Raw genomic sequence first — 52,270 nt, forward strand, 5'->3', positions numbered from 1 at the left:
CTGTCGGGAACAACCCGCTTGAACGCTACGTAGGGCCGGGAGACGGGCGCAGGCACCGCCCACACGCACGCGCACACAACCCCAACGTCAAGATCAGCTCGACCGGACACCGGCGAGCCGATCACCCCTACCCAAGAACGCTCCAAGCCCGACTTGACTTCGACCTCATAGGTTGGTCAGTTCCAGCAGTCGGAGGAGTCGGGCGTTGTCCGTCCGCAGCCGGCCGACCTCGTCGCGAAGCGCTGACAGCTCGTCGTCCAGGCCGGTGAACGGCAGGGTGCCCTGCTCCGCGGACCCGGACGGAATCGGCACGACTCCATACTGTCCCGGGAGCGCGACCTCGCGGCAGGGCCCGCAGCTCCCGCATGCCGCGGAGGGGTCGGTGCCCGGCCGTGAGCAGGTTCTCGCTGTCGATAGAGGCACGCCGTAAATCGTTGTCTTACACTGTCGCCGTGGGGCTGCACTGGGCGGACGAAGACGCCGCCTACATCCGGTCCCGCTCGAGTCGGTACGCGGGTGCGTTCGACATCGAGCCGGCCTGGACGGTGGAGGTGATGACCGATGCGCGGCTCGTCGAACTCTCGCCGTACCCGACGTCTCGGGTTGGCGCCACCGGCTTCATCGGATACTCGCCGTCCGCCGGCAAGGTCCTCGTTGTCATCGCCTATCGCGATCTCGACGGCGATCTCCACGGCATGAACGCCTGGCCGGCCAGCGGCCGCGATCTCGCGATGTACCTACAGGAGGTTGGCGATGGCGAAGAAGCTTGATCCTCGCGAGGCTGGCGCCGCACGCGAGGACGCCCGGCGACTGGAAGCGGGGGCCGACACCGGCGAGCCGTACCCGGACGGCACGGTCGTCAGCCGCCCGAACCAGGCGAGTCGGATGTTCAATGTCCGCCTCTCGGAGGAACAGTTCGCAGCAATCCAAGAGATCGCCGAGAGCCAGCACCTACCGATGTCCACGATGGCCCGAGCGTGGCTCCTGGACCGGCTCGACAAGGAACGCCAAGCGTCCTGACGAGCGCCGCTCGCCAGTTGGGGAGACGCAGGTGTGCATCACATGGTGTCCGAGGGGCGACACGCTACTTCCGCACACGCCTGCGAGAGCCGGGGGCCGATCAGCCGTAGACGTCGGCGCGGTGCGAGATGCGCACGACCCGGACCAGGATCTCGTCGTCGTGGATCGAGTAGATGACGCGGTACTGGCCTCGTCGCGCGGACCAGTACCCCTCGAGCTCGAAGCGCAGGGGCTTGCCGACGCGGTGGGGATCGGCGGCGAGCGGTCCATAGAGGAAGTCGACGACCGCGACTGCAACTGGCTCGGGAAGGTGGAGTTCGATGGCCCGCTTGGCGGCTGCCGACAGGACGACGGTGTAGGTCCGGGGCCCGGTCACCCGCGGCGGGCTGCCAGTGCGGCCCGCACCTGGGCCTCGTCGTAGACCTCGCCGCCGGCCATCTCGGTCTCGGCCTGCCGGATGTCGGACCTGGCTTCGGGATCCGACAGGATCTCCAGCGTTTCCATCAGGGATTCGTAGTCCTCGACCGCGAGGAGTACGGCGACCGGGCTGCCGTTCTTGGTGATCGTCACCCGTTCATGGGTTCCGGACACCTCGTCGATGACCTGGCTGAAATGAGCCTTGACCGCGGCGAGCGACTGCGTGGTCATGACCAATATCCTGGTCAGCAGTGCCGGGGTCGGTCAAGGAGTTGCGCGGTGATCGGCGTAGCGCGGCGGCGGCTCGCCGCCCGCTCGCCCGCGCGTGGGTGGGCTGGGAGTACCGGGGCTAGGCCTCGCACCGGCCGTGTTCCGGCTCGGACCCATCGGGTCCGGCGGCGGTCGACCGCGATCAGGGGGCCGCGTTCGCCATGACGGTTCGTCGAGTGTCCACGTCGGTCGTGCTGAGCGTGACGCCTGCCGAGCCGATCGATCCGGAGCGCCATACGGTCGGCGTCCCCGACGACATCGCGGCTGCCCTGACGGCCGCTGGGCAGCCCCGAGCACCGGGATCGTGGGTTCCGCGCAGCGGCCCGGTGCGATTGCTGTTCCAGCTCAGCGGCCCGGACCGCGTGGCCGCAGGCCAGCGACTGCTGGCCGAGGTGAGGCGCATGGGGTACGAGGCCGACCTCTCGTTCTCGCCCTGACGACCAGGTGCCGCTGCCGCGCTGTCCGGCCGGGTCCTCGGATGATCCTGGGGGCCGATCGGCGACAGGAGATGTCGCGTGACCGACATGACGGCGGGCTCACGCCGGATTTCGTGGCGCGTCTTCTCGGGGCGGTCGCATGAGGTCTGTGACCTCGTTCGATCCCGAGGAGGCGTCGGGCCAGCCGCCCGTTCGACCCTGACTTCCCGGGAGGTCCCGTCACGGGGTCCGCGGCCACGTCGCCCGCGAGATCGTCCCCTTCGATCCATTCGCCTCTCAAGGCATCGGCGAGCGTGCCGACACCAGGAACAGCAGAACCCCCACGGCCAGGCGATCGTGGGGGTTCTCTGCTGGTGTCCGAGGGGGGACACGATACTTCCGCACACGCCTGCCCATTCGGGACCATCGAGCCTGACCTAGGCGCTGACCTGCAGTGATGGATTCGGAGGTCATTACCTAGGACGCGGCTCAGCGCCCCTTGGCTGATCCCGACGGCTGATCGGCGGCGATCTCCCCGTCCCAGTGACTGATCACATGGAGGACGGCGTCCCACATGTCAGGACAGGGGCGCGGTCAACACGGTTTCGCGCCCGACGGGCTCCCAGCGTCCCAACCACGTGTGGGGCTGGCCTCCCACGGCGGTCGCGGGGGTTCAGCCCTTTCGAGCAAGCCACCGCCGCCCTGCGTGCCCAACTACGGCAGCAACTGTGGCAACTTCGTCGGTGCCTCCCTCTACTGTGTCCGCCACCTGGCTGAACGCGACGGAGGGAGTGCGGGGCGTGAGCACGATCGTCGGAGACCTTGCCCGCGTCCGGTCAGCCTTCCGGAAGCCGACGTTGACCCTGCTTGCCCGCCGCAAGTGGGCGCCGCTGATCCTGGCCGTGTTCACCTCCCAGTTCTCCCGGGACCGCCCCCGCATCCCGGCCGAGCAGTTCCATGCCCAGGTGGAGACGCTGCTGGACGAGTTGCGCCTCGCCGGGGAGGAGGTGCCGGACGGCACCGCCCGCGACCTGTGCCGCGGCTGGGTCGACGGCCAGTGGCTGTCGCTGAGCGCGACCGAGGATGACGTCGAGGAGTACGGCCTCACCTCGCACGCGCAGGAGGCGCTCGGCGTCATCGACCGGCTCGACAGCGACCGGCTGGAGTTCGGCGAATCCCGGATCAAGACGATCCTGGAAACGGCCCGCCGGGTGGCCACCGAGGCCAACCCCGACCGGGAGGAGCGGCTGCGCCGCCTGGACGAGGAGATCGGGCGGCTCACCGTCGAACGGGACCGGATCGCCGCCGGAGGCGACATCCAGGCCGCCACCGTCGAGCAGATGCTCGACCGGTACAACAACCTCAACGCGTTGCTCGCCGCGCTGCCCGGCGACTTCCTCCGGGTCTCCGAGGCGGTCAAGCGGATCCACCGCGACATCGTCGCCGAGTTGCGCGCCGACCAGCGCCGCTCCGGGGAGGTACTGGACGACTACCTGCGCCAGGCCGACCGGTTGATGCAGGAGTCGCAGGAGGGCCGGGCGTTCACCGGCGCGGTCGACCTGCTGCGCGACGAGGTGTTGATGGACGACCTGAGCGAGGATCTCGACGCCATCCTCGCCCACGAGTTCGCCGAGCGGCTCACCCCCGCGCAGCGGATCGAACTGCGCCGCACCGTCTACGGCATCCACCGCGGCATGGACACCGTGCTCGCCCAGCGTCGCCGCCTGTCGGCGACGCTGCGCACCCACATGGCCCGGCACGACCCGCTGCGGGACCGGGAACTGGACGAGGCGCTGCGCGTCGCCGACACCGAGATGCTGCGCTGGATGGAGACCGCCGGGCCGCGCGCCCGGGTGCCGGTCGACCTGGGCCTGGCGCAGGTGGAGATCGGGCACCTGCGGGCCCGGCTCTACGACCCGCAGAACGACGCGCCCCCGCCGCCGCTAGAGACCCACGCCGGCGGGGAGGACACCGTCGACTTCGACGACGTCCGCAAGCAGGGCGGCCCGACCCTGGCAGCGCTGCGGGCTGCGATCGAGGAGGCGCTGGGCGAGTACGAGTCGGTGACCGCGGCCGAGGTGTTCGACGCGCTGCCCGATGACCTGCGGCGGCCGGTGGAGATTCTCGGGCTGCTGCACCTGTCGGTCATCGAGGCCGGAGCCGAACCCGACCCAGGGGACACCGCCGTGTTCGAGGCCATCCGCCCCGGTGGGGACCGGCGGTCGTTCCGCGCCCCGAACCTGCTGCTTACCGGCGTCCCGTCCGCGGGCCCGGACATCCCTGCCGCTGCTGCCGACGAGGAGTCCCCGCGATGACCGGCCCGTACGCCTCGAGCGGGGCGGACACCGAGACGGTGGACTTCGACCTGCACGACAGCGAGGTCGTCGACCCGGACGACGACCGGCTCGGCGTCGACGACCTCGACGCCGACGACCACGCCGGCGAGGGGATCGCCGCCGGACCCGACGACGAGGACGACTGGATCGGCGAGGACGAGCCGCCCACCGGTCAGGAGGCCCTGTTCGTCGGGGACGTCGGCGCCCTCCCGCTGAAGGCCCGCGAGGCGCTCGTCGCCCTGCTCCGGCGGCGCTACATCTCTGCCGACCGCCACCCCATCGAATGGCGCTCCGTGATCGACTACGAGGGAGCGCTGCGCTCCCGGCTCAACGACCAGTTCCTCCAGCTGGTCGTCGACCACGAGTACGAGGTCGCCTACAAGACCCAGGCCGTCTCCGAGGCCGGCCGCAAGTTCCCCACCCTGCTCTACGACCAGGCGTACAACCGCGAAGAGACGATCCTGCTGCTGCTCCTGCGACGGGAGATCCGCAAACGGCAGAAGCAGGGCGACGACAAGGTGTTCGTCGACCGGGCCACCCTGATCGAATGGGTCAGCGACTACCGGCCGGTGTCGGCGACCAACCAGGTTCGGGACAACCGGTCCGCCGGGAACGCCATCGACGCGCTCATCAAGAACGACATCCTGCTGCGCACCAAGGTCGAGGACCGCTACGTCGTCTCCACGATCATCGAGGTACTTATGCCCGTCGAGTCGATCAAGGCGCTCGGCGCGTGGCTGAAGGCGCAGAACACCGGCGCCGCGGGCGGCGACCCCGACGCAGCAGATGACACGGCCGACGGGGCGGCCGACGACGACCTGGACGGCACCGACGACGTCGCGGCCGACGACGACGTCATGGGCGCCGACGCGGGAACTGCCGCGGACGACGAGGAGACCAGCGACGAGCAGGACGAGGAGCGCTGAGGCGTGATCGATCAGCCCATCCCGGGGATGGCAACCCATGGCCTCAACGTCACCCAGTGGCGCGCGGAAACCCTCCAGGTGATCAACTGGGGCGGGTTCGCCGGGCACCACAGCGTGCCGCTGGACACCGTTAACAACCTGTTCACCGGGCCGTCCGGCAGCGGGAAGTCCACCCTCCTCGACGCCTACCTGGCGCTGATGATGGACTCCCGCACCCCGCTCAACGGGGCCTCCAACGACAACGCCACCGGCCGGGCGCGCTCTGCCGAGCAGCGCTCCACCCTCTCCTACGCCCGCGGGCAGATCGGCACCACTCGCGACGACTACGGGGCCCGCCCCAAGGTGCTGCGCGGCGACGGCGGCAACACCTGGTCCGCGATCGCCATGACCTGGACCCGCGGCGACGGGGAGAAGTTCACCGCGCTGCGCCTGTACTGGGTCCCCGCCGCGGCCAGCAAGCAGACCGACGTCAAGATGCACCTGGCCACCATCTCCGGCGAGTTCAACCTCGCCTCGGTCGAACCGCACGCCGTCCACCAGTTCCATCACACCCGGATGAACGCCGCGTTTCCCGGGCTGACCTTCGCCGACTCCTACCTGAAGTTCGCCGCCGGTCTGTTCAAGCGGCTCGACATCGGCGCCAACGGCGACGGCGCGTCGGCGCTGAAACTGCTCGCCCGCATCCAGGGCGGACGGCAGGTCGCCTCCGTCGACGGCCTGTACAAGACCCTGGTCCTGGAAGAGCCGAAGACCTACGAGGCCGCCGACACCGCCATCGCGCACTTCCGTGAACTGGAAGGCTCCTACGAGCAGATGCGCAACGCCGAGGAGCAGGTGGCGACGCTGAAGGTCATCGCGACCGCCTACCCGGCGCTGCGCGAGGCCGAGCAGGAAGCGTTCCTCATCGACACTTTCCGGGTCAGCGAAACCGAACCCGACGCGGCCACCCCGCTCAACCTGTGGCGCTACCGCACCGAGCGCGACCTGCTCGATACCGAGGTCGACACCATCATCGCCGAGAAGGAGGAGCAGGACGGGATCAAGCGGTCCGCCGGCCGGGAAGCGCTCAGCCTGGAGGCGCAGATCACCGAGAATCTCGCCCAGCAGCGCGACAACGGTGGCGACGCCCTCCAGCAGGCCGAAACGGACCTGAAGACCTTCACCGAGGCCCGCGACGAGACCCAGCGCGCCCGGGCCCGGTTCGAGCAGCAGACCCTGCTGGTCGGCCCGACCCCGGCCACCCGGGAGGACTTCACCGCCCTGCACGTGGCCGCCGGGCAGTTCCTCGCCGGATACGCCGCCGCCGAAGAAGACCTCGCCGACCGGATCAAGGCCGCCCACCTGCACGCCGCCCCCTACCTCACCGAGCAGGACACCCTGCTCAAGGAGAAGACCTGGCTGCTCGGCCGCGGCGACCTCATCCCGCAGAACTTGCACGAGGCCCGGGTGCTCATCGCCGAACGGGTCGGCCTGGACCCCGCCGACCTGCCCTTCGTCGCCGAACTGATCGACCTCGCGCCGGAACACAACCAGTGGCGGGAGGCCGCCGAACTGCTGCTCGGCGGGTTCGCCCGCACCATGCTCGTGCCCCGCACCCAGGGCCGCGGCTTCCGCACCCGGCTCAACGCGTTGCGGCTCAAGCCCCGCATCAACTTCACCCTCGCGGCCATCGGTGCCCCGACCCGCACCCTGGACGAGACGCTGCTGCCCGGACGGCTGATCTTCCGCGACTCGCCGTTCACCGGCTGGCTGCAGGCCGAACTCGGCCGCCGGTTCGACTACGCGTGCGTGCCTGACCCGACCGCGTTCGCCGACGACACCCGCCGCCGGATCACCCTCACCGGTCAGACTCAGGACGGGGACCGCGGCGCGCACGGCGGCCACGGGCAGCGTCCCATCCTCGGGTTCTCCAACGAGCGGGCCATCGCCGAGATCAACGACCGGCTCGGCGAACTCGCCAACATCCTCGGCGACGCTGCCCGCGCCGAGCAGCGGCTCACCGCCGAACGGCAGCAGTTGGGCAACATCCGCGCCGCCCACCAGGTCGTCCGCAACACCGCCTGGGACACCATCGACGTCGCCGCCGCGACCGCCCGGGTCGAGGCCAAGACCGCCGAGCGGGACGCGTTGCTGGCCAACAGCGACATCCTGCGCACCCTCCAGAAGACCGAGCAGAACCTGCGGGAGCGGCGGGACAAGGCCGTGCGGGCCAAGAACGCCGCCGAAGACCGCATCGAGGTCCTCAACGGCCAGCATGGCGCGCTCGCCACCCGGCAGGACACGGTCGGTGATCTGCTCGCCGACCTCGACGACAACCCGCACGTCAGCCTCGCCGACGACCAGGCGAGCAGGCTGGTCGCCGAGTACGAGAAGTTCTCCACCACCGGCGCCCACGCCGACTTCGAGAAGGTGTTCGACCACATCCGCCGGGGACTGGCCGAGCAGGTCCGCAAGGCCCGCGAGGACATCAGGACGCAGACGACCATGCTCACCAACGCGTTCGAGGCGTTCCAGCGGAACTGGCCCAACCGCAACCTCGGCACCGGCGTGGAGTCCTACCCCGACTACCGGGCCATCCTCGACGACCTGATCGCCGAGGGGCTGCCGCAGCGCCGCGAGACGTTCACCGCCAAGGTCGTCGACTGGTCCGGGGAGGACCTGCTCAGCCTGCACAGCGCGTTCCGGGAGGCGTTGGAAGAGATCTCGGACCGGCTCGTCCCGGTCAACGAGATCCTGCACGGGCTGGCGTTCGGGCCTGGCCGGGATCGGCTGTGCATCACGCTGCGCTCGCTCGGCGGCCGGGAGCAGGACCGCTTCCGGCGCGAGTTGAAGATCCTCGCCTCGCACACCACCGCCGACCTCTCCCCGGACGACATCGAGGCCCGGTTCGAGGAGTTGCGGGCGTTCATCAAGCGGATCCGCACGGTCGACGACGGCGGCACCTCCGGTGACCGCGACGCCCTGCTCGACGTCCGCCGCCACATCCACATCGAGGCCGAGTGCCTGGACAAGGACACCGGCGAGCAGATCAGCATCTACGACAGCCTCGGCAACAAGTCCGGCGGCGAGACCCAGGAGTTGATCGCGTTCATCGTCGGCGCGGCGCTGCGCTACCAGTTGGGCAATGCCACCCAGGTCGTGCCCACCTACGCCCCGGTGTTCCTCGACGAGGGGTTCGTCAAGGCCGACGCCGAGTTCGCCGGGCGCGCCGTCAACGCCTGGCGCGGCCTCGGCTTCCAGTTGATCATCGCCGCCCCGCTGGACAAGTACACCGCCATCGAGCCGTACATGGACCAGACGTTCAACGTGGTCAAGACCGCCGACGGGCATACCCGCCGCCAGCGCGTCGTCGGGCTCACCCCGGCCCGTCCCGTCCCCCGGATGTCGTGAAGACCCCGGACGGCCTGCTCGTCGACCTGCGGCGGCGCGTCGGCAACACGTGGGCCGACACCCTCACCGGCCGGCCCACTGTCCAGCCCACCGGCGAGCCCGGGGATCCCGGGGACGCCGGACGGCCGGTGTGGCCGCTCACCCTGCCGCTCGGCAAACCCACCAAGGCCGACCTGGACACCCGCTGGACCGACCTGCGCCGCCTGGCCATCGACTGGCGCACCTGGGCCGACGAGCGCGGGCTGCCCTTGAAGTGGGAGACCCGGATGGTGCGCGGCACTCCGCAGCCGCTGCCCACCCACCTCACCATCCCCGACATCGACAGCGCCGCCGCGCTGCTCGGCGACGGCTGGCCCGAGCGCCTGGCCCGCGCCCGCACCCGGCACGCCGTCCTGGCGGAGAGGTTTCCGCACGCCGCCGCCGGCGCCACGCTCCGCGCCGTGGACCGGCTCACCGACATCGACTTTGGGCTGCTCTGCGACGCCGCCGCCTGGTTCGCCACCCACGACGCCACCGGCTACACCCCGCGGCAGGTGCCGATCGAGGGCCTGCACGGCAAATGGCTTAACCGCAACCAGGCGCTGGTCACCCGGCTCGCCGGACGCGACACCCTCGGCCTGGTCGGCCGCCCCTCCCGGGTCCACTTCACCTACCTGGACCCGGCGCACCGGGCCGCCGGGGGACGCCACCACGACAGCCACACCCTCGGCGACACCACGACCCCGGCCTATCCGCCGAGGATCGCGGTCATCACCGAGAACAAGGACTCCGCCGTCTACTTCCCCGAGGTGCCCGGCGGCATCGCGATCGAAGGCAACGGCGACGCCGCCATCCGCGTCCTCCGCATCCCGTGGCTGGCCGCGGTGCCCGCGATCGTCTACTGGGGCGACATCGACGCCGACGGCTACGAGATCGTGCACGCCCTGCGCGACGGCGGCCTGACCGTCACCACCATCCTCATGGACGGTGCCGCCTATACCGGCTACGAGCGATTCGGCGCCTGGACCGACGACAAGGGCGCGCCCATCGGTTGCGCTGATCGTCAGGATTTGCACCGGCTCACCGACGCTGAGTGGGCCGTGTACGAGCAGATCACCGACCCGTCCTGGACCCGCGTCCGCCGTGTCGAGCAGGAACGCATCCCCCTCGACGTCGCGGTGCAGGCACTGGTGACGACGGACTCCCGGCTACCCGGCCGGGTTCCCGTCTCCGGGCGTCCGGCGGTCGCGTAGCGCGGCGGGGTCGGACAGATCCAGCCGGACGGCCGTCCCAGGCTCAACGCTGGCGGCGGCGTCGCGGCGGGCGGCGGTGCTCGTACGGCCACCGGCCCGGACCATCCCAGCGGCCGGAGGGCCAGAGCCCGGTCAGCAGGTACTGGCGGGTGATCCGCCGGAACCCGCTGCCCTCCGACGCCGCACCGCGTCGAGCGACTGCTCGACCTGACCGACGTCGCCGCAGGCACGGTCACGAAGTTCCAGCGGAGCGCTCCCGACAGGATCGTCACCAGCCTGCGCCCGTCGCACGTGGGGCTCGTCTCCCAGGAGGAGTTCGACCAGGTGCAGACCCTCATCAGGTCATCGGCCGACGCGGGCGGCACCAAGCCGCGGTCCGTGCGTGCCGCGACGTCGCCCTATCAGCTCCGCGGCCTCCTCCACTGCCGCCTCTGCGGTCGACGCATGTCTGGTCACCGGCGCGGCCCGACGCTTTACTACCGGTGCCGCGCTGCGGACCTGATCTCGTCGCAGCGCGAAAGGCATCCGAGCATCGTCTACGTCCGCGAGGACACGCTTGTGCCGTTGCTGCAGGAGTGGCTGCTTGGCTTCTTCGCGCCTGATCGGGTCAACGAGACCCTCGAGGCGCTCGTCGGCGCGAACGAGCCCTCCTTGGCGGCATCAACGCGGCGCGCGGTGATCACCGGCCGCCTGAGGGACGCGGAGAAGCGCCTTGCCCAGTACAAGGCTGCCCTCGGACAAGGAGCGGACGTCGCCCTCGTCAGTGCCTGGATCAACGAGGCGACCGCGGACATCGCCCACGCGCGGCTCGACCTGACCACCGCCGACAGTGCCGTGCCACAGGAGATGAGCCGCGAGGAGTTGGAGCGAGTCGTCAGCGACATGTCGCTGGTCGTCGCCAGGCTCGCCTCAGCCGATCCAGCCACGAAGGCCGCGCTCTACCGCGACCTCAGCCTGCGCCTCACGTACGACTACGACCAGCGGGAGGTCGAGGCGGAGGTCAGCACAGCCGAAGCGTGTGCGAAACGTGGTGTCCGAGGGGGGACTTGAACCCCCACGCCCGATAAAGGGCACTAGCACCTCAAGCTAGCGCGTCTGCCATTCCGCCACCCGGACAGGTGGGCCGCTCTCACAAGCGCCGGAAGCCAGCATAACCGAGCCTCGACCGGGCGTCGCAGACCCCCGGTGGCACGATCGTCGGCATGTCCGACCCGACCCCGGCCCCCCTCGCCCGAGCCCAGGACGAGGTCGCGGAGCTGCTGAGCGACCTCATCCGCATCGACACGACGAACACCGGCGACACCGCCACCGGCAAAGGCGAGCGGACGGCGGCGGAGTGGGTCGCCGGCAAGCTGGACGAGGTCGGCATCGCCAGCACGATCCTGGAATCGGAGAAGACACGGGCCAGCCTGGTCGCCCGCATCCCCGGCGCCGATCCGAGCCGCGAGGCGCTGCTCGTCCACGGCCACCTCGACGTCGTCCCCGCCGACCCGGCCGAGTGGAGCGTCCACCCCTTCTCGGGCGAGGAGCGCGACGGCTACGTCTGGGGCCGCGGCGCGGTCGACATGAAGGACATGGACGCCATGGTCCTGGCGCTGGTCCGTGACTGGGCCCGCACCGGCGTCCGGCCGCCGCGCGACATCGTGCTGGCCTTCGTCGCCGACGAGGAGGCCGGCGGCCGGCTCGGCGCCCGCTTCCTCGTCGACACGCACCCCGACCTCTTCGAGGGCTGCACCGAGGCGATCAGCGAGGTCGGCGGATTCAGCATCACCGTCCGCGACGACCTGCGCCTCTATCTGGTCCAGACCGCGGAGAAGGGCCTGGCCTGGATGCGGCTGACCGCCGGCGGCAGGCCCGGCCACGGCTCGTTCGTCCACGACGACAACGCGGTCACCCGGCTCTGCCAGGCCGTCGCCCGCCTCGGCTCGGCCCGCCTGCCGACGACGCTCACCCCGCCGATGCGGCAGTTCCTCGCCGCCGTCGAGGACGCCTACGGCATCGAGATCGACCCCGACGAGCCCGAGCAGGCCCTCGCCCGGCTGGGCAGCATCAGCCGGATGATCGGCGCGGCGCTGCGCAACACGGCCAACCCCACGATGCTCGACGCCGGGTACAAGGCCAACGTCATCCCCGGCACCGCGAGCGCCACCGTCGACGGCCGCTTCCTCTACGGCCAGGAGGAGGAGTTCGAGCGCCAACTGGCCGGCCTGATCGGCGAAGGCGTGCAGCGGGAATGGCTCGTCCACGACCAGGCCGTGGAGACGACGTTCGACGGGCCGCTCGTCGATGCGATGGTGGCGGCGCTGAAGTCCGAGGACGACGGCGCCCGCCCGGTGCCCTTCACGATGAGCGGCGGCACCGACGCCAAGAGCTTCGAGCGCCTGGGGATGCGCTGCTTCGGCTTCTCGCCGCTGCGACTGCCGCCCGAACTCGACTTCGCCTCGCTCTTCCACGGCATCGACGAGCGCGTCCCGGTCGAGTCGCTGCGCTTCGGCATCCGGGTCCTCGATCGGTTCCTCCGCAGCTCGTGATGTGATGCCGGGGTGACTGACACCACTCCGGGCCCCGGCTCCGTCGCACTGATCACCGGGGGGACCGGCGGTTTCGGCCGCGCCCTCGCCACCACGCTGGGGGAGCGGGGCGTCACCGTCGTCCTCGCCGACCTCGACAGCGAGCGGGCCCGCGACACGGCCGCCGACCTGGGCGCCCAGTTCGAGGTCCTCGACGTGACCGACCGCGCCGCCAACGTCGCCCTCGTCGAGCGCATCGAGGCCCAGCACGGCCGGCTGGACGCCGCCTACCTCAACGCCGGCATCTCCGCGGCCAAGTCCGACGACGAACTCGACCTCGACGAGTTCATGCGGGTCGTCGACGTCGACCTCTTCGGCGTCGTCTACGGCGTCCTCGCCGCGCGCCCGGCCATCAAGCGGGCCGGCGGCGGCGCCATCGTCGTCACCGCGTCCCTGGCCGGGCTCTCGCCCATGGCCACCGACCCCGGCTACAGCGTCGCCAAGGGCGGGGCCATCGCCTTCGTCCGCTCGATGGCGCCGCGCCTGGCCCGCGAGGGGACGACGATCACCGCGATCTGTCCCGGTTTCGCCGACACCGCGATCATCGACCGGATCCGCGACCAGTTCACCGCGGCCGGCTTCCCCGTGCTCTCGGCCGAGGAGGTCGCCGACGCGATGGTGATGGCCTGGACGTCGGGTGAGCCGGGTGCGGCATACGTCGTCCAGCCCGGGGTCGGCACGGTGCCCTACCGGTTCAAGGGCGTGCCCTCGGCGAAGACGCAGAGCGGCGAGACCGCCGTCGTCCCGGAGGCACTGCGCCCGCCGACGATGCGCTGACGCGTCAGGAGGCGCCGGCGCGGCAGGCGAACAGGAACGCGGGCGGGACGTTCCACGGGGTGATCTTCTGTCGCACCGACGGGAAGCGGCGGCGCAGCTCGCGCAGGATCAGCGGCGAGTACTGGATGACCAGCACCACCCCGCCCGGCGCGAGGGCGACCGGCAGCAGGTCCAGGACCCGGCGGCGCAGCCCGGCGTCGAACGACGTGTAGGGCAGCGCGGAGACGAGGACGTCGGCGCGCTTGCCGCCCAGGTGCGCGTCCAGGTTCTCCGCGGAGTCGCAGACCACCTGCAGCCGCGGGTCGTCGTAGCGCGCGTCGAGCAGCTTGGCGAGGTCGGGGTCGATCTCCAGCGACACCAGCCGGGCGTTCGGGCCCAGCCGTGCGAGGATCTCGCCGGTCTGCACACCGGTGCCCGCGCCGAGTTCGACGACCAGCTCGGCCGAGGGCACGTCGGCCAGGTCGAGCATGTCCCGCACCGCCCAGCGGGACGTGGGCAGGATGGCCCCCACCTGGCGCGGGTTGGCCACGAACGCGCGCAGGAAGCGCAGCCGGTCGGTCAGGGGCTCTCTCATGCCGTCCTTCCAGGCCGCCCGGGCGGCGGCCGAACCCTGTCGACCCTGGCACGTCCGGGCGGCGAGAGCGACCGCAGGGCCGGAGGGGCGCAGGGGGCCGTGAGCGTCGTCACGCAACGGTCTGGCAGGGTCGCCGGTGTGCGTGCATGGCGGGTCCACGAACTCGGCGATCCCTCGACCGCCCTGACCCTCGACGAGGTCGAGCGGCCGACGCCGGCCGAGGGGCAGTTGCTGGTCCGGGTGCGGGCGGCGGCGCTGAACTTCCCCGACGTCCTCATGGCCGCCGGCCGGTACCAGGAGCGCCCCCCGCTGCCCTACACCCCGGGCATCGAGCTGTGCGGCGAGGTCGTCGGCACCGGTCAGCGGGTGCTCGGCTCGCCCTCCGGTGGGCCCGGCGCGTTCGCCGAGTACGCCCTCATGGACGCGAACGCCGCCTGGCCGGTGCCCGAGGGCATGTCCGACGAGAAGGCCGCCGCGCTGTACCTCACCTATCAGACCGGCCACGTCGGCCTGCACCGCCGCGCGCACCTCCAGCCGGGGGAGTGGCTGCTGGTGCACGCCGGCGCCGGCGGGGTGGGGTCGGCCGCCATCCAGCTGGGCAAGGCCGCCGGTGCGAAGGTCATCGCCACCGCCGGCGGCGCCCGCAAGGTCGAGGTGTGCCGCGAGCTCGGCGCCGACCACGTCGTCGACTACACGACCGAGGACTTCGTGCCGGTGGTCAAGGAGGTCACCGGCGGCACCGGCGCCGACGTGGTCTACGACCCGGTCGGGGGTGACGTCTTCGACCGGTCGCGGAGGTGCATCGCCTTCGAGGGCCGGCTGGTCGTCGTCGGGTTCACCAGCGGCCGCATCCCCGACGCCCCGGCCAACCACGCGCTGGTCAAGAACTACAGCGTCGTCGGCCTGCACTGGGGGCTCTACCGCCGGATGGAGCCGTCACTGGTCGCCACGACCCACGAGGAGCTGACCAGGCTGGTGGAGGGCGGCCAGGTCGATCCGCTCGTCGGCGAGGTGCTCCCGCTGGACCGGGCCCCGCAGGCGCTGGCCCGGCTCGCCGACCGCAGCACCGTCGGCAAGGTCGTGCTCGTCCCCTGACCGTCGGCACCGGGCCGCCGTCCCGCGAGGCTCAGATGTGCGGCTTGGGCAGGTAGGACAACCGCGCCCGGCGACGCAGGATGGCCTTGCGCGTGCCGTCGGCGTGCAGCTGCAGCCGGGCCAGTTCCCAGCCACCGGTGTCCGCCTGCAGGCTCAGCATGGTCGCCGCCGCGGACCGGGACGTGCCCGGTGGGATCCGCAGCGGCGCGAACTCGTACTCCCCGGCGACCGCCTCCATCCCGCCGATTGTGCCCGTCGGGCGCCGGGTGGTCACGGGGTCCTCCTCCCGGTCCCCGACGAGCGCGGGGTGTCCCCGGCCCGCCGGCCCCCGTGCCCGGGAGGTGCTCCGTCCCCGAGGTGAGCTCGCCGGCCCGGCCCCTGCGACGCCGTCTCCGGACTGCCCGGCGCCGCCACGGACGGCAGGATGGGGCCGACCCCATCCCCTCGATGTGACGGAGGACGACGTGACAGCTCCCGGCAGCGACGTGCCCGACGCCGACCGTACGGAGCAGGAGGCCCCACTCGACCCGCCGGGCGTCGCGCTCGCTGGTGACGCCACCCCGCCCGGGGAGGGCGTTCCCGAGGCCGACGCCCTCGAGCAGCAGCTGGCCGCGCGGCCCGGAGAGGCCGGCAGCCCGCTGGGGCCGGTGGGCGACCGCGAGGCCGACGCAGCCGACGTCCTCGAGCAGGAGGCCGACGTCCCCGTCGACGAGGACGACACCCCCCTGTAGGGCCCGGCCCTGACCGGCCCTGCCCGGCCCTGCCCGGCCCGGTCCGGCGGCTCGGCGGACGGTCGGCGCGGTCGGCCGCTGGGGCGCAGAGGCCTCGACCGGCACCGGCTCGACCCCCGGGAACGGAACCTCCTGCCGGCGGCCCGGGTGCTCGCGGTGGGCAGCAGGCCGCCGACCGGGTGGGTCTGCGCAGGCGACCGGCTTCCCCCGCCCAGTCGATCAGGTTAGGCTGCCCTAAGCTGATTGCCCATCCCCCGAGGGAGCCCCGTGACGACGAGCCCTGCCGCGCCCGCTCTCCGGGCCGACCCCGCCGAGCGGGCTCGCACCGTCGCCTGCCGCACCTCCGCCGCGCTGTGCGTGCGCGGTCTGGACGCCGCGCGACCGCTCGCCTCCGCGACCACCGCGGACGGTACGACCTACGTGCTGGTGCCCACCGGTGGGGAGGTCACCACCGCGCTCGCCGGCCGGGACGACCTCACCGCCGCCCTCCTGGTCAGCGACCGGGCACCGGTCCCGCTGCGGGATCCGGTGCGCGCTCAGCTGTGGCTCTCCGGGTGGCTCACCCCCGTGCGCCCGGCCGTCCGGCGCGCCGCGGTGCTGGCGTTCGCCGAGGCGCGGCCGGCCGGGGCGCTGCTCGACGTGGGGCAGGGCGCCACCCTGCTGCGCCTCGACCTGGCCGAAGTGGTGCTGCGCGAGGGCGACCGCTGCGCCGAGGTCGGCCCGCAGGCCTACGCGGCCGCCCGGCCCGACCCGCTGGCCGGCGTCGAGGCGCGGATGCTGCAGCACCTCGACCGCGACCACCCCGAGGTGCTCGACCTGCTGCGCAGCCGCATCCCGCCGGCGGACCTCGGCCCGCACGACGTCGTCCGCCCGCTGGGCCTGGACCGTTTCGGCTACCGGCTGCGCATCGAGCGCCCGGCCGGCCGGCGCGACCTGCGGGTGCCGTTCCCGCGGCCGCTGACCTGCCCCGGCCAGCTGCAGGCGGCCACCCGTCGGCTCCTCTGCGCCACCCGGTAGGTGCCATTCGCGCGCGACGGCCCCGTCCAGGGCCCCCCGAGCTTGCGAGGGTGGGGAGGACGGGGTCCTTCTTCAGTCGGCGTTCTCGGCGAGCAGCCGCGCCAGCCGGGTCCGCCGCGGCCGGACGTCGACCTCGCGCACCGCGCGGGCCAGCGCCGCACCGGTGGCGTGCACGACCGACAGGTGCCGCTGCGCCCGGGTGAGCGCGGTGTAGACCAGCGGACGTGACAGCATCCCGCCGGCCTCCGGCGGCAGGACGACGACCACGCCGGGCCACTCCGAGCCCTGCGCGCGGTGCACGGTGATCGCCCACCCGTGCCGCAGGTCGCTCATCGCCGACCCGCTCACCGTGACCGGCCCGGAGGCGAAGGCGACGTCGAGGGTGCCGTCGCCGGTGCCGGTGACCACCCCGACCTCGCCGTTGGCGAACCCGGTCGGCTCGAGGTCGAGGTGGTTGGCGGTGGCCACCACGCGGTCGCCGACGTCGAAGCCCCACACCGTGCCCTCGCCCGGGTTCAGCTTGGCCTTGAGCGCCTTGTTCAACTCGATGGTGCCGGCCGGCCCGCGGTGCACCGGGGTCACCACCTGCACCGTCGCGGGGTCGATCTTCAGCGCCCGCGGGATCGAGTCGGTGACCAGCTGCACCACCCGCTTGGCCGCCTCCGCGCTGCCGCCGGCCGGCACGACGACGACCTCGCGGTCGGGGGAGTCCACCGGCGGCAGCTCCCCGGCCCGGACGGCGCCCGCCAGCCGCGCGATCGCCCCGCCCTCCGCCTGCCGGTAGAGGGTGGTCAGCTCGGTCACCGGGACGACGCCGGAGTCGATGAGGTCGCCCAGCACGTGCCCCGGGCCGATCGAGGGCAGCTGCGCCGGGTCGCCGACCAGCAGCAGGTGGGTGCCGTCCGGGCACGCCTCCAGCAGCGCCGCGGTCAGCTCGACGTCGAGCATCGAGGCCTCGTCGACCACGACGACGTCGGCATCGAGGGGCCACTCCTCGTTGCGGGCGAACCCACCCGAGGTGCCCTGTGCGCCCAGCAGCCGGTGCACGGTGACTGCCGGGTGGTCGGTGAGCTCCTCCAGCCGCTTGGCCGCCCGGCCGGTGGGCGCGGCGAGCGCGACCTCGGTGCCCTTGGAGCGCAGCAGCGTGACGACCGCGGCCACGGTGCGGCTCTTGCCGGTGCCCGGCCCGCCGGTCAGCAGGCTGACCCCCGCGGCGAGCACCTGGGCCACGGCCTGCTTCTGCGCGTCGTCCAGGCCCTTGGCCACCGAGCGGACGGCGGCGGGGTCGGCGATCCGCTCGGCGGTCGCGGCCAGCCGGGCCAGGTTCTCCGCGACCGCCTCCTCGGCCATCCCGTAGCGCGCCAGCGACAGCGTCCGTAAGGCCTCGGTCCGGGTTCCCTCGCGAGCTTGCGAGTGGAGGGCAGACCGAGGTCCTTTTGCCGGCTCGGGGAGCTCGTCGAGGTCGGCGTCCTCGTCGTGTTCCGGCTCCGGTGGCTCGTGCTCGAGCACGTCGCCGGACTCGACCGCCGCGACGATCGCCGCGGCCGGGTCGCTGATCCCCTCGGCGCGCAGCGCGGCGACCACCAGGTCGGCGGGGAGGACGGTGTGCCCGTCGCGGCTCGCCGTCCGCAGGGTCTGCGCGACGATCGCCCGGCCGCGCCGGGTGTCCTGCCGGTCGGCGCCGGGCAGGACGGCGATGGCCAGCCGGTCGGCGTCGCCCAGGGTGACGCCGGTCAGGCCGAGCAGCGCCCACGGGTCGTCGCGCAGCCGGCGGGCGGCGTCGCTGCCCAGGGCGTCGGCGGCGGTGGCCGCCAGCCGGGCCTCCAGGCCCGCGCCGACCAGCAGCGCCACGACCTCGTAGGTGGGCGCGGCCGCCAGGAAGCTGGAGAACAGCCGCTCGGCGCGCTGCCGGCCCACGCGAGGAAGTCCCCGCAGCCGGTCGGCGGTGACGTCGTCGGGCGAGGTGATGCCGGCGGCCGGGAGCTCGGCCGCCGCTCGCTTGCCCAGGCCCGGCCACAGGCCCGCGGCGCAGAACGCGGCGAAGACGGGATCGGTCGTCGCGGTGCTCATGGGTCGGACCGCCGCTCGGGGTAGCCGAAGTACGGGGCCGAGACGTCCTCGAGCGCCGTGCGGATCGCCGCCGGCAGGCGCACCGCCTCGGCGTCCAGGGAGGCCTGCAGCTGCTGGGCGGTGCGCGCACCCACCACCGGGGCGGTGACCCCGGGCCGGTCGCGCACCCAGGCCAGCGCGACGGCCAGCGGTGAGGTGCCCAGCCCCTCGGCGGCGGTGACGACCGCCTCGACGATCCGATCGGCCTTCGCCGAGCGCAGCCCGTCGATGAAGCCCTGCCACTGCGGGGCGGCGCCGCGGGACTCCGCCGGCGTGCCGCTCCGGTACTTGCCGGTGAGCAGCCCGCGGCCGAGCGGCGACCAGGCCAGCACGCCGAGCCCGAGCGCCTCGGCGGCGGGCACCACCTCCCGCTCGACGCCGCGCTGCAGCAGCGAGTACTCCACCTGGGTGCTCACCAGCGGCACCCGGCCCGGCCAGGCCCGCTGCCAGGTGACCGCCTGCGCGGTCTGCCAGCCGGTGAAGTTGCTGATGCCGACGTAGCGCACCCGGCCGGAGACGACCGCGGCGTCGCAGGCGGCGAGGGTCTCCTCGAGGGGCGTGGTGTCGTCCCAGGTGTGCAGCTGCCACAGGTCGACGTGGTCGGTGCCCAGACGCTCAAGAGAGGCGTCCAGCGCGGCCAGCAGGTGCCCGCGCGACCCGCCGCGGCCCATCGGCCCCGGCCCGGTGCGCCCCACGGCCTTGGTGGCGACCAGCACGTCGGAGCGGGGGACGACGTCGGACAACAGCCGGCCGAGGGTGCGCTCGCTCTCCCCGTCGCAGTAGACGTCCGCGGTGTCGACCAGCGTGCCGCCGGCGTCGACGAAGGCGGTCAGCTGCATCGCGGCCTCGTCCTCGTCGGTGTCCCGGCCCCAGGTCATGGTGCCCAGGGCCAGGCGCGAGATCACCAGCCCGCTGCGCCCGAGCGCGCGTTGTTCCACGGGAGGCCAACCTACCGGCGGGCCGAGCCCCGCCGGATCAGGACGCCGACACCCCGGAGCGGCCTCATGGTCCTCACACGGGGGAGCTCTAGGGTCGACGGTCGTGTCCGCAGCGCCTCCGCCCGTCGCCGTCCGCACCGACCATCGGGGGCGGAGCAAGCGATGAGCTGGATCGAGGCCGTCGTCCTGGGGCTGGTCCAGGGCCTGACGGAGTTCCTGCCGATCTCCTCGAGCGCGCACCTGCGGGTGGTGGGGGAGGCATTCGGGTGGGGCGACCCGGGGGCGGCGTTCACCGCGATCACGCAGATCGGCACCGAGGCCGCGGTGCTGCTCTACTTCCGCCACGACATCGGACGGATCATCAGCGCCTGGGTGCGCTCGCTCGGCGACCGCGCCATGCGCAGCGACCCCGACGCCCGGATGGGGTGGCTGATCATCGTCGGCACCCTGCCGATCGCCGTCCTCGGATTGCTGCTCCAGGACCGCATCGAGACCACCTTCCGCGACCTGCGGATCATCGCGACCGCCCTCATCGCCTTCTCGCTGGTCCTCTACTGGGCCGACCGGGTGGGCAGCAAGAAACGGGAGCTGGACCAGCTGACCGTCGGGCACGGCATCGCCTTCGGGTTCGCCCAGGCCATGGCGCTCGTCCCCGGCGTCTCCCGCTCCGGGGGCACGATCACCATGGGGCTGTTCCTCGGGTACTCGCGGGCGGCCGCCGCGCGCTACTCGTTCCTGCTCGCCATCCCCGCCGTCCTCGCGTCGGGGTTCTTCCAGGCGTACGAGGCGCTCACCGGCGGCGTCGCGGGGGAGGCGGTCGACTGGGGGCCGACGATCCTGGCCACGGTGCTCGCCTTCGGCATCGGGCTGGTCGTGATCGCCTGGCTGCTGCGCTACCTCGACCGCGGCAGCTTCACGCCGTTCGTCGTCTACCGGATCGTGCTGGGGGTGTTCGTCCTCGTCCTCGTCGCCGCCGGGGTCCTGGACCCGCAGTGACCTTCCCCCTTGGCCTCCCCCGACTCTCCTCCAGTCCTCCGGCGGAGTTGATCATGGGCTTGTTGCGCCGGGACACGCGGACCACGGCGTGTCCGCCGGCAACGAGCCCATGATCAACGATGGCGGTGCGTGCTCCGCTCGACGTGGTCGCCGATGGCCGCGGCGATCTCGTCGGCGTCCAGGACCGCATCGTGTGGTGGCTGGCCGCCGGCAGCTCCACGACGGTGGCGTCGGGCAGCAGTGACCGGGCGTCCTCCGCCACCCGGCGCGGGTCGTGCGCGCGGCTGCGGCCAGCGACGACCACCAGCGTCGGCGTGCTCAGCCGGGCGAGCCGGTCCCTCGGCGGACGGCGGGTCCGGACGAGAGGCGTCCGCGCGACCTCGGCGGCGCCGCGGACGTAGACGTCCAGCCACGCCGGGTCCAGCGTGCGACCCCGGGTCTCCCAGGCCAGGAACCGTGGGACGCCGTCAGCTGTGGGTGCACCAGTGTCGGCAGCGCGCGCAGCAGGTAGCGCGGGCTGAAGCCTGCGAAGCACGCCGTCGGGTCGAGCAGCGACAGGGAGGCCGGCACGGGGCTGCCCTCCAGGCCGGCGGAGAGCGCCAGGTGGGCTCCGGCCGAGTGGCCCACGAGGTGCACCGGCCCGACGTCGAGCGCGGCGACCAACTCCGCGAGCCACGCCGTCAGATCCGCCGTCGAGCGGAGCGGTCGCGTCGCCTGGACGACATGGTCGCAGCCGTGGACACCGCAGGCGGAGGCTGAGGTCCGGTCTCCCGCAGGGTCCTGCCGCGAGCTCGCGAGCGGTGGGGGGCAAGACGGTCCTTTCTCTAGTCTCGGACGTCGTGACCACCGTTCTCCTCCTGCGGCACGGCCGGACGACGGCCAACACCGGCGGCGTGCTGGCCGGTTGGACCCCGGGCGTGCAGCTCGACGAGACCGGCTCGCAGCAGGCGAAGGCGGTGGGGGAGCGGCTGGCGCCGGTGCCCCTCGCCGCCGTGGTGAGCAGCCCGCTGGAGCGCTGTCGGCAGACCGCCGCCGCCGTCCTCGCCGGGCGCGACCTCGAGCTGGCCACCGACGACCGGCTCGGCGAGGCCCGCTACGGCGACTGGACCGGCCGCCCGCTCAAGGAGCTGGTCAAGGATCCGCTGTGGAAGGTGGTGCAGCAGCACCCGTCGGCGGCGGTCTTCCCCGGGCCGGAGGGTGAGGGACTGGCGCAGACCCAGGCCCGCGCGGTCGCCGCCGTCCGGGAGTGGAACGCCCGCCTGGGGCCGGACGCCGTCTGGCTGGCCTGCAGCCACGGTGACGTCATCAAGGCGGTGCTCGCCGACGCGCTGGGTCTGCACCTGGACCAGTTCCAGCGGATCGTCGTCGACCCCGCGTCGGTCTCGGTGGTCACCTACACCGACACCCGCCCGTTCGTCGTCCGCATGAACGACACCGGCGGGGACGTCGCCGCGCTCGTGCCGCCCAAGCGCAAGGGCCGCCGCCGGCGGAAGACCGACTCCGACGCCGTCGTCGGCGGGGGTGCCGGCGCCACCGTCTGACCTCGGCGTCCCCGGCCCGGTCTCCGCGCCCGCGTAACCTGGGCCCGTGCCCCGCCAGCTGTTCCTCTTCGACCGCCCGTCCCGGTTCGTCGCCGGCACGGTGGGCCAGCCCGGCGATCGCACCTTCTACCTGCAGGCCGCCGACTCCGCCGGGCGCGTGGTGAGCGTGGCGCTGGAGAAGGCGCAGGTGCAGGTGCTCGCCGACCGGATGAACGAGCTGCTCGACGAGGTCGCCAGCCGGCCGGGCACCGTCGTCCCCCCGGACGCCGAGGTCGACGACCTGGAGCCGCTCACCGCCCCGGTCGACGAGGAGTTCCGCGTGGCCGCGATGGGCCTGGCGTGGGACGGCGACGCGCAGGCCGTCGTCGTCGAGGCCGTGGCCGCCGGCGACGAGCCGGTCGAGGAGGACGTCATCCTCTCCGACAGCGAGGAAGGCCCCGACGCGCTGCGGGTGACGATCACCCCCTCCGCCGCCCGGGCCTTCGTCGTCCGGGCGCGCCGGGTCGTGGCCGCGGGCCGGCCGGCCTGCCCGTTGTGCTCGCTGCCGCTGGACCCCGCCGGGCACGTCTGCCCGCGGCAGAACGGTTACCGCCGCTGAGCCCCGCACCGCCACCCCGATGACCGAGCGCCCCGCCGACGCCACCGCGGGTCTGCGCACGCCGGCCGACGACGTCGAGGCGCGCACCCTGCTGCTCGAGGGCGAGATCGACCTCGAGGGCCGGATGCTCGACGCCAGCAACGTCACCCTCGTCGGCGCCATCCGCACCGACGAGTTCGAGGCCGAGTGCGTCTACAAGCCGGTCGTGGGGGAGCGGCCGCTGTGGGACTTCCCCGACGGCACCCTCGCCGGCCGCGAGGTCGCCGCGGCGCTGGTGTCGGCGGCCACCGGCTGGCGGGTCGTGCCGCCGACCGTGCTGCGCGACGGTCCGTTCGGCCCGGGCATGGTGCAGCTGTGGGTGGACGGCGACCCCGCCGTCGACCTGGCCGCGTTCGTGCGCTCCGACCACCCGGGCCTGCGCCGGATGGCGGTCTTCGACGCGGTCGTGAACAACGCCGACCGCAAGGGCGGGCACATCATCCCGATGTCCGACGGGCACGTGTACGGCGTCGACCACGGCATCTGCTTCTCCGTCGACCCGAAGCTGCGCACCCTGCTGTGGCGCTGGGCCGGCCAGCCGCTGCCGGGCGAGGCCCTCGAGGTGCTGGAGCGGCTCACCGGCGACCTGCTCGGCGACCTCGGCGAACAGCTGCACGAGCACCTGACCCGTCGCGAGGTTCGGCGCACCCAGCAGCGGGTCGCCGAACTGCTGCGCACCGGCCGCCACCCGCAGCCCAGCGGCGACTGGCCCGCCCTGCCCTGGCCGCCGTTTTGATGGTCGCTCTACCGGGCTCCACACGCGGCCAGGTGCCGTGCCCGTGCTGCGTGGAGCCCATCCCGGCCGTCGTCGCGGAGGCCTCCGGCCCCACTCCTCCGACCGCGTGCGGCCACGTGCCGTGCCCGTGCTGCGTGGAGCCCATCCTGGCCCTCGTCGCGGAGGCCTCCGGCCCCCCGCTCGGCGGGACATCATTCCTGCCATGCCGCATCGTTCGCGACTGGCGATCCTGCTGATGGACCTGCCGCCCGAGCTCCACGACGCCGGGCGGCGGTTCTGGTCCGCCGCGACCGGCCACCCGGTCGAACCCGACCCGGCCGACGACCACTGGTCCTCGCTGGGCTCCTTCGCCGACGGCTTCCATCTCGAGGTCCAGCGCACCGGGCACGGGACGCCGCCGCGCTGGCACGTGGACGTCGAGACCGACGACATCCCGGCCGAGGTGGCGCGCCTCGAGGCGGCGGGTGCGGAGCGGCACCGGGACATGGGGTCGTTCTGGCAGATGAAGGACCCCGCCGGGCTGGTGTTCTGCGTCGTCGGCGTCCAGACCGGCGCGGACTTCGACCGGCACGCCACCACCTGGCCCTGAGCCGGCGGCCTACTCCAGGCGGACGACGTCGAGCATCGCGGCGGCCTGCAGACCGTCGCCGTCCACGGTGAGCACCTCCAGCGGCACCCGCCGCCAGACGGCGAGCAGCAGGTCGCCGGCGGTGCCGGTGAGCCGGGCGATCGGCACCGGTCGGGAGCCGGGGAAGAGGGTGCGCTCGACGCCGGCGTCCACGGCGTGCAGGACGACGGGATGCGCGTCCTCCGGCGGTCCCTGCGGCAGGGCGCCGGGGACCATCACCTCGAGCCACTCGTCCAGTCCGTCCAGGCCGACGTCGGCCGGCAGGGGGCGGACGTCGCCGAGCACCTGCTCGACGTCGACGGTGTGCACGACCGCCTCCATCGCCTGCCGGCGCAGCACGAAGCCGACGTCCTGCCGGGGCGCCCAGGTCCACACCCGCTCGGCCGGGTCAGCGCCGGCCAGCACCGTCTCCAGCTCCGCCGACCGGGCCAGCGCGTAGCCGAGCAGCTCGTCGTCCGGACGCCGGACCGGCTCGACGTAGGTCCCCGGGTCGGTCGCCCGGGTGCGGACCACCCACGCCCAGAAGTGCTGCACCTCGGCCAGGTGCCAGACCAGGTCGGCCAGCGTCCAGCCGGAGCAGCCGGGCACCGGCGCCCCCCAGCCCCGGGCCAGCACCGCCTCGGCGGCGGCGTCGGCGAAGCGCGCGTCGGCCTTCTGCAGGACCGGCAGGTACTCGTCCAGCTCCACGGTTCCTCCTCCGGTGGTCCTCCGACAGGATGAGGGCGGCCCGGTCGTGTGGGTACCCGCCTCTAGGCTCGATGCGTGCTCGCCTGGCCCGCCCCGCTCCTCCCGACCCTCCCGGGCACCGGTCCGGTCCTCAGGGTGCACGACACCGCCCGCGGCGAGGTGGTCGCCACCCAGCCCGACACGACCGCGCGGATGTACGTCTGCGGCATCACGCCCTACGACGCCACGCACCTGGGCCACGCGGCCACCTACCTGGCCTTCGACCTGGTCAACCGGGTGTGGCGGGACGGCGGCTCCGCTGTCCACTACGTGCAGAACGTCACCGACATCGACGACCCGCTGCTCGAGCGCGCCGAGCGGGACGGCGAGGACTGGGTGGTCCTCGGCATGCGCGAGACCGCGCTGTTCCGGGAGGACATGACGGCGCTGCGGGTGCTGCCGCCCGACGACTACGTCGGCGCCGTCGAGTCGGTCCCGCGGATCGTCGCCCACGTCGAGACGCTGCTCGACGAGGGGCTGGCCTACGTGCTCGACGACGGCACCGGCGACGTCTACCACGACGTCGCGCAGGCCCCCGGCTTCGGCGCCGAATCCGGCTACGACGACGCCACCATGCTCCGGTTCTCCGCCGAGCGCGGGGGCGACCCCGACCGCCCCGGCAAGCGCAACCGGCTCGACCCGATGCTCTGGCGCGGGCAGCGGCCGGGGGAGCCGTCCTGGCCCGGGCCGAAGGGCATCGCCGGCCGCCCCGGCTGGCACATCGAGTGCGCCACGATCGCGCTGGAGACGATCGGGATGGGCTTCGACGTCCAGGGCGGCGGCAGCGACCTGGTCTTCCCGCACCACGAGTTCTCCGCCGTCCACGCCGAGGCGCTCTCCTCCTCGGCGACGGGGGTGAAGCAGCCCTTCGCCCGGACCTACGTGCACGCGGCGATGATCGGCCTGGACGGCGAGAAGATGAGCAAGAGCCGCGGCAACCTGGTGTTCGTCTCCAAGCTGCGCGGCGAGGGCGTCGACCCGATGGCGATCCGCCTGGCGCTGCTGGCCGGGCACTACCGCACCGACCGCGCCTGGACGCCGGACCTGCTGCGGACGGCGGAGCGGCGGCTGGCCACCTGGCGCCGCGCGGTCGCCCGCGACGCCGGCGCCCCGGCCGCCCCGGTGCTGCAGGGCCTGCGCGAGCGGCTCTCCGACGACCTCGACAGCCCCGGCGCCATCGCCCTCGTCGACACGTGGGCCGAGCAGACCCTCGCCGCCGCACCGGGCGACGAGACCGACGACGGCGCGCCGACCGTCGTCGCCGACGCGGTCGACGCGCTGTTGGGCGTCGCGCTGTTGGGCGTGGCGCTGGACCCGTGCGTCCCCGGCAGAGCACTCGACGGCCCGGCGTCCCGGGCGCACTGATGGGCGAGGGGTCCTTCCGGCTGGTCGACCGGGCGGCCCGGGAGCGCGCGGAGCAGGCGCTCGCGCCGGCGGCCACCCGCTCCACCGCCACGCGCGGCCGCGCCGTCCCCGAGGCCGAGGACGCCCTGCGCACCGCCTTCGAGCGGGACCGCGACCGGATCCTGCACGCCAAGGCTTTCCGCCGGCTCAAGCACAAGACGCAGGTCTTCCTCAACCCCGACGGCGACCACTTCGTCACCCGGCTGACCCACACGCTGCAGGTCACCCAGGTGGCCCGCTCGCTGGCCCGGGCACTGGGCCTCAACGAGACCCTCGCCGAGGCGATCGCGCTCGGCCACGACCTGGGCCACTCGCCGTTCGGGCACATCGGCGAGGACGCGTTGGGGCCCTACGTCCCCGGCGGCTGGCACCACGCCGCCCAGGGGGTGCGGATCGTCGAGGTGCTCGAGCACCTCAACCTCACCTGGGAGGTCCGCGACGGCATCCGCGCGCACAGCTGGAAGATCACCCCGCCGCCCACCACCCGCGAGGCGGAGTGCGTGCGCTACGCGGACCGCATCGGCTACCTGTCCCACGACGCGCTCGACGCCGTCCGCGCCGGGGTGCTGCGGGTCGAGGATCTCCCGGCCCGGGCGCGCGGCGTCTTCGGCGATCCGGGCAGCCGGATGGTCGGGGCCATGATCGACGCGGTCGTCGCGGGCTCGCTGGCCGACGGGGGATCGGTGGTCATGGCGCCCGAGCCGCTGGAGGCCATGCACGAGCTGCGGGCCTTCATGTTCGAGCGGGTGTACGCCTCGGAGACCGCGGCCGGGCAGAAGCAGCTGGCCATCGACGTCACCCGGCGGCTGGTCGACCACCACCTGGCCCACCCCGAGCTGATCCCGGCGTCCTACCGGGACACCGAGGCCGACCCGGTGACCCAGGTCGTCGACTACGTCTCCGGGATGACCGACCGGTTCGCGCTCTCGACGCACGACCGACTCTTCGCCGCCGACGCGTCAGCGCGCATGCGCCCGCTGCTGCGCCCCCAGTAGTCCGCCGTCCATCGCCCCGCGGTTGTACCCCACGGGTCGGACGACCTCCGCTATCCCCAACAGACCGCACCACGAGCACGATGAAATCGGGGCGATCAGACCCCGACGATCCGGAGACCGTCGAACTCGCGAGGAGAGGGCGACCCCGCGGGAAGAGCCGTCACAGCCGGCACCTCGTTCAGCCGGGAGAAGAACCCCGGCGGCGGAGGTAGCGCTCGAATTCGCGGGCGATCGAGTCGCCGTTGGCGTTGGACAGGTCGGACTCGGTGGCCCGCTCCTCGAGCGAGCGCACGTACTCGACGACCTCGGCGTCCTCGTTGGCCATCTCGTCGACGGTCTTGACCCAGTCCTCGGCCTGCTGCGGCAGCGCGCCCAGCGGGACGGGGAGCTCGAGGACCTCCTCGACCCGCTGCAGCAGCGCCACGGTGGCCCGCGGCGACGGCGGCTGGGAGACGTAGTGGGGGACGGCGGCCCAGAAGCTGATCGCCGGGAGGCCGGCCTGCACGCAGGCGTCCTGGAAGACCCCCAGGATGCCGGTGGGGCCCTCGTACCGGGACGTCTCCAGGCCCCACCTCTCGGCCGACTCGGTGTCGTAGGCCGAGCCGGAGACCGGAGTGGGCCGGGTGTGCGGGGTGTCGGCCAGCAGCGCGCCCAGGCCGACGACGGTGCGGGCGTCGAGCTCCTGGCACAGCTCGATGAGCTCTTCGCAGAAGCCGCGCCAGCGCATGTTGGGCTCGATCCCGCGGATGAGGACGACGTCGCGCCCGGAGTCCGGTGGGCGGGCCACGGAGATGCGCGTGGTGGGCCACTCGACCCGGCGGCTGACCCCGCCGATCAGCGAGACGGTGGGCCGGTTGACCTGGAAGTCGTAGTAGTCCTCGGGGTCGAGCGCGGCGAGCGGGGTGGCGTCCCAGATGAGCTCGAGGTGCTCGAGCGCCCCGGTGGCGGCGTCCCCGGCGTCGTTCCAGCCCTCGAAGGCGACGACCACGACCGGGTCGTCGAGCCGGGGCAGGTCCTCAGGGGTGGACTTCGGGTCGATCACCCCTGCGAGCCTACGTCGGCCGCGCCGTCCCGCCGCGGTGCTCGGCCCGGACGGCGGGACCGGCGTCCCTCGCGCGGGCGACCCGGTGCCTCCGCGGGCGGCTACCCTGGCTCGGTGCAGTCCCGCGACGAGTCGAGCGCCCTCCGCCCGGATGCCACGGCGGAGCTCACGGCGATGCTCGAACAGCGGATCCTGGTGCTCGACGGCGCTATGGGGACGGCGATCCAGCGCGACCGGCCCGACGAGGCCGGCTACCGCGGCGAGCGCTTCGCCGACTGGCACACCGACGTCCAGGGCAACAACGACCTGCTGAGCATCACCGCGCCCGACATCATCGCCGGCATCCACCGGGAGTACCTCGAGGCCGGCGCGGATCTGATCGAGACCAACACCTTCAACGCCACGGCGATCTCGCTGCGCGACTACGGCATGTCCGACCTCGCCTACGAGATCAACGTGGCGTCGGCGCGGCTGGCCCGCGCCGAGTGCGACGCGATGACCGCGCGCACGCCGGACAAGCCGCGCTACGTCGTGGGCGCCCTGGGGCCGACCAGCCGCACGGCGTCCATCTCCCCGGACGTCAACGACCCCGGCGCCCGCAACGTCACCTTCGACGAACTCGCCCTGGCCTACCTGGAGCAGGCGGGCGGCCTGGTCGACGGCGGGGTCGACGTCCTGCTGATCGAGACGATCTTCGACACGCTCAACGCCAAGGCCGCCATCTTCGCGCTGGAGACGCTGTTCGAGGAGCGCGGTCGGCGCTGGCCGGTGATGATCTCGGGCACGATCACCGACGCGTCGGGCCGGACGCTGTCGGGCCAGGTCACCGAGGCGTTCTGGCACTCGGTCAGGCACGTGCGGCCGCTGCTCGTGGGGCTGAACTGCGCGCTCGGCGCTGCGGAGATGCGGCCCTACCTCGCCGAGCTGTCGCGGATCGCCGACACCTTCGTCTCCTGCTACCCGAACGCCGGCCTGCCCAACGCCTTCGGCGAGTACGACGAGTCTCCGGAGGAGACCGCCGCCGTCCTCGCCGAGTTCGCCGAGGCCGGCCTGGTCAACCTGGTCGGCGGCTGCTGCGGGACCACGCCGGCGCACATCGCCGCCATCGCCGCAGCCGTCGAGGGCCGCGCCCCGCGGACGGTGCCCGAGTCGACCCCGGCCCTGCTGCTCTCCGGTCTCGAGCCGCTGACGGTCACCGAGGACAGCCTGTTCGTCAACGTCGGCGAGCGGACCAACATCACCGGCTCGGCCCGCTTCCGCAAGCTCATCCGCGAGGGCGACTACCCGACCGCGCTGGCCGTCGCCCGCCAGCAAGTGGAGGCCGGCGCCCAGGTCATCGACGTCAACATGGACGAGGGGATGATCGACGGCGTCGAGGCGATGGACCGCTTCCTCAAGCTGGTCGCCGCCGAGCCCGACATCTGCCGCGTGCCGGTGATGGTCGACTCCTCCAAGTGGGAGGTCATCGAGGCCGGCCTCAAATGCGTGCAGGGCAAGTCGATCGTCAACTCCATCTCCCTCAAGGCGGGGGAGGAGGAGTTCGTCCGCCACGCGCGGCTGTGCCGCAAGCACGGCGCCGCCGTCGTCGTCATGGCCTTCGACGAGCAGGGCCAGGCCGACTCCCTCGACCGGCGCAAGGAGATCTGCCGGCGCGCCTACGACATCCTCGTCGACCAGGTCGGTTTCCCGGCCGAGGACGTCATCTTCGACCCGAACGTCTTCGCCGTGGCCACGGGCATCGAGGAGCACGCCGACTACGGGCTCGACTTCATCGAGGCCACGCGCTGGATCAAGCAGAACCTGCCGGGCGCGCTGGTCTCGGGCGGGGTCTCGAACGTCTCCTTCTCCTTCCGCGGCAACAACCGCGTGCGGGAGGCGATCCACGCGGTCTTCCTGTACCACGCGATCGCGGCCGGCATGGACATGGGCATCGTCAACGCCGGGGCGCTGGAGGTCTACGACGAGGTGCCCGAGCGGCTGCGCGAGCGCATCGAGGACGTCGTCCTCAACCGCCGCCCCGACAGCACCGAGCGCCTGCTGGAGATCGCCGGCGAGTACGCCGGGGACGGCGCGGTCAAGGAGGTCGCCACGGAGGAGTGGCGGTCGCTGCCGGTGGCCGAGCGCATCACCCACGCCCTCGTCAAGGGCATCGACGAGTTCGCCGAGAGCGACACCGAGGAGCTCCGGGTCCAGATCAGCGAGCGCGGCGGTCGGCCGATCGAGGTCATCGAGGGGCCGCTGATGGACGGCATGAACGTCGTCGGCGACCTGTTCGGCGCCGGCAAGATGTTCCTGCCGCAGGTGGTGAAGTCCGCGCGCGTGATGAAGAAGGCCGTCGCCCACCTCATCCCGTTCATCGAGGCGGAGAAGCAGCCGGGCGACGCCGAGCGCAGCAACGGCAAGGTCGTCATGGCCACCGTGAAGGGCGACGTCCACGATATCGGCAAGAACATCGTCGGCGTCGTCCTGCAGTGCAACAACTACGACGTCGTCGACCTCGGCGTCATGGTGCCGGCGCAGCAGGTGCTCGAGGCCGCCAAGCAGGAGGGCGCCGACGTCATCGGCCTCTCCGGGCTGATCACCCCGTCCCTGGACGAGATGAGCAACCTCGCCGCCGAGATGGAGCGGCAGGGCTTCGACATCCCGCTGCTCATCGGCGGGGCGACGACGTCGCGCGCGCACACGGCGGTCAAGGTGGCCCCGCGCTACCACGGGCCGGTCATCTGGGTGAAGGACGCGTCCCGGTCGGTGCCCGTGGTCGCCGCGCTGCTGTCCAACGAGCAGCGACCGAAACTGCTGGCCGAGGTGGAGACCGAGTACGCCGGCCTGCGCGAGCGGCACGCCGCCCGCCGGGACACCCGCGCGCTGCTCCCGCTCGACGCCGCCCGCGCTGCGGCGACGCCGGTCGACTGGAGCGACTACGCACCGCCGCGGCCGCGGATGCTGCTTCAGCAGGCCAAGGACGTCTGTACCGGGCCCGACTGCGACCACCTGCACGGCGAGGCCACCCAGTTCACGAAGGTCTTCGCCGACTACCCGCTCGAGGAACTGCGCGGCTACATCGACTGGCAGCCGTTCTTCAACGCCTGGGAGATGCGCGGCCGGTTCCCCGACATCCTGCACAACCCGGCCAGCGGCGAGGCCGCGCGGCGGCTGTACGAGGACGCGCAGGCGATGCTCGACCGGATCGTCTCCGAGGGCTGGCTGCAGGCCAGGGGCGTGCTCGGCCTGTTCCCGGCCAACCGGGTGGACGGCGAGGACATCGAGGTCTACACCGACGAGTCGCGCCGCGCCGTCCGGACCACGCTGCACCAGCTGCGCCAGCAGACGGAGGGCCGGGACGGCTCGCCGCGCAAGTCGCTGGCCGACTTGGTGGCGCCGAAGGAGACGGAGCTGCGCGACTACGTCGGCGCGTTCGCCGTCACCGCGGGCCTCGGCTCGGCCGAGCGGGTCGCGGCGTTCAAGGCCGCGAACGACGACTACAGCGCGATTCTGCTGGAGGCGCTGGCCGACCGGCTCGCCGAGGCGTTCGCCGAACGGCTGCACGAGCGGGTGCGCCGGGAGTTCTGGGGCTACGCCGCCGACGAGCACCTCGACAACGACGCGCTGATCGCCGAGAAGTACCGGGGGATCCGTCCGGCGCCGGGCTATCCGGCGTGCCCGGAGCACACCGAGAAGCGGATCATCTGGGAACTGCTCGACGTCGAGGCCACCACCGGCATCACGCTCACCGAGAGCATGGCCATGTGGCCCGGCGCCGCGGTCAGCGGCCTGTACTTCTCCCATCCGCAGTCCCGCTACTTCACCCTGGGCCGCATCGGCCGCGACCAGGTCGAGGACTACGCCCGCCGCAAGGGCTGGACGCTCGCGGAGGCCGAGCGGTGGCTCTCCCCGAACCTGGGGTACCGCACCGATTAAGGACCCCGCTGCCTCCCACACCTCGCAAGCTCGGCGCGGGCCCCTGCAGCGGGGCAACACGGCTGCGCTCGGTGCGGTGCTTTTCGACATGGACGGCACGCTCGTCGAGACCGAGCAGCACTGGGGCGAGGCGATGTTCGCCCTCGCCCGCCGGCTGGGCGGCGAGATGTCGCCCGAGGCGCGCGAGCGCACGGTCGGCACGAGCATGCGGACGTCGCTGGGCATCCTCTACGCCGACCTCGGGGTGAGCCGCGGCGAGGCCGAGATGCGCGCCGACGGCCGCTGGATCGAGGACGCCGTCGCCGACCTGCTGACCGGCCCGGTCACCTGGCGGCCGGGCGCCCGCGAGCTGCTGACCGAGGCCCGGGACGCCGCGCTGCCGACGGCGCTGGTGACAACCACGCCGCGGCGGCTGGCCGACCTGGTGCTGGCCCAGATCCAGCGCGACCTGCCCGGGCTGCCCGCCTTCGACGTCACCGTCTGCGGCGACGAGGTGCCCGTCCGCAAGCCCGACCCGGCGCCCTACCTGCAGGCGATGGCCGCCCTCGGGGTGGACGCCGCCGGCTGCGTGGTGCTCGAGGACTCCCTGGCCGGGGTCACGGCGGGCGTGGCGGCCGGTGCCGCGGTGCTCGGCGTCCCGTCCCTGCAGCCGCTGCCGCCGATGCCCGGGCTGGTGCTGCGCGACACCCTGGCCGGCGTGCGGCTGGCCGACCTGGCCGAGGTGCTGGCCGCCCGCGACGCCGTCGACGCCTGCACCTGAGCGAGCAGCGGCACCGCGACCGCCGTCATCCCGACGATCATGAATTTCGAGTGGCGACACGCCGGCGCACGTAGGCGTGTCGCCACCGCAACTTCATGATCATCTGACGGCCTCGCGAGCGGCGAGTGCGCAGGGATGGAGTGCGCCCGCGCCGCCTCGCGCGTCGGCTGAGCCGCGTCGACCACCCTCGGCCAGCACCGGCGGCGGATTTTCGCGGACGTGGGAGCGTGCGGGACGATGCGGACGTGACCGTCGACGGTGAGCACGAGGCGCACGCGCCGCCCCCGCCCCGACCCCGCCGGCCCAACGCTCTCCTGGCCCGCCTGTACGACGCGCCGCCGTACCGTGACCCGCTGGCCTGGTGGACGCTCGCGATGACGTGCCTGTCCATCACAGCGTTGGGCACGAGTGAGCAGCCGAGTCCACTGCCGCGCTGGCTCGACGTCCTGCTGGGGTCACTGGTGTGGACGCTGCTGTTCGCGGTGTTCCCCGCCATGGTCCGGCTGAAGGTCCGTCGCGTGCGTTGGCGACGTGCGCAACGCCGCCGTGCCGCCGCCCCACGGGTCGACGGAGCCGCGCGATCGACGGACGGAGGATCGGCGACCACGGCCACGACGGCCCCGACGACAGCTCAGGGGCCGACAACCGGAGCGCCGACCCGCCAGGCGACGAGGGCGGCGACGAGGTCGCCCAGCCCCCCACGGCAGGGCTCTCACGACCGCCCATCCGAGTCACCCCCCACACCAATCAGCGAGGATGCCGTTGCGTCGTCGCCGATACTCGCTGCGGCGCGGGAGCTGCCCTTCCCCGTGGCCCGCACCGTCAGGGCGCTCCAGGCGGCCCCGACCGCCAAGGAGCAGTACGAGTCGCTGCTCGAGGTCGCTGATGCGCTCAGCATCAGCGCGGGAGCGGTCGCGGCGGCCTGGTTGAGATCGGTCGACCCGGCGATCGAGGGGCTGACGTCCCTACGACGGGCGTACGACCGCGGTGTGACCCAGGGCAGCTGGCACGACGTTCTCCGGGCGGCGGCACAACGCGCGGTCGACACGCCCGACGCGGTACCAGGCCTGTCAAAGGTGCATCGGTCGGCTCGCGGCAGGGGATCGTTGCTGGGCAACCTGCAGGCGCTGGTGGAGGAGCGCAACCGCTGGGCCCACGGCTCCGCGCCGCGGACCAACCCCGAAGCTGCGGAGCGCCTCGCCGGTCTGTTGCCCCGGTTGGAGGCCGCCTTGGACCAGGCGATGTTCCTCAAGGAGAGTCCGTGGGTCGTGACACGGTCCAGCTCCTACCGGTCGCGGGAGCGGGTGTTCGACGTCTTTGTCTGGTGGGCGATGGGCGACCACCCGGAGTTCGAGAAGGGGCGGATCACGTCGGCCGCGCCTTTGGAGGACGGCCGCCTGTACATGTTGGTCTGCCGTGAGCGATGCGTCGATCTGACCCCGTTTGTGGTCCAGCGGCACTGCGAGGTCTGCCGTTCGATCGAACTCTTCCATGCGGACAGGCTTCCGCGGGGCAATGCGACCGGTGTGGTCCTCAAGAGTTTCGGCAGTGGCCACGCCATGACAGACGACTCGCTGGGCGACGATCTGCTCGGTCTCGGCGAGCAAGAGTCGGTCTGACCCGCCCCCCACCTCGAATCAGGCGTGGTCGATCAGCGGCAGCGTCTGCCACCCGGCGGCGGCCGCCGCTTCGGCGGGGAACGGCGGGGGCGTGCCGCCGAACGACGGGCACAGCGCCTGGTGGTCGCACCAGTCGCACAGCCTGGTGCGGTTGGGCCGGAAGTCGCCGGCCGCCACCGCCCGCTCGATCGCCGTCCAGATCGCCTGCAGGGTGCGCTCGAAGCGCACCAGCTCGCCCTCGTCGGGCGCGTAGGTCAACGCGTCGCCGTCGCCCAGGTAGAGCAGCTTGAGCTGGCTGGCCACCACGCCGCGGGTGCGCCACAGCACCAGCGCGTAGAACTTCATCTGGAACAGGGCCTTGCCCTCGAACGCCTCGCGCGGCATCGACCCGGTCTTGTAGTCGACCACCCGGATGGCCCCGTTGGGCGCGACGTCGAGCCGGTCGACGTAGCCGCGCAGCAGCAGCCCGTCGGGCAGCGTGACCTCGACCAGCTCCTCGCGGCCGTGCGGCTCGATCCGCGACGGGTCCTCCAGCGAGAAGTAGGTCTCCACCAGCCGGCCTGCCGAGGCCAGCCATGCCTCCAGTGACGAGGCGTCCAGGGACTGCTCGGGAGACGCCTCGCCGGCGGCCACGTCCTCGGCGAAGAGCTCCGCCACCTCCGGGTCGGCCCGCAGCTCCTCCCACGCCGGCGCGAGCAGCTCGCGCGCCGCCTCGACCGTCCGCTGTCGGGCGGGCAGGTCGTAGAGGCGCTCGAGCACCGTGTGCACCAGGGTGCCGCGGACCGCCGCCAGGCTCTTGCGCTCGGGCAGCCGGTCGATCGTGCGGAACCGGTAGAGCAGGGGACAGGTCTTGAAGTCGGCCGCCCGGCTCGGAGACAGCGAGGGCCGGCGCGGGGCTGCCGTCTCGTCGACGGGCGCGCCCGAGGAAGAGGCAGCCGCGTCCGCCGGCTGCCCGGTCTGCACCATCGTCGTCACGTGCACGAGGCTAGGTGCGCCCGCCGACAGTTCCGAGAGCGCGCGCCGGGACGCGGTGGCGTCTCCGTAGGCTGGCCGCCCGTGGACCAGCAGCAGACCCTCGAGGCCGCCGACGCGCCGCAGCTGGCACCGGTCCCCGGGGCCTTCGTCGCCGGCGACCGGGTGCAGCTCACCGATCCCAAGGGTCGACTGCACACCGTCGTCCTCGAGCCCGGCAGGCTCTTCCACACCCACCGCGGCGCGATCGCGCACGACGATCTCATCGGCGCTCCGGAGGGCTCCGTCGTCCACTCGACGGCGAACACCGGCTACCTGGCGTTCCGGCCGCTGCTGGCCGACTTCGTGCTCTCGATGCCGCGCGGCGCGCAGGTCATCTACCCCAAGGACGCCGCCCAGATCGTGGGCTTCGGCGACGTCGGCCCCGGGATGCGCGTGCTCGAGGCCGGCGCCGGGTCGGGAGCGCTGACCTGCTCGCTGCTGCGTGCGGTGGGGGAGCGGGGCAGCGTCACGAGCTACGAGCGGCGGGAGGACTTCGCCGACGTGGCCCGTGCCAACGTCGGCGCCTTCTTCGGCGAGGTCCCGGGCAACTGGTCGCTGCGGCTGGGCGACCTCGCCGAGCACCCCGCCGACGAGGTCGTCGACCGCGTCGTCCTCGACATGCTGGAGCCGTGGGCCGTGCTGCCCACCGTGGCCGCGGCGCTGCGGCCCGGCGGCGTGCTCGTCGGGTACGTCGCGACGACGACGCAGCTGTCGACCTACGTGGAGGCGCTGCGGGCGCAGGGCGTGTGGACCGAGCCGCACGCCTGGGAGTCGCTGCTGCGACCCTGGCACGCCGTCGGCCTCGCCGTCCGGCCGGAGCACCGGATGGTCGCGCACACCGCGTTCCTCGTCACGGCGCGGCGGCTCGCGGAGGGCGTCGTGGCACCGGTGCGCCAGCGGCGTCCCAGCAGGGGCTGAAAGGACTGTCCACACCGGCCCCGGCCAGAGGCTCGCGCCGAGCTTGTGAGGCGTGAGGGGGCCGGGGTCCTTCCGCCTGCAGCGGGGCCGCCTCGTCCGCGAGCCCCGGGCACGCTGTCGCCGGGCGTGTATAGATTTGCGTCCTGGCTCTCCCGACGTGTCGGAGGTGCGCGATGGGCCCCGGTCTTGGCAATGGTCCCGACGAGTTCCGAGCGCGGCGTGAGCGTGACGTGGCAGCGCTGCTCAGCCAGATCTCCTACCTGGAGGAGGAGATCGGTCTGCTGCGCCGCAAGGTGGCCGACAGCCCCCGGCAGGTGCGCCTGCTGGAGGAGCGGGTCGCGGAGGCCGAGGGTCGTGCGGCGTTCCTGTCCGAGCGCAACGACAAGCTCGCCACCACGTTGCGCGACGCGCGCGACCAGCTGGTCACGCTCAAGGAGGAGGTCGACCGGCTCGGCCAGCCGCCGTCGGGCTACGGCGTCTTCCTCACCCGTCACGACGACGGCACGGTCGACGTCTTCACCGGCGGCCGCAAGCTGCGGGTCTCGGTCTCCCCGGCGCTGGAGGCCGACGACCTCCAGCACGGCCAGGAGGTCATGCTCAACGAGGCGATGAACGTCGTCCAGGCGTGCGGCTTCGAGCGGGCCGGCGACGTCGTGATGCTCAAGGAGCTGCTCGAGCCGATCGCCGGCGAGGCACCGCGGGCGCTGGTCATCGGGCACACCGACGAGGAGCGGGTGGTCCACCTCGCCGAGTCCCTCGCCGACCAGCCGCTGCGCAGCGGCGACTCGCTGCTGCTGGAGACCCGCTCGGGCTACGTCTACGAGCGGATTCCCAAGAGCGAGGTCGAGGAGCTCGTCCTCGAAGAGGTCCCCGACATCGACTACGCCGACATCGGCGGCCTGTCCCGGCAGATCGAGCAGATCCGTGACGCCGTCGAGCTGCCGTTCCTGCACGCCGACCTGTTCCGCGAGTACGAGCTGCGCCCGCCGAAGGGCATCCTGCTCTACGGCCCGCCCGGGTGCGGCAAGACGCTGATCGCCAAGGCGGTCGCCAACTCGCTGGCCAAGAAGGTCGCCGCGGTGAAGGGGGAGGGGCAGGCCAAGTCCTACTTCCTCAACATCAAGGGCCCCGAGCTGCTCAACAAGTACGTCGGCGAGACCGAGCGGCACATCCGGCTGGTGTTCCAGCGAGCCCGCGAGAAGGCCGGCGAGGGCACACCGGTGATCGTGTTCTTCGACGAGATGGACTCGATCTTCCGCACCCGCGGGTCGGGGGTGTCCTCGGACGTCGAGTCGACGATCGTGCCGCAGCTGCTCAGCGAGATCGACGGCGTGGAAGGGCTGGAGAACGTCATCGTCATCGGCGCCTCCAACCGCGAGGACATGATCGACCCGGCGATCCTGCGGCCCGGCCGGCTGGACGTGAAGATCAAGATCGAGCGGCCGGACGCGGAGGCCGCCCGCGACATCTTCAGCAAGTACCTGACCACCACGCTGCCGCTGCACCCCGACGACCTCGCCGAGCACGGCAACAGCCGAGAGGCGACCGTCGCCGGGATGATCCAGCGGACCGTCGAGCGGATGTACACCGAGAGTGAGGAGAACCGCTTCCTCGAGGTCACCTACGCCAACGGCGACAAGGAGGTCCTGTACTTCAAGGACTTCAACTCCGGCGCGATGCTGCAGAACATCGTCGACCGGGCGAAGAAGATGGCGATCAAGGAGCGGCTGGAGACCGGCGCCGCCGGGCTGCGCGTCGGCCACCTCATGCAGGCCTGCCTCGACGAGTTCAAGGAGAACGAGGACCTGCCCAACACCACCAACCCCGACGACTGGGCGCGGATCTCGGGCAAGAAGGGCGAGCGGATCGTCTACATCCGCACGCTCATCAGCGGCAAGGGCACCGAGTCCGGCCGCGCGATCGACACCGCGACCAACACCGGCCAGTACCTGTAGGAGCGGCCAGTACCTGTAGGAGAAGGACCTCTGGAAGGACCCCGTCCTCCCCACCGTCGAAGGACCCCGTTCTCCTCACCCCTCGGAGAAGGACCCCGTCCCCCCATCCCTCGCGAGCTCGGGGCGGTGCCCGGACGAGGCCGTGCCTCGGGACGGGACCGTACCTCGGGACGGGGCCGGCGGCGGTGCCCTGGACGGGGCCGGACGACGGCCCGGTCCCCGCTGCGGCGCGGGGCCGGGCCGTCGTCGTCCGTGGTCCGCGGCGTGCGCCCGCCCCGGACGCCGTCGTCCCCGACGCCGTCGTCCCCGACGCCGTCGGCCACGACGCCTAGGGTTGGACGCATGAGCGTGCGGCGGGTCATGGGTACCGAGGTCGAGTACGGCATCTCGGTGCCCGGGCAGCCGACGGCGAACCCGACGACGCTGTCCAGCCAGGTCGTCAACGCGTGGGCGGTGGCCGAGGCGCCGACCCCGCGCCGGCCGCGCTGGGACTTCGAGGAGGAGTCGCCGCTGCGCGACGCCCGCGGCTTCGACCTCTCCCCGGCCCAGGCGCTGGACCACACCGACCTCGACGAGGACTCGGGGATGGCCAACGTCATCCTCACCAACGGGGCCCGCCTCTACGTCGACCACGCGCACCCGGAGTACTCGACGCCGGAGGTCACCAACCCGCGCGACGTCGTCCTGTGGGACAAGGCGGGGGAGCAGGTGATGGCCGAGGCGGCCCGGCGGGCCGCGCGGGTCCCCGGCACGAGTGCGATCCAGCTGTACAAGAACAACACCGACGGGAAGGGCGCCTCGTACGGGGCGCACGAGAACTACCTGATGGACCGGCGGACGCCGTTCCTCGACATCATCCGCGGGCTGATCCCGTTCTTCGTCACCCGCCAGGTGGTCGCCGGCTCCGGACGGGTGGGCATCGGCACCGAGAGCCGCATGCAGGGCTTCCAGCTCTCGCAACGGGCCGACTTCTTCGAGGTCGAGGTGGGCCTGGAGACGACCCTCAAGCGGCCGATCATCAACACCCGCGACGAGCCGCACGCCGACGCCGATAAGTACCGCCGGCTGCACGTGATCATCGGCGACGCCAACCTGGCCGAGCTCTCGACCTACCTCAAGGTCGGGACGACGGCGCTGGTGCTCGACATGATCGAGGCGCGCACCCTCACCCAGGATCTCTCGATCGAGGAGCCCGTGGAAGCGCTGCAGGCGATCAGCCACGACCCGTCGCTCACCCACCAGGTCCGCCTGCGCGACGGGCGTCGGATGACCGCCCTGGAGGTGCAGCAGGCCTACCTGGAGATGGCGCAGCGGCACGTCGACCGGCACGGGGACGGCGACGGGCAGACCGCCGACGTCCTCCGCCGGTGGGCCGAGGTGCTCGAGGACCTGGCGGTGGACCCGATGCGCTGCGCCGACCGGCTGGACTGGCCGGCGAAGCTGCGGCTACTGGAGGGCTACCGCTCGCGCGACGACCTCGCCTGGGGCGACTCCCGGCTGCGCCTGGTCGACCTGCAGTACTCCGACGTCCGGCCGGAGAAGGGGCTCTATCACCGGTTGGTGTCCCGCGGCTCCATGCAGCGGCTGCTCACCGACGGCGAGGTGGCGACGGCGATGCTGCGCCCGCCCGCGGACACGCGGGCGTTCTTCCGCGGCGAGTGCCTGCGCCGCTACCCGGCCCAGGTGGCCGCGGCGTCGTGGGACTCGGTGGTCTTCGACCTGGGCCGGGAGAACCTCGTGCGCATCCCGACGATGGAGCCGCTGCGCGGCACGCGGGACCACGTCGGGGAGCTGTTCGAGTCGACGTCCTCGGCGCAGGAGCTGGTCGACACCATCACCGGCGGCTGAGTCCGGGCCCGGGGCGAGCCGCCGAGTCCAGGAAGCCCGAGCGAGAGACTGCGCGGGTTGCGTCGGTGGGCTGGGCCGGGGCAGCGGCGGACGGCACCGGTGCATGCCGGTCGGACAGGAAGGGAGCCGGTGGCTGCAATGACGGGCGGACGACGAGGCATCCTCCTCACGACCGAGCGGCTGGTCGTCCGCGAGCTGGACGCCGGCGACCTCGACGAGTTGGTGGCCCCTGGACAGCGATCCCGAGGTCATGCGGTTTCTCACCGGCGGCCGACCGACGCCACGCCGCACGCTCGCCGACGCGCACCTGCCCCGCTTCCTCCACCGGCACGCGTGCACGGGGATGCCCGGCTTCTGGGCGGCCGAGCAACTGAGCACGGGACACTTCCTGGGCTGGTTGGAGCTGCGCCCGCTAGACGGCGATCCGACGAGTGCGGAGCTGGGGTACCGGCTGCGCAGGGACGCGTGGGGGCACGGGTACCCGACGGAGGGCGCCCGTGCCCTGCTCGCGATGGCCTTCACCGAGTGGGGGGTGCGGCGCGTCGTGGCCACCACGATGACGGTCAACGCGGCTTCGCGCAGGGTCATGGAGAAGGTGGGACTCCAGTACGCCCGCACCTTCTTCGGGGACTGGCCGGAGGTGATCGCCGGATCCGAGTACGTCGAGGTGGAGTACGAACTCAGCCGCGAGACGTGGCTGAGGAGCAGCGCGGCGATCCGACCACCGGTCGATCCGTAGCTCCCCGTTGGTCGCTCGCACTCCGGCCTGCGTACCGGCCGACCCACCCGTTGCCCTCCTGCCCGCCCGTTCGGTCGGCCTCCGGATGTCACACCTCGCGGGTAGCTTCATCGGCAGGCACCAGCCACCACCTGCACCTGGAGGAACCCATGGCCACGAGGGACAGCGGCGGTCAGCAGCGCTCGACGCGCAGCCGGGAGGAGAGTGAGGAGGTCGAGGCATCGGTCGACGCCGAGGTCGCCGAGCGGCACAAGGAGGTCACTGAAGACCTCGACTCCATTCTCGACGAAATTGACGAGGTATTGGAGGAAAATTCCGAGGAATTCGTTAGGAGCTATGTGCAAAAGGGGGGCCAATAGACCATTCATGGAATGGCTGAGGGATGGTCATTGAAAAGTATTGTCGGGACTGTGGTGAGCTGAGGCCCGCTGGAGAGTTCACACGCGACCGGTCGCGACAGGACGGCCTGAGCTTCTACTGCAAGGTTCACGCGCGGCGGCGCCTGCTGCACTCGAAGGACGCGCGTCGAGGGCCGCCCAAGTCACGTCACAAGCGGGACATCGAGGTGCCGGACGGCCACAAGTGGTGCCCGGACTGCCGGCTCGTCAAGCCCTTGCAAGATTTCGTCCGGAACGCCAGCCAGCCAACCGGGTGGGCGCCCTACTGCAAGCCCTGCCATAACATCCGGGGCGAGGCGTCCAAGGACAAGATCGGCGGGTCGCGCACGTATCACCTCAGACGGCGGTACGGCATCACGGCCGAGGAGGCCGACACGATGCTCGAGGCGCAGAGCGGGCTTTGCGCCATCTGTCGGGACGCGCCGGCGCTCCACGTCGACCATGACCATGAGACAGGACTCGTCCGAGACCTGCTCTGCTTCAACTGCAACGGCGGGCTCGGCCAGTTCAAGGACGAGCCCGAGGTACTCCGTGCGGCCGCCGACTATGTCGAGCGACACCGGGCCTCGGGAGAATCCGTCAACAGCCGGCCGGAGGTCGGGGAGGGGCTCGGTCAGCGCCGGCCTGGCGTCTCGCGTGACCGGCGGTGCAGCCATGGGTTCGCCCGCTGGAAGGCGATGCAGGCGAGCAGCTGATCGTCGAGCCACCGCCCGAGTCCCATCCTGCGCCGAGGCGGCACGCTGTTCGCCCCGGCCGGACAGCCACCCTTCCGCGTCGCCGGTAGGGTCGCCAGCGAGAGCAAGAGAGACACCGGCACGCGGGCGAGAGGCGGATGGGTGAACGAGACGTCAGCTGGCCGGAGCGGGTTCCCGCCCGCCTACCTGGACCGGGTGGGTTCCTCGTTCACCGACTTCCTCGCGGCTACCGCCCCCGACCTGTTGCCGGGCCGCCGCCCGGTCCCGCAGCTGCCGGTCGGTGACATCGCGCCGCACGGCACCACGATCGTCTCGGTCACCTACGAGGGCGGCGTCCTCATGGGCGGCGACCGCCGGGCTACCATGGGCAACCTGATCTCCAGCCGGGACATCGAGAAGGTCTACCCGGCCGACGCCTGGTCGGTCATCGGCATCGCCGGCGCGGCCGGCATCGCCATCGAGATGGTCCGGCTCTACCAGGTCGAGCTCGAGCACTACGAGAAGATCGAGGGCCTCACGCTCTCCCTCGACGGCAAGGCCAACCGGCTGGCCCAGATGATCCGCGGCAACCTCGGCGCGGCGCTGCAGGGCCTGGCCGTCGTCCCACTGTTCGCCGGGTACGACCTCGACGCCGCCCCGGACACCTCCCCGGGCCGGATCTTCAGCTACGACGTCACCGGCGGGAACTACGAGGAGCGCGGCTACACCGCCGTCGGCTCCGGCTCGCTGTTCGCCCGCAACTCGCTGAAGAAGACCTGGCGGCCGGGCCTGGCCGAGGACGCCGCCACGCGCAGCCTCGTGGAGTCCCTGTACGACGCTGCCGACGACGACTCTGCCACCGGCGGCCCGGACCCGGTGCGCCGGCTGTACCCGATCGTGTACCGGGTGGACGCCGAGGGGGCCGTCCGGCTTCCCGACGACGAGGTCGCCGCCGTCGCCGCCGGCATCATCGACGAGCGGTCCGCCGCGGACGGGCAGGGCTGACGCCATGACCATGCCGTACTACGCCTCGCCCGAGCAGTTGATGCGCGACCGCTCGGAGTACGCGCGCAAGGGCATCTCCCGCGGCCGCAGCGTCGCCGTCGTCACCTACGCCGACGGCGTGCTGTTCATCGCCGAGAACCCCAGCTCCACGCTGCACAAGGTCGGGGAGCTCTACGACCGGATCGGCTTCGCTGCGGTCGGCCGCTACAGCGAGTTCGAGAGCCTGCGCGTGGCCGGCGTGCGGCTGGCCGACGTCCGCGGCTACTCCTACAACCGCCGCGACGTCACCGGCCGGGTCATCGCCAACGCCTACGCGCAGACCCTCGGCGAGATCTTCACCCAGCAGATGAAGCCCTACGAGGTCGAGCTCTGCGTCGCCGAGGTGGGCGAGACCCCGGAGACCGACCAGCTCTACCGGCTGACCTTCGACGGCTCGGTCGTCGACGAGCCCGACTTCATCGTCATGGGGGGCCAGGCCGAGGCGGTGAGCGCCAACCTGCGCGAGCACTTCCTCCCCGGCATGGGCCTGGCCGAGGCGCTCGGAGTCGGCGTGCAGGCGCTGTCGGCGGTCAGCCCGGCCACCACGGCCGGCAACGGCGGTCCTACGCTGCTCTCCGCCGAGCAGCTCGAGGTCGCCGTCCTCGACCGGCGGCGTCCCAAGCGGGCCTTCCGGCGGATCATCGGGCACGCGCTGGGCACGCTGCTGGGGCGCGAGGAGACCGGTGCCGTCCCCGCGGGCGAGGAGCCGCACACCGCCGCGCACTCGCCGAGCGTCCCGCAGCCGGGTACCCCTGCGGGGCTCGGCGAGCCCGGCGCGCCCGACAGCGGGGGGACGGCGGGCAGCGGGGGAGAGGCCCCCACCACCTGAGCAAGGACCCCCGTGCCCCCCACCGCTCGCAGGCTCGCGGCGGGACCCTGCACGGGGGCCACCGTCCGGGCGCCGGCACGGTCGACCGCGGCACCGAGTGGTCCCATGCGGCACCGTCCGCGGCCGAGGAGAACGAGGAGATCGACACGCACGGCCACGACGGCTACGGCGCCTGGCACCTGGCCGTCGACCCCGACGCGTCCGAGCACACCAAGGAGCGCTACGAGTTCCCCTACGGCGAGTGGCCCGCTGCAGGGCCCCGCAGCCGGCCCCGTCCCGGGCACCGCCCCGAGCGTGCGAGGGGCGGGGAGGACGGGGCCCTTCTCCGGTGCGGGGCAGTCCTTCTACACGGCGAGATCGTCGACGCCGCGGACGACCTCCTGCGCCGGCTGGACGCCCGGACGGGCTAGCACGACGCCCACGCGGGCGGCACGCGGCGCCGGGAGGCGGCTCGCGTCGGCATCGGCGCCTAGAGTCGGATCGTGGAACGACGGATCTTCGGCATCGAGACCGAGTACGGCGTCACGTGCACCTTCCGGGGCCAGCGCCGGCTGTCCCCGGACGAGGTGGCCCGCTACCTGTTCCGCCGTGTGGTGTCGTGGGGACGCAGCTCCAACGTCTTCCTGCGCAACGGCTCCCGGCTCTACCTCGACGTGGGCAGCCACCCCGAGTACGCCACCGCCGAATGCGACGACCTCACCGAGCTCGTCGTCCACGACAAGGCCGGGGAGCGGATCCTCGAGGGGCTGCTGGTCGACGCCGAGCAGCGGCTGGCCGAGGAGGGCGTCACCGGCGACATCTACCTGTTCAAGAACAACACCGACTCCGCCGGCAACAGCTACGGCTGTCACGAGAACTACCTGGTCGGCCGGCACGGGGAGTTCAGCCGCCTGGCCGACGTCCTCATCCCGTTCCTGGTCAGCCGGCAGATCGTCGTCGGCGCCGGCAAGGTGCTACAGACCCCGCGGGGCGCCATCTACTGCGTCAGCCAGCGCGCCGAGCACATCTGGGAGGGCGTCTCGTCCGCCACCACCCGCTCGCGGCCGATCATCAACACCCGCGACGAGCCGCACGCCGACGCCGAGCGGTACCGGCGGCTGCACGTCATCGTCGGCGACTCGAACATGAACGAGACGACGACGCTGCTCAAGGTCGCCGTCACCGACCTGGTGCTGCGGATGATCGAGGCCGGCGTCCCGATCCGGGACATGGCGCTGGAGAACCCGATCCGCGCCATCCGGGAGATCAGCCACGACATGACCGGACGGCGCAGGGTACGGCTGGCCAACGGTCGGGAGATGTCGGCGCTGGAGATCCAGTCCGAGTACCACTCCCGGGCCGCTGAGTTCGTCGACCGGGAGGGTTTCGGCCCGGTGCACCGGCAGATGCTCGAGCTGTGGGGCCGGGTGCTCAAGGCCGTCGACACCGGCGACCTCTCGCTCATCGACCGGGAGATCGACTGGGCCACCAAGTACCAGCTCATCGAGCGCTACCGGGCCAAGCGCGACCTGCCGCTGTCGCACCCGAGGGTCGCGCAGATGGACCTCGCCTACCACGACATCAGCCGCAAGCGCGGCCTGTACTACCTGCTCGAGCGCAACAACCAGGTCGACCGGGTGGCTCACGAGCCGCGGGTGTTCGAGGCCAAGAACGTGCCGCCGCAGACGACCCGCGCCCGGCTGCGCGGGGAGTTCATCCGTCGGGCACAGGAGAAGCGCCGGGACTTCACCGTCGACTGGGTGCACCTGAAGCTCAACGACCAGGCCCAGCGCACCGTCCTGTGCAAAGATCCGTTCAAGGCCGTCGACGAGCGCGTGGACAAGCTGATCGCCTCGATGTGACCGCCGTCGAGTGCTGCGAGCTCGTGGCCTCGCGAGCTGATCACCACGAGATCGCAGGAGTCGGCGAGCTGCGGCACGCTCGGGCGCATGGGCACAGCACTGGTCACGGGCGTCAGCAGGCGGGCCGGGATCGGCTCTGCCATCGCCCGGCGGCTGATCGACCGCGGGGACCGGGTCGTCGTCCACTCCTGGGTGCCGCACGACGCCGGCCAGCCCTGGGGCGCCGACGACCTCGAGGCCGTCCTGGCGGAGCTGGGCTCGCCGCCGCACGTCGCCGCCGACCTGGCCGGGCCCGACGCGCCCGCCGCGCTGGTCGCCGCGGCCCGGAAGGCCGTCGGGCCGCTGTCCACCCTTGTGGTCAACCACGCCCGCAGCGCGCTCGGCCGGCTCGACGAGGTGACCGCCGCCGACCTGGACCTGAGCTTCGCCGCCAACGCGCGGGCCAGTGTGCTGCTCACCCAGGCCTTCGCCGCCCAGTACGAGACGTCGGCCGGTCCGGGGGCGGTGGTGCTGTTCACCTCGGGCCAGCACCGCGCCCCGATGGCCCGGGAGATCCCCTACGCGCTGAGCAAGGGAGCGATCCAGCAGATCACGCTCACCCTGGCCGACGCGCTCGCCGACCGCGATCTCACCGTCAACTGCGTCAACCCCGGCCCCACCGACACCGGCTGGGCCGGTCCCGACGAGACCGAGGGGGTGGCCGCGGCCATGCCGCGCGGGCGGTGGAACAGCCCGGCCGAGGCCGCCGGCGTCGTCGCCTGGCTGACCGGGCCGGACGCCCGCTCGGTGACCGGCGCGACCATCGACGCCGAGGGCGGCTTCCGCCGGTGATGCTTGCGGTCGCTCCCCAGTGGCCCCGTAGAGGCCGCCGAGCGGGGTGACGTCCACCGAGGTGAGGGGGAACGCAGCGACCGCACCTCAGGGCACCTCGTCGGGCACCGGTACCCGCAGCGCCGCGTAGCGACCCGCGGCCGCCGCAGCCAGGAAGTAGGCCCGCTCCTCGGGGTAGCCGCGGCCCATCGTCGACAGCGGCACGGGGGAAAGGCCCAGGGCCTCTTCCAGCCCGTCGACGTCCATCCAGACCACCCGGTTGCGCTGCGGCTGGCCGGCGAGGTCCTCCTCCACCTGGCTGCCGAGCTCCGAGCCGAGCCCGCGCGGGGCCACCAGCGTCACCCCGCCCAGGGCCACCCGGCCGAACGCGGTGAGCGAGTGGTGGGAGACGCCGCGGTGCCGGGGCCGCGGGTCGGCGTCGGAGATGCGCAGCGCCCCGACCGGCTCCCCGCCGAGCACGGTGACCGCGTTGCACGCCTCGCCGGCGGCCACTCCGGAGAAGCCCCACGGCGTTCCGGTGCCGAGGTTGCCCGGCCCCTGGCTGACGATCGCCACGTCGGCGCCGAGGACGTGCCGCGCGGCGAGCAGCCCGGTGTGCAGGGTGACCGCCTCCAGGTCGCCGCCGAAGGCCTGTCCCACGGTGACCACGCCGGCCAGCGACGGCGCGAGGGCCGACAGCGTGCGGGAGAAGCCGGCGACCAGCGCGCCGCCGTCGGTCATGACGTAGGCGACCTTCAGGTCCGGGTCGGTGGCCAGGACGCCGATCAGTGCCGCAGGCAGCGCCGAGTGCAGGTCGGCCACGACGACCGGCATGCCCACGAGGTCGTCGGCGTCGGCGATCGTGCGGTGGTGCTCGGTGTCCTGCTCGTCGACCCCCTGCACGCTCACCTGCAGCGGCGTGTACCGGGCCTTGACCAGGTGGCCGGGGCCGGTCGGGTCAGGGGGCAGCCGGTCGGGGACGGCGACGACGAGGGCGTACCCGCCGGTGCCCAGCCGCTGCGCCCAGGCGGTGGTGTTGAGCAGCACGGTGTCGCCGACCTCCGGTACGCCCACCAGGGACGGGTGCGCCAGCGCCGGCACCTCGCCGTCCCCGGGAACCTCGGCGGTGAGCTCCTGGGCGTCGCGCCAGGCCCGCCCGAGGGCGGTCACCGTGCCCCGCCGCCACCGGATCCGCTGCCGTGTCGCCGCTGCTTCCCCCACGCGGGCAGCCTATGCAGCGCCCCGGCCCCGCTGCAGGGGCCCGCGCCTGCGCTCGCGAGGCGTGGAGGGCAGCGGGGTCCTTACTCTGGACGCGTGGCGGCGAAGCGGGCGGAGCGGCTGGTGAACCTGGTCATCGCCCTGCTGGGCACCCGGCAGTACGTGACCGCCGCCCGGATCCGGGCGACCGTGCCCGGCTACGAGCCCGACGACGGCACCGCCCGCGCCGACGAGGCGTTCAAGCGGATGTTCGAGCGGGACAAGGCCGAGCTGCGCGAGATGGGCGTGCCGCTGGAGACCGGCCGCACCAGCGTCTTCGACTCCGAGGACGGCTACCGCATCGCCCGCGCCGACTACGAGCTGCCCGAGATCACCCTCACCGGCGAGGAGGCCGCCGCGGTCGGCCTGGCGCTGCGGCTGTGGGAGTCCGCGCAGCTGGCCGGCGCGGCACAGAGCGCGCTGGTCAAGCTCAAGGCCGCCGGGGTGGACGTCGACACCTCCCGGGCGATCCCGCTGCGTCCCCGGCTGGACTCCGACGAGCCGGCGTTCGAGCCCTGTTACGCCGCGGCCCGCGACCGCCGGGTGCTCACCTTCGACTACCGCCGTCCCGACGAGGACGCCCCCGCCCGCCGCCACGTGCAGCCGTGGGGCGTCGTCGCCTGGCACGGCCGCTGGTACCTCGGCGGCCTGGACCTCGACCGGCAGGCGCCGCGGGTCTTCCGCCTCTCCCGCGTCGTGGGCACGCCCAAGGCCACCGGGCCGGCCGGGGCCTTCGAGCCACCGGCGGACGTCGACCTCGCGGCGATGGTCGCCGGGCAGTTCGGCGGGGAGGAGCAGCTCGTGGTGGTGCGGGCCCGTCCCGGCACCGCGGTCGGGCTGCGGCGGCACGCCGTCCCGCTGGGGCCGGCCGGGGACGGGGGCGACCGGCTGGAGCTGCGCACCACCGAGCCGATGCGGCTGGCCGACCAGCTCGCCGCCTACGGGCCGGACGTCGTGGTCGAGGCGCCGACCGCGGTGCGCCAGGCCGTCGTCGAGCGGTTGACCCGGCTGGCGGCGATGGCGCCGGAGGACACGGCGCCGGAGAACACGGGGCCGCAGGAGACGGCCCTCGCGGGGGAGACGGCGTGACCAGCGCACCCACCACCACCGAGCGGATGACCCGGCTGCTCTCGCTGGTCCCGTACCTCACCGCCCGCCCCCAGGGCGCGCCGCTGGCCGAGGTCGCCCGCGACTTCGGCGTCCCCGAGCGCCAGCTGCGCCGCGACCTCGAGCTGCTGTGGATGTGCGGCCTGCCCGGCTACGGGCCCGGCGACCTCATCGACCTGGCGTTCGAGGGCGACCGGGTGCGGGTCACCTTCACCGCGGGCATGGTGCGGCCGCTGCGGCTGACCACCGACGAGGCCGTGGCGCTGGTCGTCGCGCTGCGCACCCTGCTCGAGCTGCCGGGCCTCGCCGAGCGGGAGGCGGTCGGCCGGGCGCTGGCCAAGGTCTCGCGCGCCGCCGGGCACGCCACGCAGCGGGGAACGCCGGTGGCGCTGTCGGTCGACGCCCAGGAGCAGGCGCTGGCCGTCGTCCGGGAGGGCCTGGAGCGCGGCCGGGCGCTGCACCTGCACTACTACGTGCCTACCCGCGACGAGCGCACCGAGCGCACCGTCGACCCGCTGCGGCTGCTGCTGGTCGACGGCCGGTCCTACCTGGAGGCCTGGTGCCGGCGGGCCGAGGGCCTGAGGCTGTTCCGCCTCGATCGGGTCGACGACGTCGAGGTCCTCGACGAACCGGCGGCACCGCCGCCGGGCGTGCACCTGCGCGACGTCGACGCCGACCTCTACCAGCCCGAGCCGGGCTCGCCGGTGGTGCGGTTGCGGCTGGCCCGCACGGCCCGCTGGGTGGCCGAGTACTACCCGGTGGAGGACGTGCGCGAGGTCGACGACCCACCCGGCGGCCTCGCCGTCGCCGTCCGCACCGCCGACATGGCCTGGGCGCGGCGGCTGGTGGCCTCCCTCGGCGGAGCCGCGGCCGTCGACGAGCCGGCCGAGCTGGCCGCGGCGGTGGCGGCCGACGCCCGGGCGGCGCTCGCCCGGTATCCAGCCGACGGACACCCCCCGTCCCCCTCCGGCGGTTAGGGTCGGCAGGTGATGCTGCTCTGGGTGTGGATCGCCGTGGTCGTCCTGGCCGCCGTCGTGCTCGGCGCGCTGGTGCACGGGCTGCTCGGCGCCGCCGCGCGCTTGCGCCGGGAGGTCGCGACGCTGGAGCAGGAGGTGCGCCCGCTGCTCACCGAGGCGCAGGCCACGGCGGCCCGTGCGGCGGAGGTGCAGCGGCCGTCCTGATCCCCCCGTTTCGGGGGCGGCAGGACCGTTCCGGAGACGTAGCATCGACGATGCCCACCCGAACCTGGAGGACCTCATGGCCGGACTCGGCCCCCTGGAGATCGGCCTGATCATCCTGGCCATCCTGCTGCTCTTCGGCTACAAGAAGCTGCCGGACGCCTCACGCTCGCTGGGCCGCTCGCTGCGGATCTTCAAGGGCGAGATGAAGGGCATGAAGGACGACGACGTCCGCACCAAGGACGCCGCCCGCACCACCCCCGTCCGTGGTGAGGTCCTGCCGCCGGCGACCCCGGCCGACCGGGAGCAGGAGACCCTCGAGGCCGAGGCCCGGGCCGCGGAGGCCCGCGCCGCCGAGCTGCGCGCCCGCGCCACCCGGACCGGCCCGGCGGACAGCACCCGCTGACCCCAGCCCCCGGCACCACCATGAGCGACAGCAGCGCGGGCGAGGCGGCCCGGCGCCGATCCGGCCTGCGCCGGCGCCGCCCGGCGCGGGACGCCACCGCGACGATGACGCTGGTCGCGCACCTCACCGAACTGCGCAACCGGATCGCCAAGGCGCTGCTGGCGCTGCTGGTCGCCACCGCCGTCGCCTTCTGGTGGTACGAGCACGGCCTCGGGGACTTCATCCGGGCGCCGTACTGCAACCTGCCGGCCGATCTGCGCTTCACCCAGGGCAGCGAGCAGGAGTGCGGCCTGCTCATCACCGACGTCCTGGGCGGCGTCTTCATCCGGCTGAAGGTCAGCTTCCTCTGCGGCGCGGTGCTCTCGGCGCCGGTCTGGCTCTACCAGCTCTGGGCGTTCATCACCCCCGGGTTGAAGAAGAACGAGAAGCGCTACGGCATCGGTTTCGTCGCGATCTCCTCGACCCTGTTCGCCCTCGGCGCCGCGCTCGCCTACGTCTCGCTGTCGGCGGGCCTGGAGCTGCTGCTGGGCCTGGCCGGCAGCGGCACGGTGATCGCGCTGACCGCCCAGGACTACATCGGCTTCGCGCTGTCGCTGCTCATCGCCTTCGGGGTCAGCTTCGAGGTGCCGCTGATCGCCGTCGCGCTCAACCTGGTCGGCGTCCTCACCTACGAGGCGCTGCGCGGGGCCCGGCGGTGGATCTTCTTCCTCACCGTCGTCTTCGCCGCCTTCGTGACCCCCACGCAGGACCCGTTCACCATGCTGTTGATGGCCGGGCCGATGATCGTGCTCTTCGAGCTGGCCATCCAGGTGGCCCGCTTCGTCGACCGGCGCCGGGCCAAGCGGGACGCCGCCCTGCACGGCCTGGGCGACGACGAGGCCTCGCCGCTGGACGCGAGCCCGTCCCAGCTCGACGCCGCACCCACCCCGTACGACGACCTGCGCCGGGAGGACCCCACCACGGAGGCCCAGGCCGCGCCGGTCGACGGCCCGCCGGCCCGCTCCCGCGGCTGAGAGTGGACCCCCCTGCCCCCGCCGTGGAAGGACCCCGTCCCGGCCCGTCCCGGGTCCCGCCCCGAGCTCGCGAGGGGTGGGGAGGACGGGGTCCTTGACGAGAGGTGAGGAGGACGGGGTCCTTCAAGGGGCCGCGGCGGACCCCTGCAGAGGGGCCGGCATGGACGTCAGCGTCCTGGTGAGCCCGGCGGCGGGCCGAGGCCGGGCCGCCGCGGTCGCCGGCGTCGCGCTCGACGTCCTGCGTGCTGCCGGGCTGGCGCCCCGCGTGCTGCACGCCACCACCCGCGCCGCGGCCGAGCCGGAGCCGGCCGTCGACCACCGTGGTGCCGATCGAGATCGCGTCCTCGGGCCGGGTGTGGCGTACCGCGTTGGCGGCCAGCTGCATCAATGCCTGGGTCAGCCGTTGGCCGTCGGCGAGC

The 52,270-nt window shown here is 72.9% G+C and carries 51 protein-coding genes, 1 tRNA gene and 1 pseudogene; 41 read left to right on the forward strand and 12 right to left on the reverse strand.

Going from position 1 to position 52,270, the window contains the following annotated elements; genetic code table 11:
* Positions 1-165: 165 nt before the first annotated feature.
* Positions 166-312 (reverse strand): hypothetical protein, encoded by a 147-nt coding sequence (locus tag E4P41_RS21950; RefSeq protein ID WP_167760952.1) that lies wholly within the window; start codon positions 310-312, stop codon positions 166-168.
* 140 nt (positions 313-452) lie between these two features.
* Here E4P41_RS21950 and E4P41_RS06955 point away from each other — a divergent pair, with 140 nt between their 5' ends.
* Positions 453-770 (forward strand): hypothetical protein, encoded by a 318-nt coding sequence (locus E4P41_RS06955; protein WP_209307576.1) that lies wholly within the window; start codon positions 453-455, stop codon positions 768-770.
* The gene (locus E4P41_RS06960; RefSeq protein WP_135140180.1) at positions 754-1,020 is read left to right on the forward strand and encodes a hypothetical protein; all 267 of its coding nucleotides are present in this window, start codon (positions 754-756) and stop codon (positions 1,018-1,020) included. Before E4P41_RS06955 ends, E4P41_RS06960 begins: the two co-directional genes overlap by 17 nt.
* A 100-nt stretch (positions 1,021-1,120) precedes the next feature.
* Here E4P41_RS06960 and E4P41_RS06965 read toward each other — a convergent pair whose 3' ends face one another.
* Positions 1,121-1,396, reverse strand: a complete 276-nt coding sequence (locus E4P41_RS06965; RefSeq protein ID WP_135140181.1) for a type II toxin-antitoxin system RelE/ParE family toxin — start codon at positions 1,394-1,396, stop codon at positions 1,121-1,123.
* Positions 1,393-1,668: a type II toxin-antitoxin system Phd/YefM family antitoxin gene (locus tag E4P41_RS06970; protein ID WP_135140182.1), complete on the reverse strand. Its 276-nt coding sequence runs from the start codon at positions 1,666-1,668 to the stop codon at positions 1,393-1,395. Before E4P41_RS06970 ends, E4P41_RS06965 begins: the two co-directional genes overlap by 4 nt.
* Before the next feature lie 215 nt (positions 1,669-1,883).
* On the opposite strand from E4P41_RS06970, the gene E4P41_RS06975 reads away from it, so the two are divergent.
* The 6 genes from E4P41_RS06975 to E4P41_RS07000 all read left to right on the forward strand — a co-directional run bounded on the left by E4P41_RS06975 (position 1,884) and on the right by E4P41_RS07000 (position 11,057).
* Positions 1,884-2,144 (forward strand): hypothetical protein, encoded by a 261-nt coding sequence (locus tag E4P41_RS06975; protein ID WP_135140183.1) that lies wholly within the window; start codon positions 1,884-1,886, stop codon positions 2,142-2,144.
* A gap of 779 nt (positions 2,145-2,923) precedes the next feature.
* Entirely contained in the window at positions 2,924-4,438 is a 1,515-nt protein-coding gene (locus tag E4P41_RS06980) for a DUF3375 domain-containing protein (protein WP_167760953.1), read from the forward strand.
* Positions 4,435-5,385 carry a DUF4194 domain-containing protein gene (locus E4P41_RS06985; RefSeq protein WP_135140185.1) on the forward strand — a complete coding sequence of 317 codons (951 nt, stop codon included), beginning with the start codon at positions 4,435-4,437 and terminating at the stop codon, positions 5,383-5,385. The genes E4P41_RS06980 and E4P41_RS06985 overlap by 4 nt, the downstream gene beginning before the upstream one ends.
* Positions 5,386-5,388: 3 nt before the next feature.
* Positions 5,389-8,775 carry an SbcC/MukB-like Walker B domain-containing protein gene (locus tag E4P41_RS06990; protein ID WP_135140186.1) on the forward strand — a complete coding sequence of 1,129 codons (3,387 nt, stop codon included), beginning with the start codon at positions 5,389-5,391 and terminating at the stop codon, positions 8,773-8,775.
* Entirely contained in the window at positions 8,772-10,007 is a 1,236-nt protein-coding gene (locus E4P41_RS06995) for a Wadjet anti-phage system protein JetD domain-containing protein (protein WP_167760954.1), read from the forward strand. The genes E4P41_RS06990 and E4P41_RS06995 overlap by 4 nt, the downstream gene beginning before the upstream one ends.
* Before the next feature lie 291 nt (positions 10,008-10,298).
* Positions 10,299-11,057 carry a zinc ribbon domain-containing protein gene (locus E4P41_RS07000; RefSeq protein ID WP_167760955.1) on the forward strand — a complete coding sequence of 253 codons (759 nt, stop codon included), beginning with the start codon at positions 10,299-10,301 and terminating at the stop codon, positions 11,055-11,057.
* On the opposite strand, the gene E4P41_RS07005 is transcribed toward E4P41_RS07000, so the two are convergent.
* Positions 11,036-11,123, reverse strand: a tRNA-Leu gene (locus E4P41_RS07005). The genes E4P41_RS07000 and E4P41_RS07005 overlap by 22 nt on opposite strands.
* A gap of 86 nt (positions 11,124-11,209) precedes the next feature.
* Between E4P41_RS07005 and E4P41_RS07010 the strand changes: the two genes are divergently transcribed.
* On the forward strand, positions 11,210-12,538 hold the full coding sequence (locus E4P41_RS07010) for a M20/M25/M40 family metallo-hydrolase (RefSeq protein ID WP_135140189.1): 1,329 nt from the start codon (positions 11,210-11,212) through the stop codon (positions 12,536-12,538).
* Positions 12,539-12,550: 12 nt separating this feature from the next.
* Entirely contained in the window at positions 12,551-13,354 is an 804-nt protein-coding gene (locus E4P41_RS07015) for an SDR family NAD(P)-dependent oxidoreductase (RefSeq protein ID WP_135140190.1), read from the forward strand.
* A 4-nt stretch (positions 13,355-13,358) separates the two neighbouring features.
* Here the strand turns inward: E4P41_RS07015 and E4P41_RS07020 are convergent, their stop codons facing one another.
* Positions 13,359-13,928, reverse strand: coding sequence for an rRNA adenine N-6-methyltransferase family protein (locus E4P41_RS07020; RefSeq protein ID WP_135140191.1), 570 nt, complete (start codon positions 13,926-13,928; stop codon positions 13,359-13,361).
* A 138-nt stretch (positions 13,929-14,066) separates the two neighbouring features.
* Between E4P41_RS07020 and E4P41_RS07025 the strand changes: the two genes are divergently transcribed.
* Positions 14,067-15,023, forward strand: coding sequence for an NADPH:quinone oxidoreductase family protein (locus tag E4P41_RS07025; protein WP_135140192.1), 957 nt, complete (start codon positions 14,067-14,069; stop codon positions 15,021-15,023).
* Positions 15,024-15,054: 31 nt separating this feature from the next.
* On the opposite strand, the gene E4P41_RS07030 is transcribed toward E4P41_RS07025, so the two are convergent.
* The gene (locus E4P41_RS07030) at positions 15,055-15,297 is read right to left on the reverse strand and encodes a DUF5703 family protein (protein WP_245177157.1); all 243 of its coding nucleotides are present in this window, start codon (positions 15,295-15,297) and stop codon (positions 15,055-15,057) included.
* 190 nt (positions 15,298-15,487) lie between these two features.
* On the opposite strand from E4P41_RS07030, the gene E4P41_RS07035 reads away from it, so the two are divergent.
* Both E4P41_RS07035 and E4P41_RS07040 read left to right on the forward strand, forming a co-directional pair.
* Complete coding sequence (locus tag E4P41_RS07035) at positions 15,488-15,754, forward strand: hypothetical protein (protein WP_135140193.1); 267 nt, start codon at positions 15,488-15,490, stop codon at positions 15,752-15,754.
* A gap of 267 nt (positions 15,755-16,021) precedes the next feature.
* On the forward strand, positions 16,022-16,771 hold the full coding sequence (locus E4P41_RS07040) for a DUF2470 domain-containing protein (protein ID WP_135140194.1): 750 nt from the start codon (positions 16,022-16,024) through the stop codon (positions 16,769-16,771).
* A gap of 72 nt (positions 16,772-16,843) precedes the next feature.
* Here E4P41_RS07040 and E4P41_RS07045 read toward each other — a convergent pair whose 3' ends face one another.
* Together E4P41_RS07045 and E4P41_RS07050 are read right to left on the reverse strand one after the other, a co-directional pair.
* Positions 16,844-18,841 (reverse strand): AAA family ATPase, encoded by a 1,998-nt coding sequence (locus E4P41_RS07045; RefSeq protein ID WP_135140195.1) that lies wholly within the window; start codon positions 18,839-18,841, stop codon positions 16,844-16,846.
* Complete coding sequence (locus E4P41_RS07050; RefSeq protein ID WP_135140196.1) at positions 18,838-19,818, reverse strand: aldo/keto reductase; 981 nt, start codon at positions 19,816-19,818, stop codon at positions 18,838-18,840. Before E4P41_RS07050 ends, E4P41_RS07045 begins: the two co-directional genes overlap by 4 nt.
* 162 nt (positions 19,819-19,980) lie before the next feature.
* Here E4P41_RS07050 and E4P41_RS07055 point away from each other — a divergent pair, with 162 nt between their 5' ends.
* From E4P41_RS07055 to E4P41_RS07085, 6 genes are all read left to right on the forward strand, one after another.
* Positions 19,981-20,814, forward strand: coding sequence for an undecaprenyl-diphosphate phosphatase (locus tag E4P41_RS07055; RefSeq protein ID WP_135140197.1), 834 nt, complete (start codon positions 19,981-19,983; stop codon positions 20,812-20,814).
* Between the two features lie 119 nt (positions 20,815-20,933).
* Positions 20,934-21,215 (forward strand): hypothetical protein, encoded by a 282-nt coding sequence (locus E4P41_RS07060; RefSeq protein WP_135140198.1) that lies wholly within the window; start codon positions 20,934-20,936, stop codon positions 21,213-21,215.
* A 438-nt stretch (positions 21,216-21,653) separates the two neighbouring features.
* On the forward strand, positions 21,654-22,355 hold the full coding sequence (locus E4P41_RS07070; protein WP_135140199.1) for a histidine phosphatase family protein: 702 nt from the start codon (positions 21,654-21,656) through the stop codon (positions 22,353-22,355).
* 46 nt (positions 22,356-22,401) lie between these two features.
* Entirely contained in the window at positions 22,402-22,953 is a 552-nt protein-coding gene (locus E4P41_RS07075; protein WP_135140200.1) for a DUF3090 family protein, read from the forward strand.
* Positions 22,954-22,972: 19 nt separating this feature from the next.
* Positions 22,973-23,728, forward strand: a complete 756-nt coding sequence (locus E4P41_RS07080; protein ID WP_135140201.1) for an SCO1664 family protein — start codon at positions 22,973-22,975, stop codon at positions 23,726-23,728.
* A 202-nt stretch (positions 23,729-23,930) separates the two neighbouring features.
* On the forward strand, positions 23,931-24,317 hold the full coding sequence (locus E4P41_RS07085) for a VOC family protein (protein ID WP_135140202.1): 387 nt from the start codon (positions 23,931-23,933) through the stop codon (positions 24,315-24,317).
* A 9-nt stretch (positions 24,318-24,326) separates the two neighbouring features.
* Here the strand turns inward: E4P41_RS07085 and E4P41_RS07090 are convergent, their stop codons facing one another.
* Entirely contained in the window at positions 24,327-25,043 is a 717-nt protein-coding gene (locus tag E4P41_RS07090; RefSeq protein WP_135140203.1) for a maleylpyruvate isomerase family mycothiol-dependent enzyme, read from the reverse strand.
* 75 nt (positions 25,044-25,118) lie between these two features.
* Between E4P41_RS07090 and mshC the strand changes: the two genes are divergently transcribed.
* Together mshC and E4P41_RS07100 are read left to right on the forward strand one after the other, a co-directional pair.
* Positions 25,119-26,447 (forward strand): cysteine--1-D-myo-inosityl 2-amino-2-deoxy-alpha-D-glucopyranoside ligase, encoded by a 1,329-nt coding sequence (mshC, locus tag E4P41_RS07095; protein WP_245177158.1) that lies wholly within the window; start codon positions 25,119-25,121, stop codon positions 26,445-26,447.
* The gene (locus E4P41_RS07100) at positions 26,447-27,481 is read left to right on the forward strand and encodes an HD domain-containing protein (RefSeq protein ID WP_135140204.1); all 1,035 of its coding nucleotides are present in this window, start codon (positions 26,447-26,449) and stop codon (positions 27,479-27,481) included. Before mshC ends, E4P41_RS07100 begins: the two co-directional genes overlap by 1 nt.
* Positions 27,482-27,659: 178 nt before the next feature.
* On the opposite strand, the gene E4P41_RS07105 is transcribed toward E4P41_RS07100, so the two are convergent.
* Complete coding sequence (locus tag E4P41_RS07105) at positions 27,660-28,523, reverse strand: PAC2 family protein (RefSeq protein WP_135140205.1); 864 nt, start codon at positions 28,521-28,523, stop codon at positions 27,660-27,662.
* 114 nt (positions 28,524-28,637) lie between these two features.
* Between E4P41_RS07105 and metH the strand changes: the two genes are divergently transcribed.
* The 3 genes from metH to E4P41_RS07120 all read left to right on the forward strand — a co-directional run bounded on the left by metH (position 28,638) and on the right by E4P41_RS07120 (position 34,820).
* On the forward strand, positions 28,638-32,441 hold the full coding sequence (gene metH / locus E4P41_RS07110) for a methionine synthase (RefSeq protein ID WP_135140206.1): 3,804 nt from the start codon (positions 28,638-28,640) through the stop codon (positions 32,439-32,441).
* A 76-nt stretch (positions 32,442-32,517) separates the two neighbouring features.
* Positions 32,518-33,201, forward strand: a complete 684-nt coding sequence (locus E4P41_RS07115) for an HAD family phosphatase (RefSeq protein WP_245177159.1) — start codon at positions 32,518-32,520, stop codon at positions 33,199-33,201.
* An 809-nt stretch (positions 33,202-34,010) separates the two neighbouring features.
* On the forward strand, positions 34,011-34,820 hold the full coding sequence (locus E4P41_RS07120; RefSeq protein WP_135140207.1) for a hypothetical protein: 810 nt from the start codon (positions 34,011-34,013) through the stop codon (positions 34,818-34,820).
* Between the two features lie 18 nt (positions 34,821-34,838).
* On the opposite strand, the gene E4P41_RS07125 is transcribed toward E4P41_RS07120, so the two are convergent.
* A complete protein-coding gene (locus tag E4P41_RS07125) occupies positions 34,839-35,786 on the reverse strand; it encodes a PD-(D/E)XK nuclease family protein (protein ID WP_135140224.1) in 948 nt (315 codons plus the stop codon).
* A gap of 132 nt (positions 35,787-35,918) precedes the next feature.
* Here E4P41_RS07125 and E4P41_RS07130 point away from each other — a divergent pair, with 132 nt between their 5' ends.
* The 11 genes from E4P41_RS07130 to E4P41_RS07180 all read left to right on the forward strand — a co-directional run bounded on the left by E4P41_RS07130 (position 35,919) and on the right by E4P41_RS07180 (position 46,911).
* A complete protein-coding gene (locus E4P41_RS07130) occupies positions 35,919-36,752 on the forward strand; it encodes a tRNA (adenine-N1)-methyltransferase (RefSeq protein WP_135140225.1) in 834 nt (277 codons plus the stop codon).
* A 230-nt stretch (positions 36,753-36,982) separates the two neighbouring features.
* Positions 36,983-38,707 (forward strand): proteasome ATPase, encoded by a 1,725-nt coding sequence (gene arc / locus E4P41_RS07135; RefSeq protein WP_245177160.1) that lies wholly within the window; start codon positions 36,983-36,985, stop codon positions 38,705-38,707.
* Between the two features lie 185 nt (positions 38,708-38,892).
* Complete coding sequence (locus E4P41_RS21955) at positions 38,893-39,039, forward strand: hypothetical protein (RefSeq protein WP_167760956.1); 147 nt, start codon at positions 38,893-38,895, stop codon at positions 39,037-39,039.
* A 10-nt stretch (positions 39,040-39,049) separates the two neighbouring features.
* A complete protein-coding gene (gene dop / locus E4P41_RS07140; protein WP_135140209.1) occupies positions 39,050-40,555 on the forward strand; it encodes a depupylase/deamidase Dop in 1,506 nt (501 codons plus the stop codon).
* Positions 40,556-40,805: 250 nt separating this feature from the next.
* Positions 40,806-41,294: a GNAT family N-acetyltransferase gene (locus E4P41_RS07145; RefSeq protein WP_209307577.1), complete on the forward strand. Its 489-nt coding sequence runs from the start codon at positions 40,806-40,808 to the stop codon at positions 41,292-41,294.
* A 149-nt stretch (positions 41,295-41,443) separates the two neighbouring features.
* Entirely contained in the window at positions 41,444-41,653 is a 210-nt protein-coding gene (locus E4P41_RS07150) for a ubiquitin-like protein Pup (RefSeq protein WP_135140210.1), read from the forward strand.
* A gap of 23 nt (positions 41,654-41,676) precedes the next feature.
* Positions 41,677-42,387 (forward strand): endonuclease VII domain-containing protein, encoded by a 711-nt coding sequence (locus E4P41_RS07155; RefSeq protein WP_135140211.1) that lies wholly within the window; start codon positions 41,677-41,679, stop codon positions 42,385-42,387.
* Positions 42,388-42,528: 141 nt separating this feature from the next.
* Positions 42,529-43,371: a proteasome subunit beta gene (gene prcB, locus E4P41_RS07160; RefSeq protein ID WP_135140212.1), complete on the forward strand. Its 843-nt coding sequence runs from the start codon at positions 42,529-42,531 to the stop codon at positions 43,369-43,371.
* Between the two features lie 4 nt (positions 43,372-43,375).
* On the forward strand, positions 43,376-44,239 hold the full coding sequence (gene prcA, locus E4P41_RS07165) for a proteasome subunit alpha (protein ID WP_135140213.1): 864 nt from the start codon (positions 43,376-43,378) through the stop codon (positions 44,237-44,239).
* A gap of 482 nt (positions 44,240-44,721) precedes the next feature.
* Entirely contained in the window at positions 44,722-46,080 is a 1,359-nt protein-coding gene (gene pafA, locus E4P41_RS07175; RefSeq protein ID WP_135140214.1) for a Pup--protein ligase, read from the forward strand.
* An 87-nt stretch (positions 46,081-46,167) separates the two neighbouring features.
* The gene (locus E4P41_RS07180) at positions 46,168-46,911 is read left to right on the forward strand and encodes an SDR family oxidoreductase (protein WP_135140215.1); all 744 of its coding nucleotides are present in this window, start codon (positions 46,168-46,170) and stop codon (positions 46,909-46,911) included.
* A gap of 87 nt (positions 46,912-46,998) precedes the next feature.
* On the opposite strand, the gene E4P41_RS07185 is transcribed toward E4P41_RS07180, so the two are convergent.
* Positions 46,999-48,111, reverse strand: a complete 1,113-nt coding sequence (locus tag E4P41_RS07185) for a DUF3866 family protein (RefSeq protein WP_135140216.1) — start codon at positions 48,109-48,111, stop codon at positions 46,999-47,001.
* A gap of 93 nt (positions 48,112-48,204) precedes the next feature.
* On the opposite strand from E4P41_RS07185, the gene E4P41_RS07190 reads away from it, so the two are divergent.
* The 6 genes and pseudogenes from E4P41_RS07190 to E4P41_RS07215 all read left to right on the forward strand — a co-directional run.
* Positions 48,205-49,236 carry a WYL domain-containing protein gene (locus E4P41_RS07190; RefSeq protein WP_135140217.1) on the forward strand — a complete coding sequence of 344 codons (1,032 nt, stop codon included), beginning with the start codon at positions 48,205-48,207 and terminating at the stop codon, positions 49,234-49,236.
* Entirely contained in the window at positions 49,233-50,231 is a 999-nt protein-coding gene (locus tag E4P41_RS07195) for a WYL domain-containing protein (RefSeq protein WP_245177161.1), read from the forward strand. The genes E4P41_RS07190 and E4P41_RS07195 overlap by 4 nt, the downstream gene beginning before the upstream one ends.
* Positions 50,232-50,243: 12 nt before the next feature.
* Complete coding sequence (locus E4P41_RS07200; RefSeq protein ID WP_135140228.1) at positions 50,244-50,435, forward strand: hypothetical protein; 192 nt, start codon at positions 50,244-50,246, stop codon at positions 50,433-50,435.
* A gap of 76 nt (positions 50,436-50,511) precedes the next feature.
* Positions 50,512-50,838 (forward strand): Sec-independent protein translocase subunit TatA, encoded by a 327-nt coding sequence (gene tatA / locus E4P41_RS07205; RefSeq protein WP_135140218.1) that lies wholly within the window; start codon positions 50,512-50,514, stop codon positions 50,836-50,838.
* 20 nt (positions 50,839-50,858) lie between these two features.
* The gene (tatC, locus tag E4P41_RS07210) at positions 50,859-51,851 is read left to right on the forward strand and encodes a twin-arginine translocase subunit TatC (protein ID WP_135140219.1); all 993 of its coding nucleotides are present in this window, start codon (positions 50,859-50,861) and stop codon (positions 51,849-51,851) included.
* 160 nt (positions 51,852-52,011) lie between these two features.
* A pseudogene (locus E4P41_RS07215) lies at positions 52,012-52,270 on the forward strand (sphingosine kinase); the annotation flags it as partial.

Source organism: Geodermatophilus sp. DF01-2, assembly GCF_004571065.1.
GTDB lineage: Bacteria > Actinomycetota > Actinomycetes > Mycobacteriales > Geodermatophilaceae > Geodermatophilus.

What these genes read in the sequence shown, in the direction of transcription:
- E4P41_RS07150 (WP_135140210.1), top strand. Translation starts at nt 41,444, where the DNA reads ATGGCCACGAGGGACAGCGGCGGTCAGCAGCGCTCGACGCGCAGCCGG.
- E4P41_RS07060 (WP_135140198.1), top strand. Translation starts at nt 20,934, where the DNA reads ATGGCGGTGCGTGCTCCGCTCGACGTGGTCGCCGATGGCCGCGGCGAT.
- E4P41_RS07180 (WP_135140215.1), top strand. Translation starts at nt 46,168, where the DNA reads ATGGGCACAGCACTGGTCACGGGCGTCAGCAGGCGGGCCGGGATCGGC.
- E4P41_RS07100 (WP_135140204.1), top strand. Translation starts at nt 26,447, where the DNA reads ATGGGCGAGGGGTCCTTCCGGCTGGTCGACCGGGCGGCCCGGGAGCGC.
- tatA (WP_135140218.1), top strand. Translation starts at nt 50,512, where the DNA reads ATGGCCGGACTCGGCCCCCTGGAGATCGGCCTGATCATCCTGGCCATC.
- tatC (WP_135140219.1), top strand. Translation starts at nt 50,859, where the DNA reads ATGAGCGACAGCAGCGCGGGCGAGGCGGCCCGGCGCCGATCCGGCCTG.
- dop (WP_135140209.1), top strand. Translation starts at nt 39,050, where the DNA reads ATGAGCGTGCGGCGGGTCATGGGTACCGAGGTCGAGTACGGCATCTCG.
- E4P41_RS06985 (WP_135140185.1), top strand. Translation starts at nt 4,435, where the DNA reads ATGACCGGCCCGTACGCCTCGAGCGGGGCGGACACCGAGACGGTGGAC.
- prcA (WP_135140213.1), top strand. Translation starts at nt 43,376, where the DNA reads ATGACCATGCCGTACTACGCCTCGCCCGAGCAGTTGATGCGCGACCGC.
- E4P41_RS07145 (WP_209307577.1), top strand. Translation starts at nt 40,806, where the DNA reads ATGCGGTTTCTCACCGGCGGCCGACCGACGCCACGCCGCACGCTCGCC.
- E4P41_RS07155 (WP_135140211.1), top strand. Translation starts at nt 41,677, where the DNA reads ATGGTCATTGAAAAGTATTGTCGGGACTGTGGTGAGCTGAGGCCCGCT.
- E4P41_RS07045 (WP_135140195.1), bottom strand. Translation starts at nt 18,841, where the DNA reads ATGAGCACCGCGACGACCGATCCCGTCTTCGCCGCGTTCTGCGCCGCG.
- E4P41_RS07125 (WP_135140224.1), bottom strand. Translation starts at nt 35,786, where the DNA reads ATGGTGCAGACCGGGCAGCCGGCGGACGCGGCTGCCTCTTCCTCGGGC.
- E4P41_RS06970 (WP_135140182.1), bottom strand. Translation starts at nt 1,668, where the DNA reads ATGACCACGCAGTCGCTCGCCGCGGTCAAGGCTCATTTCAGCCAGGTC.
- E4P41_RS07085 (WP_135140202.1), top strand. Translation starts at nt 23,931, where the DNA reads ATGCCGCATCGTTCGCGACTGGCGATCCTGCTGATGGACCTGCCGCCC.
- E4P41_RS07010 (WP_135140189.1), top strand. Translation starts at nt 11,210, where the DNA reads ATGTCCGACCCGACCCCGGCCCCCCTCGCCCGAGCCCAGGACGAGGTC.
- E4P41_RS06960 (WP_135140180.1), top strand. Translation starts at nt 754, where the DNA reads ATGGCGAAGAAGCTTGATCCTCGCGAGGCTGGCGCCGCACGCGAGGAC.
- E4P41_RS07020 (WP_135140191.1), bottom strand. Translation starts at nt 13,928, where the DNA reads ATGAGAGAGCCCCTGACCGACCGGCTGCGCTTCCTGCGCGCGTTCGTG.
- E4P41_RS07200 (WP_135140228.1), top strand. Translation starts at nt 50,244, where the DNA reads ATGCTGCTCTGGGTGTGGATCGCCGTGGTCGTCCTGGCCGCCGTCGTG.
- E4P41_RS07055 (WP_135140197.1), top strand. Translation starts at nt 19,981, where the DNA reads ATGAGCTGGATCGAGGCCGTCGTCCTGGGGCTGGTCCAGGGCCTGACG.
- E4P41_RS07080 (WP_135140201.1), top strand. Translation starts at nt 22,973, where the DNA reads ATGACCGAGCGCCCCGCCGACGCCACCGCGGGTCTGCGCACGCCGGCC.